Origin of the sequence: Acidithiobacillus sp. YTS05 (assembly GCF_024396695.1) — a bacterium.
Classification (GTDB): Bacteria; Pseudomonadota; Gammaproteobacteria; order Acidithiobacillales; family Acidithiobacillaceae; genus Igneacidithiobacillus; species Igneacidithiobacillus copahuensis.
This window is the reverse complement of the sequence record NZ_CP094359.1, coordinates 2248058-2300641: the sequence shown is the minus strand read 5'-3', so window position 1 is coordinate 2300641 and position 52584 is coordinate 2248058. Positions and strand designations below refer to the sequence as shown.

Below are 52584 nucleotides of genomic sequence, written 5' to 3'. Positions count from 1 at the left end.
CGGCAAAAGGCGCTGGCTTCATGATAGTTGACCTCCACTGGCCAGGACCAGGGCATGGGGCGTTCTTCGGCAATGAGGCGCAAGCGCCAACCCGCCGGATCTTGCCGCCAAAAGCTAGGGTGCTGGGGACGGACATATTGTCGCCACTGTTCCCCTTCGCCGCTCCACCAGCGCGATTCCTGATAGCCACCGCCTTCGACAAAGGCGAGAAACTCCGCGTTACTGACCAGCATTTCGCTGGCAGCAAATGCCTGTAACTCCTGTTCGTGCGAGCCATATTCGTTATCCCAGCCATAACGCAGGGCATCCTCGTCCTTACCCAGGCGCACCCGTCCGGCGGGAACATCCCGCAGACGGTTTTGCGGGATCTCCCGCGAGGCGGAAGGGAGAGCTTCGGCGGTGAAGGCGGCTACCGGGCGCACGCGTTCCAAGGGGAGTTGCCGCATGAGGACGGAGCTCGTTTCGATGTGGATGTTTTCGTGCTCGATGCTCATCAGCACTGCCCACCACGGCGAGTCCCAGTGTATCGGTAGTTCCAGAGGCAGACGGCTGATTACCCCGTCAACCATCTCGCGCACCTGGTTGCGGTAGGCGCGGACGCGATCCACCGTCGGCCAGTCGTAATGGGTCTCGTCAAGATCGTCCCAGGACATCTCATCGACGCCGACCGCAAAGATCGACTCCAAAGCGGCATCGATGTGTCCGTCCAGCAGTCCGGCAACGCGGAATTTGTTGCTGAAAAAGGTTGCCGTATGCCCAAAATAAAAGATCAGCGGATGTCGTAGGGGAATTGCCTTTTGGTACCAGGCATCCGCATCGCGCAGATGTGCAAACAGCGCTTCGTCCAGACTGAAGGTTTGGTGAAAGACGCGCCGGATCTCTTCCCGCTTTTCCTCCGGGTGCCGACCGTCCAGCCGCAAGGGGTGAATACGCATTCCGCTCATGAAGATCCTCCCGATTCTGGTATCAGAATACCACAAGATACCGTCCGGTCGGAAAACAAAAGCCCCGCTGGAGCGGGGCCAGGTTGGAGCGGGATAACATCAGACGTGGGCGGGCTGAGATGGTTTTTTCAAGGGCACGATCCGATCCTCACCACTGACCTCCTCCAGGGTTTTGCCGCTGGGCTCGGGGATGAAGAAGATGGTAAGCAGGAGACCTGCGAGAGCGAAGAAGAAGGTGATCATCAGCGTGCCATGCAGCCCGAAGTCATGCAGCAGGACGGGGAAGATGAAAGCACCGATGAAGGCGCCGACCTTGGCGGTACCCGCCGACAGCCCATGCCCGGTGGTACGCAGATTGACCGGGAAGACCTCGCCGGCAATGACAAAGGTGGTCGTGTTGGGACCATATTCGGCGAAGAAGTAGGACAAGCCATAGATCACCAGGAACACGCCGATACTGGCAGAGACTGCGGGAAACGCGCCAATCAGCAAAAACATCAGTCCCATCATGAAAAAGCCGAGCATCTGCAGGCTCTTGTGACCGATACGGTCGATGGTGAAGGCCGCCAGAAAATAGCCGGGCACGGCGGCCACTGCAAAGACGATCAGGCTCAGGGCGGTGCTTTGCATGACATCGGCATGGGGCGCCAGACGATGCATGATCATCGGGGTCGAGATGGTGTTACCGTAGTAGGCATAGTCAAAGACAAACCAACTACCGGCAGTACCGATCAGGGTTAAGAGGTACTTGGACAGGGGCTGCTTGACGATTTTCGCCTCTGGCTTACGCGCCGTGGCGGTGCCCAGGCTAAAAGACGCCAGCTCCCGCGCCGCTGCCTCACTATCGCCTTTGACCCGCGCCAACCAGCGCGGGGATTCGGGCAGGGTTCGCCGGATATAGATCACCGCCAGGGCGGGCAGGGCCCCCAGGCCGAGCATCAGGCGCCAGGCCAGGTCGTGGTTCATCCCCGCTGCTAGCAGGGTCAGGGCCACCACCGGACCGGTGACCAGGCCGATGGCCTGCGCCGAGAACACCAGGGAGACCATGCGTCCTCGGGACTTGCTATTGGCGTATTCCGACATCAGCACGGCCGACATCGGATAGTCGCCGCCGATTCCCAACCCCAGGATGACACGGGCGATGATCAGGACGGTGACGCTGGGGGCCACGGCCGATAGCAGCGCACCGATTACCATCAACAGGGCTTCCAGGCCGTAGATCTTTTTGCGGCCGAGTTTGTCGGCGAGAATGCCGAAAACATAGGCTCCGACGAAGGTGGCGATTAGGGAAATGGCTCCCACCAGCCCTACTTCGTCCGGACTTAGATGCCATTGCTCTTTGATCAGCACCAGAGCGGTACCAATGATGAAGAGATCATAGGCGGAGGTGAAAAAGCCCATGGAAGATGCCCACATGGCCTTCAGATGAAAGGGACTGAACGTGGCGGTGTTGAGAGCGCTGGAAATATCGCTATCCCCGACGCTGGTAGTGGCGTTGCTCATGCGGTGACCTCCTGCAGTTTGCGGCTATGTACTGAGCAGGACCATAGTCTATACCTTTTATGTGACATTATGATGAAGCTTTTATGACACTTTTATGACAGCTTACTGGCCGCCGATGTAGTCGAGCTGTCGCCATGCCTCGAAGACAGCGACGGCGCAGGAGTTCGAAAGATTCAGGCTGCGCTGTCCGGGTCGCATGGGGAGACGGAGAAGACGGTCTGGAGGAAATTCTGCGAGGACCGCGTCGGGCAGCCCCCGGGTTTCCGGACCAAAGAGAAAGACATCCCCGGCGGCAAAGCGTGCCTCGGCAAAACTTCCTGCAGCCCCTTTGGTGCTGAAGGCAAAGATCCGCCGGTCACCGAATTGGGCGGCGCAGTCTGCCCAGCAGGCATGCCGCTGTACCTCGGCAAATTCATGGTAATCCAGGCCGGCGCGGCGCAGACGGCGATCCTCCCAGGCAAAGCCTAAGGGCTCGATCAGATGCAGGCGCGCCCCGGTGTTGGCGCAGAGACGGATGACGTTGCCGGTGTTGGGAGGGATTTCGGGCTGATAGAGCACCAATTCGATGAAGGGTGTGCTCACAGTGCGCGCGCCAGAATCCACAGATCCACCCGCTGCACGCCCTGTGCTTTGAGGAGTTGCGCCAGCGCTTCTGCGGTACTCCCGGTGGTCATGACGTCATCGACCAGGGCTATGTGTGCCGGTAGTTTGCCACGCAGGGTAAAGGCGGACTGCAGGTTGGCACGGCGTTGGTCGCGGCTACCTCCCACCTGATGAGGGGTGTTGCGGGTACGACGCAGGACATCGCGCAACGGAATCCGGTATGCACGCGCCCAGTGCCGCGCCAACAAAGCCGCCTGATTGTAGCCGCGTTCGGCCAGACGGGCCGGGTGGGCAGGCACTGGCAACAAGGCACCGGGGCGTGCCGGCAGGCTCTCCGTGGTCCAGGTCCGTAGCCAGGCCTGGGCCAGCGGGCGGGTCCAGTCCAGCCCGCCATGAAATTTCCAGGCGCTGATGGCTGCGGCCAACGGATGGGTATAGACGAAGGGGCAAAAGGTGTAATCGTAGCTGGGTGCCTCGATACTGCAGACCGGACAGTCGCCATCGGCATTGACGGGCAGGGCGCACCAGCTACAGCCGTCGGCGGGCAGTCGGGGCAGTTCGCGGTGGCAATCGTCACAGATCGCGGTTCCGGGTGCCGAGCAGAAACGGCAGCTTTCCGGCAGGAGCCAAGAGACGAAACGTCCCGGTGCCTCGCGCCAAATCTCTCGCCTCGATAACCCGAGTGGTATTGCTAGCAAGCTGCCATCCCCTCTGCCCAGGCAGCATTGTCACCATTGCCTGACGCATTGACAAGGCGCGCCCAGCTCCCCTATACCGTGCCCATGACGATAGCCAGCACCCTGCACTGCGATTGGGAGGCAGCCCTCGCGGCGCGCGCCGAGGCGGGACTTCTGCGCCAGACGGAAGTTCTGCAGCCGCTGCCGGGGCCGCGGCCCTTCTACCGCGACAGCGCTGGCCAGACCCTGCTTTCCTTTGCCAGCAATGACTATCTCGGTCTTGCTCGGCACCCCGCCTTGCGGGCGGCGGCCACTGCGAGTTTTGCCAGTGGCGAGTACGGTGCGGGCGCCGCGCCCCTGCTTGGTGGTGTGCGGGCGGAGCATGAGGCCCTGGCGCAAGCCCTGGCTGATTGGCTGGAGGTGGAAGACGTCCTGCTCTTTGGCTCGGGCTATCTGGCCAATCTCGGCATACTGAGTGGGCTGGTCGAGGGCCGTGACCTGCTCCTCCTCGACCGCCTTGCCCATGCCTCCCTCATCGACGGCGCGCGACTCAGCGGGGCCCGCCTGCAACGTTTTCGCCACAACGACCTCGCGCATCTGGAAACGCTGCTGCAAAAGCCGCGGCGTGGCCGAGCCTGGATCGTCAGCGAAGGGGTGTTCAGTATGGATGGAGACCTGGCCCCGCTACCGGAATTGTCGGCCCTCGCCGCGCGTTATGACGCCGGTCTGCTGCTGGACGAGGCGCATGCCTTTGGTGTGCTCGGCGCGCAGGGGCGGGGTAGTCTGGCGTACTGGGGTTTGCCAGCCGGGGCGGTGACCCTGCGCGTGGGCACTCTCGGCAAGGCCTTTGGCAGTTATGGTGCCTTTGTTGCCGGTCCCCGCCGCCTCACGCGCTGGTTGCAGCAGGCAGCCCGCAGCTATCTCTTTCATACCGCTTTGCCGGCGAACGTCGCCGCGGCCAGTCGCGCCGCCCTCGACCTACTGCGCGAGGGAGAGGGGTTACGTCAGCATCTACAGGGGCTCCGCAATACCCTGCAGGCCGGTCTGCAGGGGCGGGCGTTTCTGCCCAGCCAGACGCCCATCCAGGGGTTGATCCTGGGTAGCAACGCAGCAGCCTTGCGGGCGGCCGCTGCTTTGCGCAGTGCGGGCATCTACTGTCCGGCGGTACGACCGCCGACTGTGCCCGTGGGGCAAGCTCGACTACGCATCAGTCTCAGCGCTGCCCACAACCAAGACGACATCCAGCGTCTACTCTGTGCCTTGCAGCTCATAGCGGGTGGCGAGTGATGCGCCAACGTCCGCATCTCGTCCTGTTGCATGGCTGGGGTATGGAACGGCGGGTCTTCTCGCCCTGGCTGCCAATGCTGGAGCAGGATTTTCACGTGCACAGCTGGGAGCTTCCGGGACACGGCGAGCGTCCCTGCCCGGCGGCAGGCTGGCAATGGGAAACGGAGCTCGACGACTTGCGCGAGCGGCTGGCGGCAGTCCCCGCAGCTTCCATTCTCTTGGGCTGGTCGCTGGGTGGATTACTTGCCCTGGCCCTGGCCTTGCGTGGAGATCTGCGTCTGACAGGATTGGTGTTGGTCGCCACTTCCCCCTGTTTTGTCGAACGCCCCGACTGGTCAGCGGGAATCGCAGCGCAAACCCTCGACGATTTCGCTCGAGAACTCACGCGCGATGCCCAGGGGCTGCGGCGGCGTTTTTTTGCCCTGCAGACCCTGGGGGATCCTGCCGCCCGCGCCCGTATGCCGCAGATTGACGACTGGCCCTTGCCAGATCGCGACTGTTTGCAGGCAGGTTTGGAATTTCTGCGGGATATCGATCTGCGTCCTTCCCTACATGCTCTTCCCTACCCGGTGTTGCTGTTGCAGGGGGATGCCGACCGGATCGTGCTGCCGGCAGCGGCGGAGGCCCTGCAGCAGGCCCTGCCCGGGAGCGTGCTGCGCCTGCTACACTGTGGTCACGCCCCCTTCCTCAGCCAGCCCGCGGCCTGTTCCCAAGCCCTGCGTGAAGTCTTTCTCGCATGATCCTGAACAAACACCTCGTTCGTCGCCACTTTGCCCACGCTGCAGCAGACTATGAGGCACTGGCCACCCTGCAGAATCAGGTCGGGCAGGAAATGATCGAACGTCTGGATCTGCTAAAGATCGACCCGCAGATGCTACTCGACCTGGGTGCCGGGACGGGCTTGCAGAGTCGGCGTCTGAATCGTCGCTTTCCCCGCGCTCGGGTGCTCGCCGTCGATCTGGCACTACCCATGCTGCAAGAAGCGCGCCGCCGCAAATCCTGGCGCCAACGGCAGTGGTATCTGCAGGCCGATGCGGAACGGTTGCCCTTGCGCGATCAGTCGTTGCAAATGGTGTTTTCGAATTTTGTCCTGCAATGGCTGCCCGACCCCTTGCCCGCCTTGCGGGAGCTGCGGCGGGTGCTCCAACCGGAGGGGCTTATACTCTGCAGCTCGCTGGGGCCCGATAGTCTACGCGAGCTGCGACAGGCCTTCCGGTCCGTCGACGAGGAGCCGCATGTGCATGATTTTTTGGATATGCACGATCTTGGCGATGCCATGGTGCAGGCCGGTTTCGCCGACCCGGTGCTCGATGTCGAGCGCTACGAACTGCACTACGACGATCTGGATACGCTGCTGCGTGATCTGCGCGGTATTGGCGCAGGCAACTCCCAGCCTCGTCGAGGCCTCTTTACGCCGCGGAAATTGCAACGCCTGCGTAGCGCCTACGAGGAATTTCGTACGCCAGACGGTAAGCTGCCTTTGCAGTACGAGGTCGTCCATGCCCATGCTTGGCGGGCTGCCGACCGGCCGTCAGGAGAGTTGCAACCCCTGCAATTTATACCGCGCAGGCGCAACTGATGGCGCAGGGATATTTCATTACCGGTACGGATACGGAAGTCGGCAAGACCCACGTCACGGCCGCTCTTGCCAGCGCCTTTGCCGCGCGCGGTTTGACGGTGGCGGCGCTCAAACCCTACGCCTCGGGGCAGGAGGCCGACGGCACCTGGACCGACATCGAGCAGTTGCGCGCTGCCAGTCATCCGCCCTTGCCGCAGAAGGAGTGCAACCTCTATCGTTTCGCTCCGCCCATCGCGCCGCATTGGGCGGCGCAGCTGGCGGGGCAGAACATGGATCGCAGCCGGTTGACCGCCTTCGTGCAGGCCCGTGCACAGCAGGTGGATCGCCTCCTCGTGGAAGGGGCAGGGGGGCTACTCGTGCCCCTGGGCCCCGGCTGGGATACCCTGGACTGGATCGAGGAACTTGGATTGCCGTTGATTCTGGTGGTTGGTTTGCGCCTGGGTGCCATCAATCATGCCCGTCTCAGCGAGGCCGTCGTTCTGCAGCGCGGGATACCCTATGCGGGATGGATCGCAAACCACTGCCAGGAACAAGTCGCCGCCGGCACCCTTGAGACCCTGCAGGAGCTGATGCTCGGCAACTATCTTGGTAGATTGCCTTTTCTTGCGACGGAGTTCGACGGCCTCGAGCTTCCGTAATGCTCAGGATCTGTTTACACTCTTCCCAATATTAGAAGCGCATTGCAGGCGTCAACATGCCGCAAAAAGTACAGAGAAGGGAGCGTGTGGGATGGTGTGGATCAAGACATTGGCGTGGCTGTTGCTCAGTGCTTTCCTGATGACGATAGGGATGGTCCTGGTGATCTCCCTGGCATTGTTGCCGTTTTCCGGCAGTGACCTCTCCTCTTCGCTGCACACCTTGCTCCCATGGCTGCCGCTGCTTGTTTTCGGATGGAGCCTTTTCGGCGCTCTGTTTTTCGGGTTGCTTACACCTTTGGTGGTCCAGCGCGGCTTACACTTGCAGCGCTTGGGCGCGACGCCCCGAGAGCACTTCGCGACTGCTGTCGCCAATGAACTTGCACAACGCCTGGGAATGCCAGCGCCCCAACTTTACCGGTTTTCCGCCGCAGGCCCCAACGCCTTTGTGCTGGGCATGGGTCAGCAACATGCCTGGCTGGTCTTGTCTTCGGACCTCCTGCAATCGGCTTCCGACGCAGAACTACGTGCCGCCATCGCCCATGAAATGGCGCATATGTACTATGGAGATATGCTCAGCATGCAACTCTTGCTGGGCACGAGTATTGTCGCGGCCTTTGCCCTGGCACAAATTCTGACCATGCTCTTTCATACTCCGCAGCAATCGCGATCCCTTTTGTTGAGCGTGCTGCAAGTCGTCATTTTTCTGTTTGCGCTGCTCCCCATCGCCTGGTTTTCGCGGCGCCGGGAATATGCGGCGGATCGTTTCGCCGCCGAGCAGTATGGGGTTGCCGGGATGATGTCGCTGCTGCGCCGACGGGTGTCTGCCAATACGCAGGACGACTGCTGCGGACCTTTGGCAGCACTGGCCACCTTTGGTCAGAGTCGAGGACTTCTGGCCGGACATCCGACGCTGGAACAACGGATCGCCGCCCTGCAAAGCAAAGATCCAGCGCGCTGACGCGGGCCAGCTAACGTACATTGCGCCTCGCGCCACCCCGGAGAATGTAAGAAAATCTGGGGGTGGAGATGGCGAGATGAGGTCGAGCAACATTTTGGCGATTCCATCCCGAGCTTAACGTGACCCGCCAGGCCGACTCGTACCCCGGACTGCCTCTTCTCAGATCGCACAGGAAAAGGGCCACCTGAGGCTTGCCTCAGATTGGTAACTTCGGCACTGGCACCCGCCATCTCCCCTTTTTGATCATAGCTGGGGTTTCCTATAAATGGCTAACGTTTAGCTTGAGGGGCCGGCCGACGGCGGGCAAAGCCCGCTGTTGGACAGTCCCTCTCGAAGCGGTTGTTAGCCGTAGTTTTAGCGAACAACGGCACGATGTTTCCTCTCCTCGCCGCGAACCATTTTCCCTTCGCGCATGAGTAACCCGAGCACACTCCAAGCAAGATAATCCTTGGACCCACCGGCGTAATCGCTTTGAAGGCCAAGAGATTTTGATGCGTCGGAATTAGTGATTCCGTCAGGGTTGGCCTGGGCTAGCTCAAGGTAACCGTCCAAACCAGACCGCTATTGCCCCAATTGCGGTTATCTGAGTCTTTTTTTGTCGGCAGCTGGCGGGTGGGGCTGGACGGGTCCAGCGTCCCTCACCGGCGAGAGTAGATGGGGTGGGATATTCCAGCTCCGGCCGTTGTCGGTGACCACGGTGACGGTCTTGCGGTTGTATTTGACCACCGTGCCCAGCAGGCGTCCGCCCTGGTAGGCAAAGCTGACACGCTGGCCGGGAGTAAAGCGCATCATCTCCAGGTGCGCCTGCATCGATTCGAGCATTTTCAGGCGCGCCACTACGCGCTGGTTGAGCCCCAGCAGTTCTTCGAAGCTCAGGCCATCGATGTCAACGGGCATGGTCGAGATCCGAGCGCAGGGGCTTGGCGGCAAAGCGCTCCTTCCAGACCCGAGGGGTCAGTGCTTCGACATCCCGGGCCGGGTGCAAGGCAACCCGTTGCAGGACATCGACCAGATAGGTGTAGGGATCCACGCTGTGCAGGCGGCAGGTGCTCAGCAGGCTCTGGATGATGCCGACGTGCCTGGCTCCCACTTCGCTCCAGCAGAACAGCCAGTTCTTGCGCCCCATCGGAATGACCCGCAGGGCCCGCTCCAGATGATTGGTGTCGATGGGTACCTCGGGATCGCGCAGGTAGACCTGCAGTTGGGCTTGGTGATTCTCGGCATAAACCAAGGCCTTGGCCAGGAGATCGGTGTTGAGCAGATCCATGCGTTGGCGCTGCTGGTGACACCAGCCGAAGAAGGCTTCGGCAACCGGGCCGGCATGGCGGCTGCGATGGTCGCGCTTCTGCTCGCCTTCGAGTCCCTGCTCCCGAATCCGCTGTTCGATACGGTAGAGTTCGCCGATCCAGGTGAGGGCCTCGGCAGCGGCCGGGTCCTGCTCCTGCGCCCGTTCGAAGTAGCGCCGGGCATGCGCCCAGCACTGGGCCTGGGTCACCTGAGGGCGGGATTTGGCATAGCGGTCATAGGCCGCATAGCCGTCACTGAGCAACACGCCTGCAAAGCCCTCGAGCTGTTGTTCAATGTGCACGCTGCCACGGCTTGTCGACCAGGTGAAGCACAGCTCGTCGTCCTCGCCATAGATCGGCCAGTACCAGGTCGCCTGTAGCTGCCCCTGCTTCTTGCGTCCCGCCTTGATCGGTGTCTCATCCATCGCCAGGACCCGGCTTTGTAGAATGTGTCGCCACTGGGCATCGTAGATCGGGCGCAGGAGCTCAATGGCCCGTTGGGTATAGTTCGTCGTAACCGCTCAAACCGCACCGTACTTTCGGGGCTGGCTGGCGAGCTCTAACCTGCTTTTGTTTTCACTGAGCAGGAGTGCGATATGAACCCGCGACGCAGCCAGAGCGACTGGCAACGACTGATCGACGAGCAGAAGGTTTCTGGCCTGAGCCAGAAGGCATTTTGTGCCCAAACTGGTATAGCGGTGGCGACCTACCAGTATTGGAAGCGCAAGCTGCGGGTCGATGCTGCGGTCCAATCGGACGCGGTGACGGGTTCCCGGAAGGACTGGCTCGAGCTGACCCCCGAGCTGTCCGAGCCGGCGCTTGGCTGGCACATCGAGCTCGATCTGGGCCACGGGGTGTGTCTGCGGCTGCGTCAGGGCTGAGCATGCTACTGCCGGAGTCCGGTATCCGGGTGTGGCTGTATGCGCCGCCTGCGGATATGTGAGGTGGCCCCCCTGGATTGGACAGCCTGCTGGAGTGATTAAGCTCTGAACCTGTTTCCATGGCGGGTCAGGCCACCAGCCTTTGTAAACCTTCTGCATAGACCACATCGGGTGTTCTGTCTCCCAGAGAGGAGTGCGGTCTTTCGGCATTATACCAGTCGAAGTAGGCTCTGAGGCCAGCTTTCAGCTCGGTTCCAGTTTCTGCTGGCCGCAGGTAGACGTGCTCGTATTTGACGGTGCGCCAAAGCCGTTCGACAAAGACGTTATCTAGGGCCCGGCCTTTGCCGTCCATACTGATTCGAATGCCGTGCTGGCGGAGTACAGAGAGGAAGGACTCCGCGGTGAACTGAGCGCCCTGATCCGTGTTGAAGATCTCGGGGGTGCCATAGCGGCGTATGGCCTCTTTCAGGGCCTCTACGCAGAAACCCGCATCAAGACTGTTGGAAACCCGCCAGGACAACACCTTACGACTGAACCAGTCCACTACGGCTACGAGGTATTGAAATCCTCGTGCCATGGGCAGATAGGTCACATCCGCGGACCAGACCTGGTGGGGACGGTCCACCGTCACGCCACGCAACAGATAAGGATATTTTGGGTGCTGGGGGTGGGGCTTGCTGGTGTGTGGTCCGGGCGCCACCGCGGCAATGTCGAGGATACGCATGGCCCGGTGTACCGTTTTGCGGTTGACCACGACATTCTCCGCTTTCAGCATCCGATGGATCTGCCGCCTACCCATGAATGGAAAGGCGGTGTAGAGGCGATCGATCGCCCGCAACAGCCCGTCGCCCATCGGCCGAGGATGCGCGCGGTAATAGACCGTACTGCGGGGCACGCCCAAAAGAGCGCATTGCCGTTGCACAGAAACTGGGGTTTGGGCCCGGTCGATCATTTGGCGCCTTTCCCGATCCGAGACATGAGACCGGGCCTGGAGGCTAAAAAATCGCGTTCCATCTCCAGCTGTCCGATCTTCCGATACAAAGCCTGCACGTCCACGGGCTCCTCGGTCCGGGACTTTCCCCGTTCAAAGGCCGTGGCCGCATGCTCCACCAGCTGCCGGCGCCAGGCATTGATCATGGTGGGGTGTACCCCAAATTCTTGCGCCAGCTCGGCCATCGTCTTATCGCCCTGCAAGGCCGCCAGGGCTACCTGCGCCTTGAATTCCGGCTTGTACTGCTTGCGTTTTCCCTTCATCCCTCGACTCCTTTCCTGAAGCCCAGAGCTTAACCCCTTGTCCAACTTTCGGGGGCCACTTCAATGCGCAAGTCCTTCGATGGGCTCAGCGCCCTGGTGCGACAGAAGTTGGCCGACGGATCGATTCCGGGTGCGAGGACGTTTTATGCTTTGGAATCAATGAGTTGCATGCACGGCATTATAGCATTTCGGGCCTCTCATGGCTACGGTTTTTGCCCTTTTCGAAGCGCTTGAAGCGGCGCAGCGAGGATAGATCAATGCCTTCGATCATCAGACTCAGGTCTGTCCAACTCAGTGCCTGCCGGTCACCCGCTTGCTCGTTGAAATGAAAGCGACCCGCCTCCAAGCGCTTGCTCCACAGGCAGTAGCCGCCTGGCTCGAAGTACAGCACTTTCAACTGCGTGCGCCGGCGGTTGAGGAACACGAAGAGCTGGCCGCTGGCCGGATCCCCGGCGAGCTTCTGTCGCACCAGGGCGCTGAGCCCATCGAAGGACTTGCGCATATCCGCAGGCGGCGCATACAGCCACACCCGGATACCGGACTCCGGCAGTAGCATGCTCAGCCCTGACGCAGCCGCAGACACACCCCGTGGCCCAGATCGAGCTCGATGTGCCAGCCAAGCGCCGGCTCGGACAGCTCGGGGGTCAGCTCGAGCCAGTCCTTCCGGGAACCCGTCACCGCGTCCGATTGGACCGCAGCATCGACCCGCAGCTTGCGCTTCCAATACTGGTAGGTCGCCACCGCTATACCAGTTTGGGCACAAAATGCCTTCTGGCTCAGGCCAGAAACCTTCTGCTCGTCGATCAGTCGTTGCCAGTCGCTCTGGCTGCGTCGCGGGTTCATATCGCACTCCTGCTCAGTGAAAACAAAAGCAGGTTAGAGCTCGCCAGCCAGCCCCGAAAGTACGGTGCGGTTTGAGCGGTTACAGCTCAAGAACAGCTGCCTTCAGGAGTTCCAGGCCAATTTGAGCTTTCTCAACAACGCCAGCGGGAACCGTCAGGTTGCGTCGAGCTTTAGGCGCGGCGCCAGATGGCATTACCGAATTTGTGAGGAGGCCGCCCGTGTCCTCAGAACCAAACGCTGCGATTAACTCGGCTTCCAATTTCAGTGCTTGGGCTTCGGTTAGGTCATCAACAAGTACTGCCGTCACGACTTCGTGACCTTGTTCTTGGATTTCAGAGATGCGCCTTCCTTTGCGAATCGCATCCACGCGCAAGGTGTGATCCCAGGCGCAATTGCCTGTCCCTTTCCCGATGTAAAAAGGCTTCGCAGGGGAAGATCTTGGATCTTTCAGTGCGTAGATGTAGTAAGGATTCATAGCGCTTGGTTTACCCGTGGGGATGACGGCTAACCTTTGAATTCACCGGACTGCGCGGCTTTTCGCGCAGGTCCGGTGGAATGATGGGTTGGGCCTCGGAATTGACACTGCACGCAACCTGATTGATTTGCCTATTGAACTGCGACATAGATGCTCTCGCAGATATGAGCGACGAAGTTTAGAGATTGGTCGACGTCTGACTGAATAATTGGCCAGCGCATGTTTGGAAAGCTGGGATCAACGTCTGCCTCGTGCGCGATCTTGTTTCGTCGGTCCACAATGAGCTTGAGTCGAGCTTTGACATCCTGTTCAGGCATGGACAATTGCAGTGCGACCTGCTGCCAAAGGTTCACGTCAGAGAATAGACGTATTGCATCTGCGATTTTGTCAGGCTGCTGAAATGAGAGAAAACTGTGCCGCTCGCGGATGTCGGATTCAAACCACGCGTATCCCGTGCTACCAGAGAGTACCGAATCCATCGCAACACGGTACTTCAGAAATGCTGGCGTGCGAGGTCGCCTTCCTTCTAATACGGCAACCATTCCCAGCACTGTAATTTCGTGAACGTAGTAATCGAGGGCACTTACCCCAAGGACAAGCTGCGCTCTGAGTAAGTCCGAGGAGTCTACTGCGCTTGTCGTCAGCGACGACAAGACGTCGTGTAGACCGCCCAAGTGGCGAGCGCGGTCCATGCTTGTTCGGAATGCGTCAATGGCCTTGATCATAGGACGTGAGGGTCAGGATGCGATCTGCCGCGTCTGAGAAAAGGTCGCGAAATTGGTGCATTGACTTCTTCGTACGCTCTAGGACGACTCCAGTCTGCTCTAGTTGTGCGTCGCTCAGTGCGAATACGGGAACCTTATGCTTCTGAGAGAGGGCGATTAGGCTGTTGAAGTCCGACATCTGCAATAGAGGCTTACCCGGAGGGATGTCGATGCTTTGGTAAGCGGCATCAGCCATCAGCATGTCAGCAGCCTTAAGTGCAGGAAGTAGCTTTTGTTGGACTCCGCTTTCAATCTCGTCAATCCAATTCTGAAATGCTGCTGAGGGTGTTTGTCCTTCCCTGAGCCGATATTTCTGCACAACTGTACCCAAGAATTTTGGACTAACTGTTGGGAATGGGTAGGCTGCTTTTTGAAGGACTGCGACGCCCTGCGCCTGCTTAGCCCATGCCCTCCACTTTGGGAGGACGGAAGCAAGGGAGTCGGTTGCCATTACCGAAAAATAGTCAGGCGCCATTGGCACCAAGAAGTGGTCGCTCGTCATCAAAAGGTTTTGGTTGATGGGACCAAGGCTCGGACTCATGTCGACCAAGATATAGTCAATTTTGTACTTCAACGCAGTTAGGCGAAATAGGTAATGTAGCGCCCCAGGAAGATTCTGGAGGGTTACTAGTGATCCGGAAAGTTCTTGAGCAATACCGAGTGTTACTTCGTATTCAGCTAGTCCGATATGCCCCGGAATGAGATACATGTTTGGCTGGCCATCAATAGACTCACAGGTTACTGGGTCGATTGGTGCGGGACGCGATTCGAATGCCGGGGCAAGCCCATCGCGGATGTTTCGGACGCCGCCAGATTCGTAAATCGTGGCGAATTCTTCAGGGCCCTTGAACCCTAAAACCATTCCAGTCAGATTGCACTGTGGATCGCAGTCCGCAAGAAGTACCTTCTTTCCTTTAGCGGCCAGCATCCAACCCAGATTGAATGCGGTTGTGGTCTTGCCTACACCGCCCTTGTGGTTAAAGAGGGAGATTTGAATCGCCATGGGTTTAGGTTCCTGTAGAGGGGTTATCGGCGTAGAGCAGGATCAGTGCGTGGTGAATGAAGGTAAGCGAATTAGAGGCCCAACTACTATTAGGATTATTAAACCTACCACCGTATACTGCCTAAGTCAATCGCTCGGGCAGACGGTGTCAACCCAAAGCTGAAATGTCCTCTTTTCTCCCAGACTGAAATGTCCCCTTTCTCATGCCTTTTGTGGTGTCAGACGGTAGCGGAGGGTGAAGAAGTTGCGCCTCGTCTCCACGGATGGTCGGGTGCGGGCTTATAGGTTTTGCGATGGAGCTGGATGGTCTTGGCTTGCTCGACGGTGGCATGGATGCTCTTCTCGTCGTCTACGGGGATGGGCGGCTCGCCTTCGTTGAGGATGCGATAAGGCAGAGCCTTCCCTTGATAAAGCAAGGTCACCGTGCCGTCGAAGGCCTCGCAGACCGTGATCTGTGCCCCTCTGAGGCGATAGCCTTTGCCCTGTCCGGTGAGCTGGTACTCCCGGTTCTTGTACTGGAGGGTGAGGTTCTTCGAGAGCTTGCGGTGGCTTTGGAGGCTGAAGATCAGGTCGAGCTCCAGAGCGTCGTGCAGCACCGGACGATGCGCGTCGGTGGCATTCTGCGGAGCCACGGCGAAGCGTGCGTTGTACTCCTTTCTGAAGCTCGGCAGGAAGGCGTTGGCGGCGTCGATGTCCGAAATGCCGGCCAGACGCAGCTCCTTGACCAGGCGATCCTGGAGGGTCTGATTGGCCCGCTCGACGCGGCCCTTGGCCTGCGGTGTGTTGGCGTGGATCGGTGCGATGTCGAGGGTCTTGAGCGCGCGGGTGAACTGCGTCAGTTCCCCCTCCCTCTCCGGGTGGTTCACCCGGAAGATGCCGTGCTTGTCGGAGTAGAGCGCCACCGGCCGCCCATGCTCGCTCAGGTAGCTGCGCAGGGTCTCCAGGTAGGCTTGGGTCGTCTCGGCGGGGGCGAAGCGCAGGGCCAGCAACTCGCTGGTGGCATCGTCGATGAACACGATCAACGTGCGACGCGGTCCCCGACCTTCGGCTATTGGCGCAAAGGAAAGACTATCTATGAGCGCGAAAATCAAATACACCGATGAACCTCTTGGCAAGATTCAGGTGCTTCCTGACTTCCTTCCTTCGCCAGCCGAATTGGCGTTTCGTGAAGAGCGCATCCCCGTTAACTAGATACACCATGTGATGTTCATCGATTATGCGCACTTGATAACGGGCAAGAGGCTCATATGCTCTACGAAGGGCAGGAAATCCTGATCCTGAAACAGTAGTGGGCACTGATTCTCGATGCTGTAGGTGGCAATGAAAACGTCGATCGTCTTTCGTATTGTGACGCCACGTTTGCGTAGCGCTCTGTAGTGCTCGGCGCACTTGATGGCGTTCGCTTCACCAAGCATCTCTACAACGATAAGAGAACTCATGAGGCTTTTGGCGATCTTGTAGTCCGCATCGCTCCGAAAGCCCTGTAGCACTTCGGCAAGGATCACGTCACCCACGGCCAGAGCTTCAACCCCCAGCAGGGCGTCGAGCGTGTCGGTTTCGCGGCTAGCAACACCGTTGAAATAATCGATCCAGACGCTGGAATCGACCACTATCATCGGGCAGTCCGTACTGCTGTCAGATCGCCCTCCCAGGTCAGTTTGCCTCTATACTCTTTGATGGTCGCCTGTTTCTTTAGCGTAATTAACGTCTTCAGACCAAGCTCCACGGCTTCCTTCTTGGTTTTGAGGCCGGTGGCTTTCAGGGCCTCATCCATGAGCTTATCGTCTATCACGATGTTGGTCCGCATCGTTGTCTCCTCAATGTGTATCAATAGTTAATACTATACACACCAGAGGCTTGGCGTGTCACGCTATGCCCGCGCATGACAATTCGTTGCGGTGAAACGGCATGGCAAGCCTGCTATAGTCACCGCTTATTTTCCGTTTCGAGAAAGGTATGCAGTACGCTGCGACCGGTTTATTCAGTCATTTTTCGCCGTGGGCGATTGCTGGCGTCTTTGGTCTCCTCGGCAGTTCCTGGGCGCTGTCTGCCTGGCAGCGGCTTGGAGTGGGGCGGGAGTTGTGGTGGTCGGCGCTGCGTGCCACCGTCCAGCTTGCTATCATGGGCTTTATCCTGGGTTGGCTGTTTCGCCAGGAGTCACCACCTCTCCTCATTCTGTTTCTTGCCCTGATGATCTTCACTGCCGGTTTCTTCAATCGCAAACGCGGGGCGGGAATCCCACATGCCTACTGGGTGGGAACTGCAAGCATCTTCCTGGCCACCACGATCACCCTAGCGTGGATGTTGGTGTCGGGTCTGGTCACCTGGAAGGGGCAGTCCCTGGTGCCGATCGGGGGGATGATCATCGGCAACTCGATGAACGCGGTTTCGCTTGCCCTGAATCGTTTGCGTAGTGAGGTCGACCAGCGCGAGGATCTGCTACTTGCCATGCTCGCCCTAGGCGCCACCGAGCGCCAGGCCATGCGCCAGCTCTACGCGATGGTAGTGCGCAGTTCCCTCATCCCCACGTTGGACAGTCTGAAAAGCGTGGGCATGATCCATATACCGGGCATCACTGCGGGGATGATTTTGGCGGGCATGGCGCCGCTTGCGGCGGTATCGATGCAGTTGGTGGTGATGCTAATGTTGACCGCCGCGGTGAGTCTGAGCGTCGCCAGCGCCGTAGTCCTTGCCGGGCCGCGGGCGTTGCGCTTTCCTGCGCGAGTGGACGCCGTATGAGCATGACCCCCATTGCTGAGCGCGTGCGCGGTTTTCTGCCGGTGGTAGTGGATGTCGAAACTGCCGGCTTCGATTGCCAGCGCCATGCGCTGCTGGAGATCGCTGCGGTGGTAATTGCCGGAGAGAGCGGTAACTTGCAGCCGGTGCAAACTCTGCACTATCACGTAGAACCTTTTGTCGGCGCCATCCTGGATCCGCAGGCCTTGGCATTTAACGGGATCGATCCTGAGCATCCCCTGCGCGGCGCCATTCCTGAGGCGCAGGCGCTGCGCGAGCTGTTTCGGGCGCTGCGCGGCCAAGTGCGTGATCAGCAATGTCGTCGTGCCGTTTTGGTGGGACACAATGCCAATTTTGATCTGTCTTTTCTGCACGCCGCTGCGGCACGAGAGCAGCTAAAAAACAGTCCCTTTCATCCTTTCAGTACCCTGGATACGGTCACACTGTCTGCTTTGGCGCTCGGTGAAACCGTCCTCGCCAAAGCGGTGCGCAAGGCCGGCTTGGATTGGGATGGAAAACAGGCGCATTCGGCCTTATATGATGCAGAAAGGACCGCTGCATTGTTTTGTTGGATCTGGAACCGTTTTGATCAGAGCGAGATTTCGCCCTTTTCTCCGCTTCCCGGGTCGTCATCTCTTCTCGACAGGAGTAGCACATGACTTATCGTTTACGCATCGAACCCAGTGGCCATGAAATGGACATCGAGGCCAACGAAACGATCCTCGAGGCAGCCCTGCGTCATGGCTATGCCTTGCCCTATAGCTGTCGCAGTGGCACGTGTGCAACCTGTAAAGGCAAGATTCTGGCGGGATCTGTCGATTATGGGGACGTCGATGAAAAGATGTTGCCGGATGAAGAGATGGAGGCAGGTTTTGCCCTCTTTTGTCAGGCGACACCGTTAACGGATTTATCGATTGAGGCGCGCGAGGTTGGTGCTGCCGCTGGGATCGAAATCAAGACTCTGCCTTCCCGGGTGGCGCGTATCGTTGACCTCGCGCCCGAGGTACGAGCCCTGTTTTTACAGCTGCCCAGCACCCAGGAATTTCGCTTTTTACCTGGCCAGTACATCGATATTCTGCTCAAGGACGGCAGTAGACGAGGCTTTTCCATCGCCAATATGCCAGGACCCGGCGCGCAGCTGGAGCTGCACATCAAGCATGTCCCGGGTGGCCAGTTCACCGGGCATGTCTTTTCCACCATGAAGGAAAAAGACATCCTGCGCTTTGAAGGTCCGCTGGGTACTTTCTTCATCCGTGATGACTGGCCGGAGCGCCCATTACTCCTGGCGGCAACGGGAACGGGCTTTGCGCCGATCAAGGGAATGCTGGAACAACTCTTTGCCAATCCTGATACCCGCGATATCCATTTTTACTGGGGTGTGCGCTATGCCCAAGAATTTTATTATCAGGAACTGTTACAGGAATGGCAGGCGAGGCATCCTAACTTTCACTTCCATCCCGTGGTTTCGCGTCCAGATGCCTCCTGGAATGGGAGAACTGGTTATATCACCACGGCAATCGGCGCGGATTTTCCCCAGCCGAAAGACCTTGTCGCCTATCTTTGCGGGCATCCGGATATGGTCTTCGACTTGGCCGAAAGTCTGGAGCAATCCGGTCTCGATTCGCAATATATATTTTCTGACGCTTTCGTATTTGCGAAAAGTAAAACGAGCTGACATAATCTCTGGCGTTGGCGTAGATGACGCCAAATCTTCGGTAATGGGGAGCTCGGAAAATGGAAAAGCAGAAAAGACATCGGCGTACGGCGGAAGAACGTTTGGCAGATCTGGAAGCCAAAAAACTGCAGATGGAAGCTCGCATGCGCGAGCAGATGAACAAGATCGAGGAGCAGAAGCGCCGCTTGCAGGAAAATCCCAAACTCAAGCGTGAGCGTGATGCGCAGCGGCGTATGCTGGTCGATCGTATTTCTCGTTTGGCCAATGGCTGGGAGGCGACGCAAATCCTTGCAGCCGTGGCAGAAGTTTATGAACGAGTGAATGGGGACGAAGCCAAGATGAATGCGCTGCATCAGCGCGGTGAGGCTTTGATGCAGGAGCTGAAGCCTCGTCGTGGACGTCGCCCGCGCAACAGTATTTGATTACGCGCTAGCCAAGCAAAAGGGCCTGCTGCATGCCGGCCCTTTTGCTTTATCCACTTCATTTCTTGCGCCATCGGGACAGGGTGGCAATCCGATGCGCCATGTACGCACGGATGTACCAGGGCTGACCGCGTTTGCGCAGCAGGTTGCGGGCGCGCTGCTGCATCTGCTCCAGCTCCAGATCGGGCTCCTTGAATTCCCCAGACGCGTAGCAGTAGCTACAGAACTTCTTGCTGCGGCTGCCGTCTGCTTCGCTGCCTCCGCCCTCTGGATCGAAGCACAGAGGCATGCCGCAGCTCTGGCAACGTTGTTTCTCCAATTCCCACTGCCGTTTTAATTTTTTCATAGGATCCTTCCTTACAGGTCTTCCGGAGCTTCCAGCTCCAGGGCCTCCAGGTAGAGGTGAGCCATGCCCAACAGAAATACGACGTTGGGCAACAAAAAGGTAAGAATGCCGGCGGCAAACCAGGACAGACGCTGGCCGCTATGGGTCCAGTGGACGATGGGGGCGACACTCTGCTGCCACTGCTGCACCGCGACATGCAGATTGGGGAGCCAATCGAGCAAGAGCGCCTCGCCGCCACCATGGTCGTACAGCGCATTCGCCAGAAATGGCGTTGCCGCCGCCAGCGTCAGGGCATAGCCGCCGTAAAGAAGCAGAATGATGACTACCGCCACAGCGCTGCTCAATACTCCGAGCAAAAGCATCATCAGTAACACGGAACCAGGCCGTTTCCGAGCGATGGTAATGGTATGTCGCAAGGCTTTTGCCACTCCCTCGCCATGCCAGAGGGCGGGGCCCGACAAATTGAAGACAATAATCGCGAGGATGAGCAATGCGGCATTGAAAATGACTGCCAAAGGAAAGAGCGGTACAACGAGATAGGGACCAAACGCAGGAATGCGCGTCAGACCAAAGGCCAGCATTTCGACGACACCGATTCCCAGCAGCAGCAGTCCCTCCATTACCACCAGTAAGAGAAGGCGCGGCCAGGCCCGCAATGCGAACGCGATACTGCGCCAGATACCTGGGCTGCGCTCGCCGCGGGCGTCGTAGACCAGCAGACGTCCGGCGGCCAGGTAGCCAATCAATACAGCCAGGACGAAGAGAGCCGCGCCCAGCACTGCGCCCGCTGCGTCCTGTCCCCAGCTGGCTAGGCCCTCCCAAAGGATAGCCCCGGCGAGGATGCATCCGCCGTAGACGACATTGGGACGCCAGAGGGTGACGCCATGCAATGCCTGCAAAAGCAGGGTGAAAGAAAAGTCGCTGTGGCTGTTATGTTGGTGGAACATTGGGCACCATGCAGAGGATTGGCGCTAAGAATAGCAAATGGCAAAGCCGACTGCATCGCGTGGATGGTGTTGGGAGGCGCTCCAGTGCTAGACTGACCGACGAGTCAGTATCGGTTGTGTGGGTTACCAGAATGGAAAATGACGCGACCAGCGTGAGCAGCGAAGGAGAGGGTTGCCGCAAAATCATTGCGGCGGCCGAGAAGCTGTTCGCCGATCACGGTTTCGATGCGGTTTCCATGCATGCCATCGCTACCGATGCGGGTATTAGCAAGGCCAATATTTATCACTATTTCCCCAACAAAGACGCTCTTTATCTGGCGGTTCTGCAGAGTGCCGCGGCCAGCCTGCGCGCCCTGCTGCAGGCAGCGGTGGACAAGAGCGGCACAGCCAGCGAGGCCTTGCACCATTTTGCCGTGAATCATCTGCAGCACCTGCTGGCGCGTCCACGATTGGTGCGTTTGTTTCTGCGGGAGATGCTGGAAAAAGGCGAGCCACGCGCCCGCGATCTGGCGGATGCCGGGCTGGCAGATCTGTTCGCCAGTTTGGTGCAGATTCTCCAGCTCGGTCAGGAGCGGGGAGAATTGCGCAAGGATTTCGATCCGGCGTTGGTGACTACCATGTTGCTCGGCGCCAATGTCATCTTTTTTCAATCGCGCGAATTGCTGCGACAATATCCTACCGTGACCTTTGTCGATCGCCCCGAAGAGTATGACCGAGCGATGGTCGAGATGCTATTACGCGGAATTCGCAACCGTTCTGAGCCATAGGAATTTCTTCATGAGTATCGACCCCCGTCAGCAGGCCGAATTCCTCATCGAGGCCTTGCCGTACATGCAACGCTTCCAGGGCAGCACCTTGGTCATCAAATATGGTGGCAACGCCATGACCGAGCCCGTCTTGCAGGAACAGTTTGCCTACGATGTCACCCTGCTCAAACAGGTGGGGATGAACCCGGTCATCGTGCATGGTGGTGGTCCGCAGATCAATGCACTGCTGCAGCGCCTCGATTTACCTTCCAAAATGCTCGATGGCATGCGCGTGACCGATGACGCGACGATGGAAGTGGTGGAGATGGTGCTCGGTGGCCTGGTCAACAAACAGATCGTCCAGGGAATTCAGCGTGCCGGTGGAAAAGCGCTGGGGCTGACCGGCAAAGACGGGAATCTGATCCAGGCAGCCAAGCTGCAGCGGGATGATGGCGTCGATCTGGGCTGGGTGGGAGAAGTGACGCGGGTCAATGCCGAGCTGATCCGCTTTCTCGATGCCGGTGGGGTGATTCCGGTGATTGCGCCAATTGGTGTTGGGGTGGGTGGAGAATCCTACAACATCAATGCCGACCTGGTGGCAGGCGCCTTGGCCAGCACCCTGCATGCCGAAAAGTTTGTGCTGATGACCAATGTTGCCGGCGTCCTGGATCCGGAGAATCAACTCTACGAGCGGCTGCGCATCGCCGAGGTGCAGCAGCTGATGAGCAATGGCGTGATCACCGGCGGTATGATCCCCAAGTTGCGCTGTTGTCTCGATGCGCTGGCCGGGGGCGTGCGTGCCGCCCACATCATTGATGGTCGAGTACCGCACGCCTTGCTGCTCGAGGTGTTCACCCGCCTGGGTGTCGGCACGTTGATTTCGGATCTCGATTGAAGCGAAAACGGAAACGAGGGCAGCGGCGTGGGGCCCCACGAGCCGATGGTATCCTGCCGCGTTTTTTGGGGTTGCGCCGACGGCCCTGGCCGGTCTACCTCTTCGATCTCGACAACACCCTCTACGATGCTAATGTGCACTGCTTTCCGCAGATGCATCGCTACATGCATGCCTATCTGCAAGAGAAGTTCGGCCTCGAGCGTGCGGCAGCGGAGGCGCTGCGCCAGCAATACTGGCGCCGCTACGGAACCACGCTGGCGGGATTGATGCGGCATCACGACACCGATCCCCACGAATTTTTGCAGGCCATTCATCCGCCAGCCTTGGCGGCCACGGTACCCGCCGATCTGCATCTCGACCGCTGGCTGGCCAGCCTCGACGGACCTGCGTATATCTTCACCAATAGTGTCACCGCGCATGCCGAGCGGGTCCTGGCGCGCTTGCAGGTGACGCGACATTTTTTGGGAATTTTTGACCTCTCGGCGGCGGCCTTGCGCGGCAAACCCGATGTTCACGCCTACCGCAGCTTGCTACGACGCTACCGGGTCGCTGCCCTGCGCTGTCATTTTTTTGATGATAGCCGCGCCAATCTCCGCACTGCGCGCCTTCTGGGTATGCGCACTACCTGGATTCACCCGCGTCGCCGCCAGCCCGGGCAACTGGCCAAGCTGCCACCTGCTTGTCGCAAGTCATTGGGAGGCGCAAGGTAGAGAGACACGCAAAACGGAGGTGTCGCAAGGAACGCAGGCGCCGCCTACGATTGGGGTAGAAATCGAAGGCAAGCGCATCGGGCCTGCCTAAAACAAAATCAGAAGTATGGTTGTAGAAAGGTAACCCAGCCGGGGACATGTTTGGTGGTTACGGTGACGGTTGCGCTCGTACCGATGTGCAGGGGCAGCTTCGGATCGGGATTGAGCACGTCGATACGTACCGGCACGCGTTGCGTGACCTTCACCCAGTTACCGGTCGCATTTTCCGGAGGCAGCAGGGAGAAGGCATTGCCGGCACCACCGCTGATGCTCACTACCTTGCCTTTGAAGGTGTGGTTGGGGTACATGTCGATATTGATGGTCGCTGCGAGTCCCGGATGGACGCGGTCGAGATCGGTCTCTTTGTAATTTGCCTCGATCCAGTAGGCTTGGTTGCCAATCAGGGGAAAGAGATCCTGGTTGACGGAAACGACATCTCCTATATGAATTTTATCTACCTTGCTGACCACACCGGTAATCGGTGCGTAAATCGTGGTCTCGGAGAGATCCAGCTTGGCCATGCGCACTGCTGCCTCGGCTGCGGCAATCCGCGCTTTGTTCAGCGATTTTTCCGACACGGCTCCAGCAAGGGATGCGTGATTGGCCTGCAACTGCGCTTGCAACTCAGCCGCTTTGGTCTGCGCGTCGTCTGCTGCTTGCGCAGACAGATACTGTTTGGCGGCCAGCGCCTTGGCGCGGTCGGCATTGCGTGCGGCGTTGGCATAATTGATCTGGTTGGCCTGGACTTGTGCCTGTGCCGAATCGATTTTGGCAGCAATGCTGGCGCGTTGCCGCTCTGCCTGGGCGAGTTCAGCCTCGGCCTGTTCTAATTTATACTCATATGCCCGTGGATCGATCTTGAGCAGCGGCTGCCCCCGTTGGACAGTCTGGTTGTCGCGCACGTAGAGCGCGACGATATGACCAGTTACCCGCGGAGCGATGTTGACGACATGGGCGTGCACGTAGGCATCATCGGTACTTGGATAGTAGTCGGAGATCTGAAAATAGGCGTAGGCGCCGAAGGCAACCAGCACCACAATGATGAGTACCGCAAACCGTTTGATCCATCGCATGGCGATTTCCCTTCTCCCGCAGCAATACGTAGGGCACTTCTGTCCGTCTTGGTGCCTGTCCAGCGCTAGAATCTTTGACGGAATTCGTAACACAAGACATACTGACCGTTCGGTCGATAAGGTAGCGCATGGCGCGCCTACGGGCAAGTGATTTTTGAACAGAGACTAAGGAGTAGAGGATGCGAATTTCTTCCCCGAAGATGTTATTTGCAGGTGCCGCTATGCTGGCTTTTGCACCTTTTGCCAGCGCCGAGGGCTTGCATGTGATCCAGGGCGGGCCGGCGTATCTGAGTGCCGGCGTGGGGGTGTTCAACGGGGTGGGGATTCACCCCATTTCTGGGCCGAATCCGCGCGTGCCGGAGATCAACGTAGAGTATCAGTCGGCATCCAAGCTATTCGGTATCGGTGCGGCATGGGGGCTGATGGCCAATACCCGGGGTGGCTTCATGGGCTATACCGGTTTTTATTCCGACATCGCCTGGGATCGTTGGGTCTTGACCCCCGTTCTTGGCTTTGGTGGTTATGACGCCGGCAATGGCAAGCAATTGGGCAGCATCTTCGAGTTTCGCCTGGAATTGGGTCTCGCCTATCAGTTTGCCAATGGCGGGCGCCTCGGGGTGAAGATCGCGCACATTTCCAATGCCTACATCGTCAATCAGGATCCTGGCGAGAACGAAGCTCTAGTTACCTACTCCTTCCCCCTCTCCTTTGGCGACCACGGCTAAGACAGGACGCCGCTGCTTAACCGGCGGCGCACAGTCCGAGCTTGGCGAAGAGGCTGGCGTCGTGATCGCTGCTGGCGTTGTTGGTAGTCAGCAGACGATCTCCCAGGAAAATGCTGTTGGCGCCGGCAAGGAAAGCTAGCGCCTGCAGGCTGTCGCTCATCTTTTCCCGACCGGCGGCCAAGCGCACGTAACTATTGGGAAAGAGAATGCGCGCCACGGCAATGGTGCGCACGAATTCGATCTCGTCGATGGGTTCCGCCTCGGCGAGGGGGGTACCGGCAATAGGCACCAGGGCGTTGATAGGAATGCTTTCCGGTGCTGGCTCCAGGGCGGCCAGGCTTTGCAGCAGGCGGGCACGGTCACGCCGACTTTCTCCCATACCCAGGATGCCGCCGCTGCAGACCTTGATCCCGGCGTTACGTACCGCCGCCAGAGTCTCCAGCCGCTCGTCGTAACTGCGGGTGTGAATCACCTCCCCATAGAACTCGGGCGAGGTATCGAGATTATGATTGTAGTAGTCCAGACCCGCCGCCTGCAGGCGCTCCGCCTGCCCGGGTTTGAGCATCCCCAGGGTGACACAGGTTTCGAGGCCGAGTTCTTTTACTGCCCGCACCATCTCTGCCACTTTCTCCAGGTCCCGTTCATGCGGGCTGCGCCAGGCCGCGCCCATGCAGAAACGCTGCGCCCCCGCGTCCTTGGCGGCTTGTGCGGCTTCGAGCACGTCTGCCAGAGGCAGCAGCGGGGTGACCGGCAGTTTGGCCTCATGATGCACGCTTTGCGCGCAGTAGCCGCAGTCCTCTGGGCAGGCCCCGGTCTTGATCGACAGAAGCGTGGAACATTGCACGGCATTCGGCGCAAAGTGCGCTCGATGCACCTGTTGGGCGCGAAACAGGAGATCGTTGAAGGGGAGGGAAAAGATTTCGAGAATTTCTTCCAGGGAAGGGTGTGTCATGATCTTGGTCCAAAAAGGTCAAACCGGAAAGAGGATATTAGAAACCACCAAAAAACAGGCGATGCAGAAGCATCTTGGCCGCTTCGATGAGCAGCATGGCCACCAGCGGGCTGAGATCGATGCCGCCCAGAGGCGGTAGATGCTGCTGCAGTGGGCGCAGGATGGGATCGGTCACGCGGTCGAGAAAACGCACGACTGGATTGTAAGGATTGGGTTGCACCCAAGAGAGGATGGCGCGGATAAAAATGGCCAAGAGCAACAAGGTCAGGGCAAAATCCAGCAGGCGATAGAGATCGAAGAGCAGCATCTTCAGAGCTCTTCTGCCAGGAGTGCGGCGAGCTCCTGACTACGCCGACTGGCAGCATCCAGGGCACGTTTGGCGAGAGGCCGCAGGCCTTCCTCCCAGGCGCTGAGCCCCGCCGCCGTCGTCCCCCCGGGACTGGTGACCTGGTGGCGGAGCAAGGCCGGTGCCAGATCGCTCTGCTGCGCGAGTTCCGCCGCCCCGCGCAGGGTGGCAATGGCCAGGCGGCGGGCCTGATCACGATACAGTCCGCCAGCCACGGCGGCATCCTCCAGCGCTTCCAGAAAGAGAAACACATAGGCGGGACCACTCCCGGCGAGGGCGGTGGCCATGTCCATACTCTCTTCATCTGGCAACCACTCTGCCAATCCCGTGCTCTGCACCAATTTTTCCGCCTGTTGGCGACGCGCGGTGTCGAGCTCTGCTGGCGCATAAAGAGTGCTTGCGCCAGCGCCAATCTGCGTGGGGGTATTGGGCATGACCCGGACGACGTCCACTTCGGGTACCAGCGCCTGTAACGAACTGAGGCGAACGCCGGCAGCAACCGAGATCAACAAGACTCTGGCAGCGCGCAGTTCGTGCGCCCAGGCCGTAAGTATTGCCCGCATCTGTTTGGGCTTGGCGGCGTATACGACTATGGCTTCTGGCGGCAGGGGGCATGGCTCGGCAGCTAAGCTCTGTACCCCGAACTCCGCAGCCAAGGCGTCGCGGCGCTGCGGATGGGGGGCGTGGACCTGGATCTGCTGCGCGGGAAAACCATGGTTGCAGAGGCCGGCGATGAGAGCGCGGGCCATGTTGCCCGCTCCGAGAAAGATAATCTGCTGCTGCAATCATTGCTCCTTGGGACGACTGCCAAACAGCACGGTCCCCAGTCGAATTTCCGTGGCCCCGTGGGCCAAAGCTTCAGGATAGTCGCCTGAGGTGCCCATGGAAAGAGTGTCGATCTGCTCTGCGGGAAAATGTCTCTGCAATTGTTCATAAGATTCACTTAGCTGCGCAAAATTCCGGGCAGCCACATGAGGATCGGGATGTGCCAGAGCCATCAGGCCGCGGAACCGCAGATTGGCGCTGGCGACAATCTGTTCCGCCAAGGAAAAAATGCCTTCTATCGCACAACCGCCTTTACTCTCCTCGCCGCTGATGGCAACCTCGATCAAGACCTGCAGAGGTGGGAGTCCAGCCCGCTCGCGATCCAGACGCTCGACGAGAAGGCTGCGATCGACACTCTCCACCCAGTCAAAGTGGCGAGCGATCTCGCCGGTTTTGTTGCGCTGGATGCGGCCAATGAAGTGCCAGCAGATTTCCAGATCCGCCAGGGTCGCCATCTTGCCCAGGGCCTCCTGCAGATAATTCTCCCCAAAATGGCGCAGGCCCAGTGCGTAGGCGGCGCGCATACGCTCAGCTGGCACCGTTTTGCTGACCGCCAGGAGACGGCAGGGCGCATGGCTGCGAAGTTCTTCTTGTATCTGCTGCAGGCGTTGCGAAAGGTCCATTCAACTCTCTTTGGGCGGAATCTGGAAGATCGCCTATAGTAATGGCCTATCGCTGGTTGCCCAAACAAGGAAGTCGCAGATGAGCCAAATGGATGTGACCGATCTGCTCGGTTTTGCGGTAAAAAACAACGCGTCCGATATCCACGTTTCCGCTGGTCTGCCCCCCATGGTGCGCATCAATGGCGAGATCAAACCCGTCAACGTGCCACCTCTTAGCAAAGAGATCGTGCATGCCATGATCTACGACATCATGAACGACGCGCAGCGGAAATGGTATGAAGAGAATCTGGAAATCGACTTCGCCATCGACGTCCCGCAGGTGGCACGCTTTCGTATCAACGCCTTTCAGCAGGATCGCGGCCCCGCCGCGGCGTTTCGTACTATTCCCGCCAAGGTCCTCAGTCTGGAAGAGCTGAATGCGCCGACGGTATTCAAAGAGATCATCGACGTGCCGCGGGGACTGGTGCTGGTGACCGGCCCGACGGGATCGGGTAAGTCGACTACCCTGGCGGCCATGGTGAACCACATCAATAATCATCGTCAGGATCATATCATTACCATCGAAGATCCGATCGAGTTTCTGCATACCCCCAACAAGTGTCTGATCAACCAGCGTGAGGTCGGGCCTAACACAAAATCCTTTGAAAACGCCTTGCGCTCTGCCCTGCGTGAGGATCCAGATGTGATTCTGGTGGGTGAGTTGCGCGACCTCGAAACCATGCGTTTGGCGCTGACCGCAGCCGAGACCGGGCATGTCGTATTCGGTACCCTGCACACCAGCTCTGCTCCAAAGACCATCGACCGTATCATCGATTCCTTCCCTGGCGGGGAGAAGGATATGGTGCGAGCCATGCTCTCGGAGTCCCTGCGCGCGGTGATCGCGCAAACCCTCATCCCGACCGCAGACCATCGTGGGCGGGTGGCGGCGCACGAGATCATGATTGCCAACCCGGCGATCCGCAATCTGATTCGGGAAAACAAGGTGGCGCAGATGTATTCCGTCATCCAGACAGGTCAGAATCAGGGGATGCAGACCCTTGATCAGTGTTTGCTTGCCCTGGTCCGCGCGCACAAGATCAGCCGTGACGATGCGCTGCGCCGGGCACAGAACAAAGAGAGCCTCGCCAACGTCGCTTGATGGGAGAAGACCATGCCAGTGCTTGATGACCTGTTACGGTTGATGATGGAGAAAAACGGTTCCGATCTGTATTTTACGGTTGGCTCGCCACCGGTGATGAAGATCGATGGACGCGCCGTTCCCGTCAGCGACGAGCCCCTGAAACCCGGCCAAAGTCTGGCGCTCGCGAAGGAGATCCTCGGTCTGGAACGACTGCAGGATTTCCAGCACGAAAAGGAGGCCAATCTCGCCTTGTCCATCCCGGGTGTGGGTAGGTTTCGCGTCAACGGATTTTTTCAGAGAAATGAAATATCCTTCGTTATCCGTGCCATCAAGACGCAGATCCCGACCTTGGATCAGCTGCACATGCCGCCGATTCTGAAGGAATTGGCGATGACCTCCCGCGGCTTGGTGCTTTTTGTGGGGGCTACCGGCTCCGGAAAAAGCACCTCCCTGGCGTCCATGCTGCAACATCGCAATGCCAGTTCGGCAGGGCACATACTGACCATTGAAGATCCCATTGAGTATCTCCACAAAAATATCAAGTCGATCGTCAATCAGCGCGAAGTCGGTATTGATACTCTGAGTTACGAGAACGCCCTGGAAAACGCCCTGCGTGAGGCCCCCGACGTCATCCTGATCGGCGAAGTGCGCAGCCGCGCTACCATGGAACATGCGGTGGCCTATGCCGAAACCGGCCATCTGTGTATGTCTACCTTGCATGCCAACAATGCCAATCAGGCGGTGGAGCGCATCATCAATTTCTTCCCGGAAGAGCGTAAACGGCAGTTGCTCATGGATCTTTCCCTCAACCTCAAGGCGGTGGTATCGCAGCGTCTTCTCCCCCTCAAGGGCCGATCAGGACGAATTGCGGCAATGGAAGTGCTGATCAATACGCCGACAATTGCCGATCTCATCTATCGCGGGGAAGTCGGCCTGTTGAAGGACGCCATGGCCCGGCCCAACGATGTCGGCATGCAGACTTTCGATCAGTCGCTGGTGAAGCTATATATGGACGGCATGATCGAATACGAGGATGCCATCCGTGGCGCCGATTCCCAGAATGATTTGCGCTTGGCCATCAAAATGGAGTGCATGAAGCGTGGTCTGGAGGACCCGGGTTCCAAAGCCGAGGCGGCGACCCAATGGCGGATTGGTGGCAATGCCTGATGCTGCTGGGCTTTGCGATCGCGGTTTTTCTGGCGTGGGTTGTCCTGTATCTGGCGCGGGGAGGATTTTGGCTAGCGGACCAACGCCTTACCGCCGCGGAAATTGCACAGTGGCCGGCAGTCACTGCCGTGGTCCCCGCACGGAACGAGGCGGCCGGAATTGCTGCCTGCGTGCGCGGGATTCTTGGCCAGGACTATCCCGGCGAACTGCGACTGATCGTCATTGATGACCAAAGTGCCGACGGTACTGCGGATCTGGCGCAGTCTGCTGCGGCAGAACTGGATGCTGCATCGCGGCTGACGGTCCTGCGCGGAAAAGACCTCCCGGCAGGCTGGGCGGGTAAGGTCTGGGCGATGTCGCAAGGGGTGGAGGCGGCTGGCGCCGTACCCTACCTCTGGTTTACCGATGGCGATATCGTACATGCGCCGCTGGTCTTGCGCGCCCTCGTCGCCAAAGCGGTGACGGAAAAGCGTGTTTTGGTCTCACTCATGGTGCGTCTTTCCTGTCAGACTTTGTGGGAGCGCTGGCTCATTCCGCCTTTTCTGTTCTTTTTTCAGAAGCTGTATCCCTTCCCCTGGGTCAATGACCCGCGACGTAAGCTCGCCGGCGCGGCGGGGGGATGCATGCTGGTGGCAGGCGCAGCGTTGACGGCAAGCGGCGGGCTGCAGGCGATGCGTGGCGCGCTCATCGACGACTGCACCCTAGCCGCGCAACTCAAGGCACAGGGGCCTATCTGGCTGGGACTTGCCGATCACAGTGTCAGCCTGCGACGCTATACCCGCCTGCAGGAAATCTGGCAGATGGTGACGCGCTCCGCCTATGTGCAACTCGATTTTCGCCCTTCGCGCCTACTCATTGCCACGTTGAGTATGCTCTTTCTGTATCTGTTGCCTTGGGTGTTATTGCTCGTCGGACTCGCCTACGATCAAGTCTGGGTCTGGGGACTATCCCTGGTCAGCCTGTTACTCTCCTGGCGGATGTTCTGGCCGACCCTGCGCGATTATCGGCTTTCTCCGCTTTGGGCCCTGACATTACAACCAGCCGCCTGGCTGTATACGCTGATGACTTTGGACTCCGCCCGTCGTCACTACGGCGGGCGGGGTGGTGCCTGGAAGGGGCGGGTTTACCCGGCAGAACGGGGGCGATAGGGGGCCAGATAGCGCCATTCGAAGACGCGCTTGGCCAGATGCCACCAGGAGCCGGGGACGACGCGGGCCGTATTGGGGTTGCGAAATACGAGGTTGCCGCCGTCGAGGCTGTCGACGATGCAGATGAGTTCCTGGCGGAAGGTCTGGTCGGCCGTTTGTCCCTGCACATGGCGAAGGGCATTGTGCACCGCAGTCTTGGCCTGCAGATCGGCGCTGTGCCCCTGTTTGGGCAGCCAGTCCGGACTGTCGCCGTAGGATGCCGCATCCCCCACCACATAGACCCCGGGCAGGCCAGGAACCTGACAGTGATTGTCGGCCTGCAGGAAACCGCCCGCCGACAGCGGCAGAGCACTATTTGCCGCAAAGGCCGGGCCGGTCATACCGGGCATGAAGAGGATCAGATCGGCATCGATGTCCCCCCCTTCGGTGTGTACCTGCTGGGCATCGAAGGCGGTAATCTTATGGCCGAGGTGGGTGCGAATCTGGCGTTTTTCCATCTCCGCCAATAATCCTGCGACGGCATCGGCACCGAGACGATTGCCTGGCTCGCGCATGGGATTGAAGAAGGTCAGGGTGAATTTTTCGCGGGTACCCTGACGGCGCAGGTAGGTGTCGATCCCAAAGAGCAGCTCGAAGATGGGGCCGCCGCGTACGGCACCCGGTTCCTGGGGATTACCGGCAAAGCCGAAGGCAATATTGCCACCCGCCATGCTCTGCAGGCGTTCGCGAATCTGTTGCGCGGTCTCGATGCCATCGCAGATGGCGAGACTGTGTTCGATCCCGGGCAGCTTGCGCAGGCCGCGTCCGCCGGCGGCAATGATGAGGGCATCCTGTTCCAGACTGGCACCGGATTCCAGCTGGACCTGTCCTTGGGCATTGATGGATTGCACCGTGTCGGCAACGAACTCCACCCGCTGGCGCTGAAAGAAGTCACGCAGGTCGATGCGCAGTTCCTCGCCCTGGCGCAGACCGGTCGGTACCCAGATGAGACTGGGGTAGTAAATGAACTCCGGTTTGGGGGCGACGAGACGGATCTCGGCGTCGGGGGCGCGGCGGCGCAGCTCGCGCACGGCTGTCAGCCCACCAAAGCCACTGCCAATGATGGTAAATTGGGCCATACAATCCTCCTGTGATTCTATCGATACCTCTGATCAGGATAGCTCAGGCCAGCACCCGCCGATAGCTATCCGGTAGCGGGCTCTCCTGCTGTGCCTGGGCGCTGCCTTTGGCGACGAAGAGGTTGATAATCTGGCCATGGGCCTGGATGAGCTCGACCACATTCGGATCGTCGCTGGTCTCCTCGATCAGTACACCATCCGGCAGCAGGGTAAGCTCCATATGGATCTTGTCGTGCTGGGCAAAGAGCTCGGCGAAGGCCGGGTCCCAGAAGCGCAGGCCAAAATTTTCTTCCAGCCGCTGCTTCATCGAGGGGACATGGTCGTGCAACAGCGCGACGATTTCGGGATTGTTGGACCGGGTGCGGGCACGCACGCCATTGGGCAACAACTCCAGGTCGCGTTCGATCTGCTCGTGCAGGGCCAGCAGACGGTGAAACACCGCTTGATCGTGCTGGTGCCGGGCGGCTCGGGCAGGATCGCCACCGGCGCGCCCGCCACCCTGGCCACGAACGCGGAACATTGCAGAATCGTTTTGGTACATGATGGAATCTCCTTGTCTCAATTTTTGGTGCTGTAAAGAGTGCTGCTTTCGCGACGAAACAGAGCAGCATCTCGCCAATGGAGATATCTTGCCTAGGGCAGCACAAGCGTGCATTGACAAAGATCAATCTCGAGTGAATCAGTCGGATTTGGCCGCAGCGATTTCCTGCAGTCTTTGCGGGGAGAGGATTTCCAGTTGGTTGCGAGCTTCTTGCAGCAGTTTCTGACGCTTGAATTCCGCCATGAGGCGGCTGACATGCTCCACCGATAGCCCAAGAAAATCGGCGAGATCCTGACGGGTCAGAGGGAAGGGCAGGACGCGCAGCTGCGGATAGCGCTGTGCCCATTGCAACAGAAAGGTAGCGAGGCGTGCCTCGGCCTTCTTGGCACCGAGCTCCACCACCCGTTCCTCGCTGGCGCGCAGAGCGTCCTGCCAGCGCTGAAAAATGGCCTCGCGGACTTTCGGCTGGCGCTCGGATAGGCGCTGCAGTTCGACGAGATCCAGGCGACAGAGTTTGCCCGGCGCGATGCTGATGGCATCGTGCCGATGCTCTTTCTCCCGCAGTCCTTCAAAGCCAAAGAGATCACCGTGATGCAGCAGGCGCAGGATGACCTGCTGGCCGTTGCTCAAGGTCTTTACCAACTTCACCGCTCCTTCCCGCAGGGTGTAGGCGTGGCGGGCGGGATCTCCCGAGCGATAGAGGACCTCCCCGGCGGCGCAATCGATGTCCTGCACTTCCATGCCCAGGGTGCAGAGTTCCGCCGGATTGAGGCCAGCAAAGATACTTTCCCCGCGCATCCGGCAGTGCAGGCAATCGGAGAGGCGCGGCACGCTCATTTTTTGCGACAAGCAAAGCGCAGGTCGAAAACGGCATGGCCCAAGGCCGTACCGCGGCGTTCAAAACGGGTCTGGATACGGTTTTCCGGGGGGGCTGCATAGTGCCCCGATCCCGCCAAATTCTCCCAGCCGGGCGCGCTTTCCAGCAAGGTCAGCATCTGCTCGGCATAGGGCTGCCAGTCTGTCGCCAGCTGCAACTCACCACCGGATTGCATGACCCGATGCAGCAGCTCCAGAAAATCGGGCTGAATGATGCGCCGCTTATGATGCCGTTTCTTTCGCCAGGGATCGGGAAACTGGACGACAACCAGCGCAAAGACGCTGTCTGGCAAGCTACGCAACCACGGCGCGACATCGTCATGCAGTACCCGCAGATTCTGGAGTCCTGCCGCTTCGGCACGCAAGAGTAGGGAGCCGACGCCGGGGGAGTGGACCTCGGCACCGATGCAGCCCCAGTCCGGATGCTTCTCGGCAAACTGCGTCAGATGTTCTCCATTGCCAAAGCCGATTTCCAGCATCAGGGCTTGGGAGCCGGCCCAGGGTGAGTGCCAGGCTGCCTGAGCATCGAGAATGTAAAAGCTGCCGCGCTCTTGCAAAATGCGCGCTTGCGCGTTGGTGAGGCGGCCCTGACGCAGGACAAAGCTGCGGATGGGACGAAATTCGGGCTTGAGAGACGCGTTCATGCCCGGCATTATAGCCAGTTTCCGGTGCGACGCCGAAGGGGAGAGCAATGCAGCAGGGGCCGATTGTCGGCGTGGTCATGGGCAGTGTGAGCGACTGGGAGGTGATGCAGTCGGCTGCCCAGATTCTGGCCGATTTGCAGATACCGCATGAGACCCGGGTCGTCTCCGCCCACCGCACCCCCGATCTCCTCTTTGCCTATGCAGAGGAGGCCAGCGCGCGCGGATTGCAGGCCATCATTGCGGGCGCCGGCGGTGCCGCCCACCTCCCGGGGATGCTAGCCGCCAAGACCCTGGTGCCGGTGCTAGGGGTGCCAGTGCCTTCGCGGCACCTGCAGGGGCAGGACTCCTTGCTGTCCATTGTGCAAATGCCCAAGGGAGTGCCGGTCGCCACCTTTGCCATTGGCGCGGCGGGGGCTGCCAACGCGGCGCTCTTTGCCGCAGCACAACTGGCCCTGCACGACCCGGACTTGCATGCGCGGCTGCAGCGTTTTCGGGCAGCGCAAACGGAGCAGGCCTTGCACAGCCAAGTGCCGCCACCGGCATCATGATCGCGCCCGGCAGTGTCCTTGGCGTTCTGGGTGGTGGCCAATTGGGGCTGATGTTTGCCCTGGCCGCCCGGCGACTCGACTACGATGTCTGGGTATTTGATCCGGATCCCAAAGCCCCGGCGGCGGCGGTCGCGGCCCGACATTTCTGCGCCCCTTTCACCGAGGATGCGGTGTTGGCGGAGTTCTGCGCTGGAGTGGCCGCCGTCACGGTCGAGCGCGAGCAGATCCCGCTTTCTACCCTCGCCTACTGTGCCGAGCGGCTTCCTCTGCGGCCAGGTCCAGAAGCCCTGCGCATCGCCCAGGACCGGCGTCTGGAGAAAGCGTTTTTTCGGGATCTGGGATTGGTAACGGCACCCTTTGCCCTCCTCGAGCAGGCCGCCGATCTGCCGGCTGCCGCGCAGCTTGCTTTCCCGGCAATCCTCAAGACCGCGCAGGATGGCTACGATGGCAAGGGGCAGGTGGCCGTAGCCTCTGCCGCCGATTTGGCAACGGCGTGGCAGGAACTGGGACAGCGTCCGGCGTTGCTGGAAGCGCGGGTCGCCCTGCGTCAGGAGTTTTCGGTGATTCTTGCGCGCAGCAGCGATGGCCTGGCGGTCTTTTACCCCATCGCCGAGAACCGACACCGGCATGGCATTCTGGACCTCAGCATCGTGCCCTGCGAGCTTTCTGAAGCGCATCAGGAACAGGCGCGGCGCGCGGCCCTGCGCATTGCCGAGGCACTGGAGTATGTCGGTGTCCTCGCCGTGGAATTTTTCCTCAGCGCGGATGGCGAATTGCTTGTCAACGAGATGGCGCCACGCCCGCATAATAGTGGCCATTATACCCTCGACGCCTGCGTGCACAGCCAGTTCGATCAGCAGGTACGAGCCCTGACCGGCTTACCTTTGGGCGATACCCGCCTGCTCTCGCCGGTGGCGATGCTGAACCTGCTCGGCGAATGGTGGCAGGGGGCGGGGCCAGACTGGAACGCCTGGCTTTGCCATCCGCAAGTAAAGCCCTATCTTTATGGAAAGAGTGAGGCGCGGCCGGGGCGCAAGATGGGTCACCTCAACATTCTGGCCGAGAGCCGGACGGCTGCCCTGCGCACGGTGGCGGAGCTGTGCGGCGCTGATAGTGGCTACTAGACCATGTCTGTAGAGCGTCGCTTGCAGCAAGAGCTGTGCGGCGACTGGCGGGTAGAGGCCAGTGGGGCGAGTGATTTTTTTCGCATGTATCGGGCACACAATGCCGACCGGGCGCTTTTCCTCAAGATCGGGAAGGGGCGCACCCAGTCGGAAGCCGAAGCCGACGGCCTACGCGCCCTGCAGGCGGCGGGCGTGCCGGTGCCCCACGTCTATGGCGTCTGGGAGGAGTCCGGCGATACCATCCTGGCCCTGCAGTTATTGACCTTCGCGCACAAGGACGATGCTGCCTGGGCCGCCCTGGGCGGTGTCCTGGCCGCTCTGCATAGCCCGGCCTGGCCGCAATTCGGTTGGCCGCGCGACAATTTTCTCGGCGCTACGCGGCAGCAGAATCGCCTAACGGACGGAACCAGCGCCGCAGAATGGCAGAAGTTTTTGCGCGAGCAGCGTTTGGAGGTCCTAATCGCGCAGATGGAGCTGCAGCGCGAGGAGGCGAGGCTGTTTGCGGATCTTTTGGCGGCTCTGCCCGAGATCCTGCAGAATCATGCCCCGCAAGGTTCCCTCACTCACGGCGACCTGTGGTCAGGGAATTGGGGCGCGGGGGTCGATGGCGATGTCTGGCTTTTCGATCCCGCTGTAGCGGTCTGTGATCGGGAGATGGATCTTGCCATGCTGGAACTCTTCGCCCAGCCACCGGCAGTGTTCTGGCAACGTTATCAAGCCCTGGCCATGCCGGCTTTTGATGCCGCTGGCTATGCCGTTCGGCGTCCCCTCTACCAACTCTATCATCTGCTCAACCACTGGCTGCTTTTTGGTCGTTCCTACGCGGGGCAGGCCCAGGCGGCAGCTCGGACTGCCCTCAGCGCCGCCGGGCGCTGAAGAAAATCGCCAGCAGCAGGCACAGCGCACAGAGCAGAAATACGGTAACGCTCCAGTGGGTGATCGGCAGGTTCCAGAAGCGCTGCTGCCCGGCAATCGCGCAGGACCCTTGCCCGGCCAGAGCGCCAGCCAACGTTCCAGCAAAGCTCCCGGACGCAAAGTTTTCTTGCGGTAGTAACTGAATGGCTGCACAGGCATGAACCTTGCGCGTCGCGCTATTTGCCAGATGCCACTGCCATCCTGCCAGTACCGCCCCGCCGAGTGCCGCCAAAGCAGCCAAAGACCAGAGCCAGCGTCGCCCGGCAAAAAAGCCGATGCTGATCGCCAAGAGCATCGCCAGATCCGCCACGCGCTGATAAATGCAGAGACTGCAAGGCTGAATATCACCCGCGAATTGCAGGTACAGCACCGTACCCAGGGCAGCCAGACCAAGCAGTAGCGCCAAGCTGGCCAATGCCAGGCTCAAGGTCCGTCGATGATCTGCTGCCATTGCTGATGGTCGGGAAGGCCGAGGACGTACTGCACCTGCTTGCCACTGCGATAGACCAGCATGGGCGTGCTTACCCCCGATTGCTGGACGCTCTGGGGATCGAGTAGGGACTCCTTCCCCGCCAAGAAGTTGAAGTTGCGCTGCAGTTTGCCGAGCTGCTTCTGGATCAGGGCGGCGCTTGCAGGAGCAATGCCGCCCTCTGGCGCACCATTGTGGATAGCAAAGCCCTTCTCGTTTTCCTTCAACGCCTGTACAGGGTCTTTGGCGCCGAGAATCGCCGCGGCTTTGCCCATACTGGAGGAGGAGTTCGGGAAACCGATAATGACGACGCGCAGGCGGAGCTTGCCCGAACTGACGGGGTTTTGCAGCCAGTTATAGAGCACATGACAGTACGGACAATCAGGCTCCAGAAACAAGTAGACCAATGATCCTCGTGAGCCCTCCTGTACGTAATAGGAGTGGCTGAGGGCATCCCAGAATTGCAGATCATGGTCTGCTGCATGGGGCGCCGCGTCTTGCGCCAGTACTGGCTGCAAGGGAAAAAGCAATAGGCTGCCGAGGAGCAGCAGGAAGGCAAGCAGGAATTTATTTCGCATCGATACGCACCAAAGAAATATTCTGACGACTGTACATCTCATAGCCAGTATAGAGGATTTTTGCCGACTCCCCAGCAGTCATTTCCTGGCGCAGTGCAACGATATCTTTTTGCGGCAGGGCCAGAAACAAAGGTCCGTGGCTGGCTGCCAGAATCGCCGGAATTTGTTGTTTGGGCTGCTGGATCTGTGTTGCAGTCATCGCTCCGCGGCCGGCGTAAAACAGGAAGCTCGGCTCCCACCACTGCCAGGTGGCGATGGCATAGGGCCGCTGTCCCTCTATGCTGTGCACCATCTCTCCCATGGTCACCGAGGGCTTTAGGTGATCGAGGCCGGGCATGAGCAGCAGAATCATAGAGAAGGCCAGGGCAACGGCTCCTACCCCCAGGCTGCCGATCACGCCCAGGAATTGCTGCCGATAGACAAAATACAGGCCGACGACGGCGGCAAGTAGATAGGGCAAGCCCAGATAGGCGACCGAGCCGAGCGGTGGCAAGCTTTGCGGTACCAGCGTGGCGCCCAGCCCGAGCAGGATGCCGCCGATTGCCGCCAGGCCGAGCAATGAGGCGATGATGCCACGCCCGCAAAAGGCGTGGACACCACTCAAGGCAAGGTCCATGCGCCAGGCGAGGAGGGCGAGTAGAGGCGGATAGGCCTCCCAGACATAATTGGGCAACTTGGTCGCGCCCAGACTGAAAAAAGCAATCCAGATCCCCGCCCAGAGCCCAAAGAAGAGCAGGTCTGGGCGCGAACGGAAATACTCTTTCCGCTGCAACCACAAGGTGGCGAACATCTGGGGAAAAAACACTGACCAGGGTAGCAGGCCGAGGAAGGTCGTGAACAGATAATAGACGATGGGCCCTTGATGTCCCTGCATGGCGCCGGTGTAGCGGGCTACATTTTGCTGGGCAATGAAGAGCAGATCCCAGCGCCAGTGGGTCTCGATTCCCACGGCAATGTACCAGGGCAGGGTGAGCAGCAAAAAGATCGGCAGGCCCCAGCGCAGCTGCCCCTGCCGCCACAGATGCGGCAAATCGCGGCGCAGCAGCAGAAAGACGACAATGATCAGGCCGGGCAGCAGGAAAAAGATCGGTCCCTCCGTGAGGGTGCCCAGGGCCATGGCGGCATAGGACAGGAGATACTGCCAGCGCCGTTCCTCCGGGTAGAGGTAGCCGCGCAGATAGGCCAGCAAAGCGACGGTAGTAAAGAGGATGACCAGGGGGTCGGGGACGGCGGCGCGAAAGATGATCTGACTGTGCAGTGCGGTGGCGGTAAACAGGCCAGTGAGCAGAGCCGCGCGTGCTCCAAGCAGACGCCGCAGGGTCAGCGTCAAATACAGTACGAGGAGTGCGCCCATGAGCACCGAACCGATGCGCAGCCCCCAACTATTCATGCCCAGGGCACGTACTCCCAGGTCCATCAACCAGTAATTGAGAACAGGCTTGTCCGGTCGCAACTGGCCATTGAAGGTAGGCACCACGTAGTTGTTGTGGGCGATCATCTCCTTCAGACACTGGGCGTTGTTCGGCTCGTCGATGTCCCAAAGACTCGCGTCGCCGGTATGGAAAGCAAAAAGCCAGAAGGCAAAGACGAAGAGCAGCAGGGCATGGAGAAGATGGTGCTCGCCGTTCTTCTGCGTCTTAGCCATCGCGTGCGCCACCTTTCAGAATGCGCGCCTTGTCCCGCTGCCATTCGCGTTCTTTCAGAGTGGCGCGCTTGTCGTGTGCCTGTTTGCCCTTGACCAGGGCGATCTCGGTCTTGGCGCGCCCCTGCTTCCAGTACATCGCCAGAGGGACGATGGTAAAGCCTTTGCGCTCGACGGCACCAATCAGGCGATTGATTTCCAGACGATGCATCAGCAACTTGCGGGTACGGGTCGGATCCGGTTGGATGTGGGTGCTGGCAGTGGGTAGCGGGCTGACATGCGCGCCCAGGAGCCAAAGCTCTCCGTTTTTGATCACCACATAGCTGTCCTTGAGCTGCAGGCGTCCGGCGCGCAGGGACTTTACTTCCCACCCTTCGAGGGCGATGCCGGCCTCGAAGCGCTCCTCGATAAAGTACTCATGTCTCGCCTCACGATTGAGGGCAATGGTGCTGCTGCTCATGACATCCCAAGCTCTGGATCAGAGGGGCGATCTTAGCGCAAAGCGCGGCGCAGCGCACAAGGCGCCATAGCCCCTGCGGGGTGCCTGGGGTTAGACTGCCAGCGGGAAGACCCGGCGAAGGTTTGAGCAATGCCGAACATTGGGGAGGGGAGAGATGACGCGGCGTAACCCGGCCTGGCTGCCGGCGGAGGACTGGACCCTGCTGACGGAGATGCCAGTCATTGCGCGCCATCTGGTGGAAAAGCTGCGCTCTGCGGAACAGGAAATTCTCTTCGAGAACTATATCTTCCAGGCGGGCAATTGGCCGGAAGAAGTTTTTGACATCCTCTGCGCGAAGGCGCGCGATGGTGTGCTCGTGCATCTGCGTCTCGATGCGGTGGGTAGTCGCGGATTTCCCGAGCGCTGGATTCAGAAATTGCGTGCCGCCGGTGGCACTTTCGAATGGTATCACCGCCTCGGCTGGCGCGGTTGGGAAAAGAGCCTGCGCCGCAGTCACCGTCGCATTGTGCTCATCGACCAACAATGGTTGGCGGTGGGCGGTTTTGCCCTTGCCGATGCCTGGCTACGCGGCGATCCGGGGCAGCTTCCCTACCGCGATGTGCTTTTTGCCTGTCGCGGGCCGATCGTGCCTCTGGTCCGTCGCCTGTTTCTGAAAAACCGTCCACTATCGCACAAGGAGTTGCGCGCCGCTCCCAGCGAAGCCCCAGACCGTCATGCAGACGCTATAGTACGCTTGCTGGCGGGTTCGCCACCGGATCGCTTTACGATCCGCCGGCGCTATCTCGCCGCCTTCCGCTCGGCGCGGGAGAGTCTGTGGATCGCTACTCCCTACTTCAACCCCGATCCCATCGTTCTCTCAGCCCTGTATGGCGCCGTGCGTCGTGGCGTGGATGTGCGCGTGCTGCTGGCGGGCCGGGTGACCGATCATCCTCTTTTGCGCCTCGGCATTCAGGCGTATTATCAAAAACTGTTGCGACATCGCGTGCGGGTGTATGAATATCAGGAAAGCTTTCTGCACGCCAAGTACATTCTGGTGGATGGTCAGTGGGGAGCGGTCGGTTCGGCCAATCTCGATTTTCTGAGCCTTTGGTTCAACCGCGAGCTCAATCTCGAAGTAAAAGGTCTGCTTCCCCTGGCCTCGCTGCGTACCCTGTTTCTGCGCGAGTTTGCCCGCTCTCGGGAAATTTCGGCGGAGCACTGGCAACGCCGGTCCTGGTGGCGACGTCCGCTGGAATGGTTGCTGGCCCAGGTCGATCGTCGCATTCAGGCGCGGGCGCTGGGCTCGCGCCGCTACTGAGTCGAGGAGCTTGATGCACCATATCCGCAAGTCGGCGGTGTTGCCCTACAGCGCCGAAGAGATTTTTGCCCTGGTCGAAGATATTCGCAGTTATCCGCAATTCCTGCCCTGGTGTGGCGCCACCCGTATCCTGCAGGATCGTGGCGATGAAGTGGTGGCCGAGATCCGCATCGCCCACAATTCTTTCGGTAAAGCCTTTTCCACGCGCAACCGCTACCAGCGTCCCAAGCTGGCCGAGGTGCGACTGGTCGACGGTCCCTTTCGTTTTTTGGAAGGGCTCTGGCAACTCGAGCCAGTGGAGGGTGGCACACGCGTGACCCTGGACATGCGCTTTGAATTCGCCAGCCGTCTCATCGGCGCATTCCTGGAGCCAATCTTCAAACAGGCCGCCGAAACCATGGTGCAGCGCTTTGGACAGCGGGCACGGCAGGTATATGGCAGCCCGCGTCTGGCAAAAAAACCAGGCTGAGCGCTTTGTCAGCCCTTTTCGCCGGCGAGTGCCTTTACGTCGCCGCTGATACTTTGCAAGCTGCCGTCCCGACTGAAATGCAGGATGACGTTGCGCACTGTGGTACTGCCGTAAGCAGGCTTGTCACTGTAGCTGTAGACCCATTCATCGGAGCTCCAGGGATCCTGTAGTAAAGGCGCGCCCAACACCGCGCTGACCTCGGCCTTGTCCATGCCTTTGTGGATTTGCGCCAGTTCTTTCTGACTGACGACGTTACCTTGCTGCACATTGACGCGATAAATACTGCAGGCGCTCAGGGTGGTGCAGAGAAGGAGGGTGCTCGCGAGAAAAGAGAATGTGCGCATGATCCTTGTCTTAGGCGTACGGTGCCACTATGCTACTAAAAGAACGCGCTACTTGCCATTGGAACGGATGAATAGTGAAGAACTGAAACGGGCTGGTCTGAAGGCCACCCTGCCGCGCCTGCGGATCCTGCAGATTCTCGAGGCCAGCGATACGCGCCATCTGACAGCGGAGGAGGTCTACCGGCAGCTGCTCGATGCCGGAGAAGAGGTGGGCCTGGCCACCGTCTACCGCGTCATGACCCAGTTCGAGATGGCGGGTCTGGTGCGTCGCCACCATTTTGAAGGCGATCGCGCGGTCTTTGAACTCAATGAAAGTGGTCATCACGACCACATGGTCTGTACCGCCTGTGGCAAAGTCCTCGAGTTTTTTGATCAAACCCTGGAAAACCGGCAGCTGCAGATCGCTGCCGAGCGTGGCTTCCACATCACCGACCACAGCCTTTCTCTCTACGGCACCTGCAAAGGAATGCAAGAGAAGGGCGTCTGCTCCCTGGAAGGGCAGGGTAGCTGAACCCCCTGCTTCTGATAACGGCTCGTTTCTAGCGCTGCTGGCGCAGGGCCGCAATACGCTCCTCCAGGGGCGGATGACTCATGAACAGGCGCGAAAGGCCGCCATGTCCGAGAATGCCGAAGGCCGTCATGGCCTTGGGTAGATGGCTTTCTTCGTGGGACGCGCGCAGGCGTTCCAGGGCGGCGATCATCTTGTTGCGCCCGGCAAAGCGGGCACCGGCGGCATCGGCGCGAAATTCCCGCTGGCGGGAAAACCACAAGACAATGATGCTGGCCAGCACGCCAAGGACCATTTCGGCGACGATGGTGGTAATCCAGTAGGCGATGCCATTGCCCTCTTCATTGCGAAACACCACGCGGTCTACCAGATTGCCAATGATGCGGGCGAAGAAGATGACGAAGGTATTGACCACGCCCTGAATCAAGGTAAGGGTGACCATGTCGCCGTTGGCGATGTGCCCAATTTCATGTCCGAGCACGGCCTCTGCCTCATCGGCATTCATCTGCTGCAATAGGCCAGTACTGACGGCAACCAGGGCGTGATTCCGACTGGCACCGGTGGCAAAGGCGTTGATCTCGGGCGAGGGATAGATCGCGACTTCGGGCATGCCAATGCCGGCGGCAGTCGCGTGGCGCTGCACGGTCTGCACCAGCCATTGTTCGGTGGGGTTACGTGGCTGCTGGATGACTTCGGCACCGACGCTGCGCTTGGCCATCCACTTCGACATCAGCAGGGAAATGAATGCACCGCCAAAGCCAAAAACCAAGGAAAAGATCAGCAGGGTCGGCAGGTGGACTCCCGCTCTGGCCTGATCAAAGCCAAAGAGATGCGAGAGAATGGTCCAGGAAATGCTGAGGATCAGCAGGATGGCAAGATTGGTTGCCAGAAACAAAAAGACGCGCTTCATGATTTGACTCCGTGCGCAGACGCTCTGCCAATATTAACGCAGCTCTGCGCCGAGAGTGCAAGCGTCTGCAGCGATGCGTACACTACGACACATACCATCTCGGGGAGGAGAAATGCAGCACACGGCAGAGGGTTTGGAGCACCAACACCATTCGCATGGGCATGGTCACCATGCCCACCATCACCATGCGCCAGCAAATTTTGGTCGCGCCTTCGCCATCGGCATCGCTCTGAACGTTGCCTTCGTTTTGGTAGAGATTGCGTTTGGCATTCTGGGAGACTCCCTCGCCTTGTTGGCAGACGCCGGACACAACTTTGCGGATGTTTTTGGCCTGCTCCTGGCCTGGGGGGGAAGCAAGCTGGCGCAGCGTTCTCCTTCCCTGCGCTTTACCTACGGCCTGCGCGGAGCCTCGATCCTGTCGGCCTTGGGCAATTCGGTGTTTCTGCTCCTGGTCACCGGCGGTATCGTCTGGGAAGCCATCCTACGCCTAATGCACCCGGCGCCAGTCGCCGCCTGGGATATCATCGTCGTGGCGGCCGTCGGTGTGATCATCAACACCGCGACGGCTCTCCTCTTCGTCGCCGGGCAAAAAGAGGATCTCAATCTGCGCGCCGCCTTTCTGCACATGGCGGGGGATGCCGCGCTGTCGCTAGGGGTCGTATTCACGGGCATTACTATTCTGTTCACCGGCTGGCTCTGGCTTGATGCCGCCACCAGTATTCTGGTCAGTGCCTTTATTGTCTGGTTTACCTGGGGCGTGCTGCAGGAGTCGGTCGGTCTTGCCCTCAATGCCGTGCCCAGAGGGATCGATCCTCTTGCTGTGCGGCATTTTCTCCTTGCCCAGCCCGGGGTGCAGGAGGTGCACGATCTGCACATCTGGGCCATGAGCACCAGTGAAAATGCCCTGACAGCCCATCTGTTAATGCCAGATGGGCCGCGCGGCGACGATTTTTTGCACGAGCTTGCCGAAGAGCTGGCAGAGCACTTTCAGATCCATCATCCCACCCTGCAGGTGGAAACCGGCGATAGCGCGCATTCCTGTGTACTTGCCCCCGAAGGGCACATCTAGAACGTCCTCAGGGGAGCAGGGCGAGGTTGTCGCGGTGGATGAGTTCCACCGCCTCCTGCTCGCCAAACAGCTCGGTAATCTCGGCGCTGTTTTTCCCCAAGCGGGCCGCCACTTCGGCGCTGGCGAAATTGATCAGGCCGCGGGCGATCTCCTGTCCTTCGGGATCCAGGCAGGAGACCAGGTCGCCACACTGAAACTCTCCCTCGACAGCCGTCACCCCTACCGGTAGCAGGCTGGAGCCTTTCTCGCGCAGGACGCGTGCCGCCCCAGCATCGAGCCGGAGTGTGCCCATGGGCCGTAACTGCCCCACAAACCAGCGCTTGCGCGCAGCAAGCCGAGGGATTTGTGGCTGAAAACGGGTGCCCAGTAGCGCCCCTCGGTACAGGCGCAGCAGCACGTCTGCTTCGTGGCCGCTGGCAACGATCGTCGCGGTACCCGAGCGTGCCGCTCGGCTTGCAGCCATTACCTTGCTGCGCATGCCACCGGTTCCGACCTTGCTGCCAGCGCCGCCAGCCATGGCCAGCAACTGCGGGTCGCCAGCGCGGACTTCGTGAAGAAGTCGGGCCTCCGGGTGTTGGCGCGGATCGGCCTCGTATAGGCCCGCCTGGTCGGTGAGGATGATCAGCAGATCGGCCTCCAGCAGATTGCTCACCATAGCAGCGAGGGTGTCGTTGTCACCAAAACGCAGTTCCGCGCTGGCGACCGCGTCATTTTCGTTGATGATGGGTAGAGTTCCCATTTCCAGCAGGGTGCGCAGGGTGGCGCGGGCACTGAGGTAGCGCTGGCGGTCGCGGAGATCTTCATGGGTGAGGAGAACTTGCGCACCGATCATGCCGCCCGTCTGCAGATATCCCTGATAGACCTGGACCAGGGCGGCCTGCCCAATGCTGGCGGCGGCCTGCAGTTCGGCCAGAGCGCGTGGGCGGGTCTGCCAGCCGAGGCGTTCCATGCCTGCTGCCACGGCGCCGGAACTGACCAGGATCAGCTCCAGTCCCTGGCAGTGCAATTCGCTGAGCTGCGCAACCCAGGCAGCAATGGCGGGATGGTTCAGCCCCTTACCATCATTAGTGAGCAGACTGCTGCCAATCTTGACGACCCAACGACGGGTTTCGGCGAGTTCGCTGCGGCTCATTCCTCTTCCTCATCCTCCCAATCGGCGTCGCCCCAATCCTCTTCGTCCCAGTCACCCTCTTCGGCAGCATCTTCCTCGTCGTACCAGTCGATGGCACCGCTGGGTTCCGGGGCTGGAGGAATTTCCGGCAGAGCACGCCAGATGGCTTGCGTCAATTCCTTGCAGCCGGCGCCCGTCGCCGCCGAGACAAGAAATGCGGGTCCCTCCCAAGCGAGCTCTTTACAAATGGCCTGAAAGCGTTGTTCGGCCTCCGGGAGGGGCAGGAGATCGGCCTTATTGCCGATCAGCCAGCGCGGGCGGCTGGCTAGTTCGCTGCTATACGCCTCGAGCTCGGACGCCAGGGCCGCGACGCTTTGTGCCGGATTACTTTCTTCCAGGGGGGCGATGTCGACCAAGTGCAGTAGCAGCCGGGTACGGCGCAAATGGCGGAGAAAGCGGGTGCCAAGGCCCGCACCCTCGGCAGCACCGGGAATCAGGCCGGGGATATCGGCGAGGACAAAGGATTCGTGTTCCCCCACGCGCACCACGCCAAGCTGCGGGTGCAGGGTGGTGAAGGGGTAACTGGCAACCTTGGGTTTGGCAGCACTGACGGCGCGGATGAAGGTACTTTTGCCGGCATTGGGCAGGCCCAGCAGGCCGACGTCGGCAAGCAGGCGCAGTTCCAGACGCAGGTTGCGCTCCTCCCCAATGCCACCTTTTTCAAACTGGCGGGGTGCGCGGTTGACACTGGTCTTGTACCAGAGATTGCCATGCCCACCGCGTCCGCCCTTGGCGATCAGGAGGCGCTGCTGGTTTTCGCGCAGATCGCCAAGTAGTTCACGGGTGTCTTCGTCATAAACCAGCGTGCCGACGGGGACGGCAATTTCCAGATCCTTCCCAGCCCGCCCCGTCATCTGTCGACCGGCACCACCATGACCGTTTTCGGCACGATAGCGCCGCTGGTAACGGAAATCGATGAGGGTGTTGAGGTTCTCCTGGGCCACGAGGTAGACGTCACCGCCCCGCCCACCATCGCCGCCATCCGGTCCGCCGAAGGGGATGAATTTCTCCCGACGAAAGCTGACAGAGCCGTGGCCACCATTGCCGGCGCCAACCACGATGCGGACTTCGTCGAGAAATTGCATGAAAAAACCCCACCCCGCTAAACCGGGGCGGGGCTTTCCCGATGGCTGTTTTTAGCCGTTGATGACGCTGACGGTGCGTACCTGACGCGGACCCTTGCGCTCAAACTGTACCACACCATCGCTCAGAGCAAAGAGGGTATGGTCCTTGCCAATGCCGACGTTGGCGCCGGGATGATACTGCGTACCCCGCTGGCGGATGATGATGTTGCCGGCGATGACCGCCTGCCCACCGTAGCGCTTGACGCCCAGACGCTTGGACTCGGAGTCGCGTCCGTTACGCGAAGAACCGCCTGCTTTCTTGTGTGCCATATTCGTTGCTCCTGGATTTACGCGTCGATGCTGGTGATGCGGACTTCGGTGTAGTACTGACGATGGCCCTGCCGCTTCCGGAAATGCTTACGGCGACGCATCTTGAAAATGTGGATCTTGTCGGCGCGCCCCTGGCTCAGCACCGTAACTTTGACACTGGCACCCGCGACGAGCGGCTGTCCCACCTGCACTTCTTCGCCTTCGCCGAGCAGCAGTACACGGTCGAGAACCAGCTCGCTACCAGCTTCGGCTTCCATCTTCTCCAAGCGCAGCTTGTCACCCACTGCCACTCGATACTGCTTACCGCCATTCTCGACTACCGCGTACATCAGAACCTCCACAAATGGGACTGCCGGCGAGAGGCGCCGGAAAGGGTCAGAATAATATGGAGAAAGCTTCCCTCCGTCAAGCGCCTGTGTGCCTCTGCGCATGCACGGAAATGTCCCACTCAGCGCACCAGAATATGGCATGTGGCCAGATTTTGCACCACGATGGAACGAGTGTCCGATTCGAATCGTTGCCAGCAGACTTTAGATGGGCAATCATCAACAGTTGCTGCAGGCCAACGGGCACTACGCCGAACTCTGGGCGCGACAGAGTCGCCCCAAGAATCATTGAAGCCAGACGCAGTTTGTTTGCGCGTCAGACGCTAATGATCGGGTAGAAATTCTTCTTAAAGTGGCTACTCAGTAGGCCCCGGAAAACCACTCACCCAAAGTACGCACCTACTATCACCACTTTCAAGCCGATAGTGCTGTTGACAATCGTGCGCGAAGGGATACCATGTAATGCAACCGTGTTGCAAAACAGGCTGCAAAGCATGTCTGAATCGGAATCCCGAGCGTTACAACAGGACGTAGTGAGCTTTTGGGGCCTGGTGGGCCAGAGCATATCCGGCATGGCGCCGACCTGCGACGTGGTCGCTTTCATGACTGCCGGTGCCGCTTTCGCCTTGGTAGCCATGCCGCTCTCTTATCTGGCAGCGTTCATCCTGATGTTCATCGAGGTGAACACCATCTATCACCTGACCAAGCATCGGGCCTCAGCCGGCGGCTATTACAGTTTTGTCTCGGCAGGACTGGGAGCGCCGGCGGCGCTGGTCACGGGTTTTATGGTCATCTTCTACCAAACCCTGAGCGTCGGAGCGATTCCGGTTTATGTAGGTGGTGTCTTTCTGCCAGGCCTCGCGCGCAGCCTGGGCCTCGCGCTCCCGTCCTGGTTTTGGATTGCCAGTATTCTGTTCTTTGTGGGTGTCCCCTGGCTGCTCAGTGTGGCCGGCATTCGCCCAAGCATTCGCACGGTGGCGATCACCAGCCTGATAGAGATCCTGTTTTTGGTGGGCAGTTCGCTGTTCATCATCAGCCGCGCCCTGCCTGCCCACCCGTGGGCGCCCTTCAGCACCGCAGACGTCGGCTTCAAAGGCGTGGCAATGGGAATGATCTTTGCCATTACCAGTTTTATTGGCATTGGTAGCCACACTCCCTTGGCCGAGGAGACGCGGGGGGTGCGCACCCAGAATGGGCGCGTGATTGGCAAGGCGGCGCTGGTCTCCCTGAGCCTGGTTGGTGCTGCGCTGATCTTGTCGGCTTACGCCCTGACCGTGGGCTGGGGGATGCACGACATGCGCAGCTTTGCCAGCAACGGCGCTCCGGGGGTAGTGGTTTTCGAGAAATATCTTGGATTCTGGGGTGCAGCAGCCTTAGTAATCCTGGCCATCAACAGCGCCATGGCCGACGGCCTGGCCCTGCTGAATGGTTCGGCACGGGTGCTCTTCGCCATTGCCCGTGATCGCTTGCTGCATACCCGTTTCGCTCTGGTGAATGGGCAACGTGCGCCCCAGGGGGCCATCAACTTTCTTGCCGCTTTGGCACTGGGTCTCGCCATTCTGTTCGGCCTGGTTTTCGGGCCCAGTAATGGCTTCAATGTCATGACAACCGCCGTCCTGATTGGCCTGGTAACCGCTCATAGCCTGATGAATCTTGCCTTGATGCGTCTGCCGGCGGGCGGCGACTCCCATGGCAGTCGCATCTTCTTCCATTTTCTCTTGCCGATCGTGGCAACACTGCTCTTCTGGTGGGTGCTTTGGGAATCGCTCTTTCCTCTCGCCTATCCGCTCGGCTGGTCCTTGGTGCTTTGGGTGGTAGCCATCGTGCCCGCGTTGCTCTATGCCAAGTGGCGGGCGCGCCGTCTATCTCAGGAAGAGGCGCACCGCTTGGGGACGACAGCCCTCTGAGATTGGCTTACCCTTCGCCCGATCGGCAAGGCAGAGGACCTCAGGTTATAGAGCGTTCTCGGCTTGATGCCAGAGCGTGCCGATGGTGCCCGCAGGTTTGGCAGCCTGGGCCGCCACCAACGGGGTTTGGCCAAGCACTTTGCCATGCAGGGTGATCTGTAGGTGGCCCACGATGGCACCAGCGGCTACCCCATGCCCGCCAAGCTTGTCGTAACTGACGCTGCGCTGCAGATCCTTTTGCTCTCCCGCCGGTACCGTCACCCAGATATCCCTTGCCGCCTTGACTGCGAAGTCCTCTGGATCCAGTTGTGGATCGCTGTATTTGCCCAGCACCGTCCCTGCCTTCACTGCTTCTACGTCGTGGGTAAAGGTGTAGCCATAGTCGAGCAGGGCAACGACATCATTCACGCCGGCGGGCCAACTCGGCGCCCCCATGACGACAGCGATCAAGCGCCGTCCATTGCGAATGGCGGTGGTGTCCATGCAGTGACCAGCGGCATTGGTATGACCGGTTTTCAGTCCGTCAATGCTCGGATGGCCAAAGAGGGCGGGATTCCAGCTGCGCTGGGTGATGTGGTTGTAGCGATAATATTTGATCCTGGAAATATCGATGACCTGCGGATACTTTTGGATCAGGTTGCGAGAAATGATGGCAATGTTCATGGCCGAAAGATGCAGGCCAGGATCGGGTAGACCATCGACATCGGTATAATGCGCCCCCTTGAGACCCATTTTCTCGGCCTCGGCATTCATCTCCTCGACAAAAGCGGCGCGACTGCCGGCGACGGCTTGGGCCAGGGCTACGGCCGCGTCATTGCCGGAATCGATGATCAGCCCGTGCATGAGCTGGCTGACGGTAACCGGCAGGTTGGGCTGGATGAACATGCTCGAACCGCCAGTGTGCCAGGCTACGGTACTGACCGGGATCTGCTGGTTCCAATGCAGACGTCCGTCAGCGAGGGCGCCATAGGTCAAATAGGCAGTCATCAACTTGGTGAGACTGGCGGGGGGCAACTGCAGATCCGGATCCTTTTCGGCAATGATGGCGCCGGTACGAGAATCTATCAGCACGTAGCTTTTACAGTCGGGAATGGTCGGCGGTGGGGGCTGCAGGTCCGCCGCTTGCGCCAGAGAGACGCCCAGAGGAGAAAGGCACAACGCCAGCAGAGGCGTCCGCAGGCGCCGCAGGGATGGATTCATCTGTCGGTTTCCTTAGTTTTTGGGCAGATGGATGACTACAAAGAGACTGTTATGGCCCTGACGAATCAGAACGGAAATGGGCTGATGCGCCGGAAGACCCTTGACGATGCTCTCCAGCTGTTCCGGGCTGTCGACGGGTTGCTGATCGATCTCCTGAATTGCCATACCCTCGTGCAAGCCGATTTCTGCCGCAGGTCCTGGATAGACGCTCTCGATAAAGACCCCATGCCGAATCCCCAGGGCCTTCTTCTCGGCCGCATCCAGGCCGCTCACGCGCAGCCCCAGGCGATGAATATCCACCACCTTGTCCATTTCCGCATGACGCATTTTTTGCGGCATGGTGCCAATGAAGGCATTGATGGTCTCGGGTTTGCCATTGCGCAGGATGCCGATGGGAACCGTTGTCCCCGGCGGCGTATCACCCACCAGCGGCGGCAGGGAACCGACACTGTACACCGGCTTGTGATCATAGGTGACAATGACATCGCCAGTTTTCAGTCCTGCTTTCGCTGCTGCTTCATCGGGCTCCACGTTGGCCACCAGCGCCCCTACCGGCTCTTTCAGATGCAGAGCCTGCGCCATTTGCGGCGTGACCTCTTGTACATCGACGCCCAGCCAGCCAAAATGCAATTTTTTGTGGGCAAGGAAGGCATCCACTGCACGCATGGCGGTGTTGATGGGGATGCTGAACGAGAGGCCCATGTAGCCACCATCGTTGGTGTAGATCTGATCGTTGATACCGACCACTTGGCCGGACATATTGAAGATGGGACCACCGGAGTTGCCTGGATTGATCGGCACGTCACTCTGGATGAAGGGAATATATTCGTCATCATGCGGCAAAGATCGATCCAGGGCGCTCACTACGCCTTGCGTGACGGTGTTATAAAAACCAAAGGGCATGCCGATGGCCAGCAGCCATTGACCGACCTTGAGGTCTTTGGAATTGCCCAACTCTACCGTGGGCAGGTCATGGGCGTCGATCTTCAGCAGGGCCGTGTCATAACGCACCGAAAGACCGACGACCTTGGCGGGGTACGCGTGATGATTGGTGAGAGTGACAACGATGTGATGCATGCCGCGCACCACATGACCAGCGGTGACGATGTAGCCGTTGGGGGAAATGATAAAGCCCGAACCAAGGGCCTCTTCCTTTTCTTTCTGTGGTGGCTGGGCGCCGGGAAAGTTGCGGAAAAATTGATAGAAAGGGGAATTCTTCGGGAACGGATTTTGTCCCTGATGGCCACCTACTACCTTGGTATCGGAATCATCGATCTTGACAATGGCATTGCCATACTTGTCGACGATCGGTGTGAAATCTGGAACCGGTACCATTTTTGGACCCGGCGCATGCAGAACTGGCTTGGGGATGGGCATTTCCTCGTTGGCGGCAAAGGAGACACCAACGGCTCCCAGACCCAAAGCAAATACGGCGCTGCTGACAGCGAGGAGCATTTTGCGAGATTTTGCGGTCATAATCGGCTGTTCCTTTTCTGTTTACCGAAAGCTATGACGGGCAGGCTACGAGGGAAGTTCCCGGGTACCCTGTGAACATCGATGAATATCCCTGTAGGCTCTGGGAACTCTTTGCCCTTTCTATCCTCTATCCCTTGCACATGGATACGCATCGGGACGAATCGCGCCAATTTCGCCGGCGCCTAGGGTGGGCGGCGCTGCTGTTGCTGGCGCTGCTGTTGCTTCTTGCCGCACGGGTAATCGACCTGCAGATCTTTCACTATCGGCGCTTTCGCCAGCTGGCGCGTGCCAATCACACGGCCATTGTCCCGCTGGCACCGCCGCGCGGTCTGATTCTGGCGGACCATGGGCAGGTTTTGGCGGCCAATCGGGCGCGCTATGTCCTCGAACTGTTTCCGGATGAAGTCC

62 protein-coding genes and 2 pseudogenes (2 of these 64 only partly in view) are annotated in these 52584 nt (G+C 59.6%); 26 read left to right on the top strand and 38 right to left on the bottom strand.

The window, feature by feature from the left end; genetic code table 11:
• From ovoA to MQE22_RS11350, 4 genes are all read right to left on the bottom strand, one after another.
• Positions 1-944: the beginning of a 5-histidylcysteine sulfoxide synthase gene (ovoA, locus tag MQE22_RS11365; protein WP_215873024.1), read on the bottom strand. It extends 1174 nt beyond the left edge of the window; only the first 944 of its 2118 coding nucleotides appear in the window; it begins with the start codon at positions 942-944; its stop codon lies off the left edge, out of view.
• A 99-nt stretch (positions 945-1043) separates the two neighbouring features.
• Complete coding sequence (locus tag MQE22_RS11360; protein ID WP_215873023.1) at positions 1044-2447, bottom strand: MFS transporter; 1404 nt, start codon at positions 2445-2447, stop codon at positions 1044-1046.
• 102 nt (positions 2448-2549) lie between these two features.
• Positions 2550-3029, bottom strand: coding sequence for a tRNA (cytidine(34)-2'-O)-methyltransferase (locus MQE22_RS11355; protein ID WP_215873022.1), 480 nt, complete (start codon positions 3027-3029; stop codon positions 2550-2552).
• Positions 3026-3748, bottom strand: coding sequence for a ComF family protein (locus MQE22_RS11350; RefSeq protein ID WP_226827824.1), 723 nt, complete (start codon positions 3746-3748; stop codon positions 3026-3028). The genes MQE22_RS11355 and MQE22_RS11350 overlap by 4 nt, the downstream gene beginning before the upstream one ends.
• Positions 3749-3832: 84 nt before the next feature.
• On the opposite strand from MQE22_RS11350, the gene MQE22_RS11345 reads away from it, so the two are divergent.
• The 5 genes from MQE22_RS11345 to MQE22_RS11325 all read left to right on the top strand — a co-directional run bounded on the left by MQE22_RS11345 (position 3833) and on the right by MQE22_RS11325 (position 8189).
• Positions 3833-5014, top strand: a complete 1182-nt coding sequence (locus MQE22_RS11345; RefSeq protein WP_215873090.1) for an aminotransferase class I/II-fold pyridoxal phosphate-dependent enzyme — start codon at positions 3833-3835, stop codon at positions 5012-5014.
• Positions 5014-5754: an alpha/beta fold hydrolase gene (locus MQE22_RS11340; RefSeq protein ID WP_215873021.1), complete on the top strand. Its 741-nt coding sequence runs from the start codon at positions 5014-5016 to the stop codon at positions 5752-5754. The genes MQE22_RS11345 and MQE22_RS11340 overlap by 1 nt, the downstream gene beginning before the upstream one ends.
• Entirely contained in the window at positions 5751-6593 is an 843-nt protein-coding gene (gene bioC / locus MQE22_RS11335; protein ID WP_215873020.1) for a malonyl-ACP O-methyltransferase BioC, read from the top strand. The genes MQE22_RS11340 and bioC overlap by 4 nt, the downstream gene beginning before the upstream one ends.
• The gene (gene bioD / locus MQE22_RS11330) at positions 6593-7231 is read left to right on the top strand and encodes a dethiobiotin synthase (RefSeq protein ID WP_215873019.1); all 639 of its coding nucleotides are present in this window, start codon (positions 6593-6595) and stop codon (positions 7229-7231) included. Before bioC ends, bioD begins: the two co-directional genes overlap by 1 nt.
• 91 nt (positions 7232-7322) lie before the next feature.
• Positions 7323-8189 carry a M48 family metallopeptidase gene (locus MQE22_RS11325; protein WP_215873018.1) on the top strand — a complete coding sequence of 289 codons (867 nt, stop codon included), beginning with the start codon at positions 7323-7325 and terminating at the stop codon, positions 8187-8189.
• Positions 8190-8768: 579 nt separating this feature from the next.
• Here the strand turns inward: MQE22_RS11325 and MQE22_RS11320 are convergent.
• A complete protein-coding gene (locus MQE22_RS11320) occupies positions 8769-9086 on the bottom strand; it encodes a hypothetical protein (protein ID WP_215873017.1) in 318 nt (105 codons plus the stop codon).
• A pseudogene (gene tnpC / locus MQE22_RS11315) lies at positions 9076-9987 on the bottom strand (IS66 family transposase); the annotation flags it as partial. The gene MQE22_RS11320 and the pseudogene tnpC, both read right to left, overlap by 11 nt.
• 84 nt (positions 9988-10071) lie before the next feature.
• On the opposite strand from tnpC, the gene tnpA (MQE22_RS11310) reads away from it, so the two are divergent.
• A complete protein-coding gene (tnpA, locus tag MQE22_RS11310; RefSeq protein ID WP_215872660.1) occupies positions 10072-10356 on the top strand; it encodes an IS66 family insertion sequence element accessory protein TnpA in 285 nt (94 codons plus the stop codon).
• Positions 10357-10483: 127 nt separating this feature from the next.
• Here tnpA (MQE22_RS11310) and MQE22_RS11305 read toward each other — a convergent pair.
• The 9 genes and pseudogenes from MQE22_RS11305 to MQE22_RS11265 form a co-directional block, all read right to left on the bottom strand.
• A protein-coding gene (locus MQE22_RS11305; protein ID WP_480082161.1) for an IS3 family transposase occupies positions 10484-11610 on the bottom strand; the annotation gives its coding sequence in 2 pieces (ribosomal slippage) (positions 10484-11341 and positions 11344-11610; 1125 coding nt in all).
• Positions 11611-11788: 178 nt separating this feature from the next.
• A complete protein-coding gene (tnpB, locus tag MQE22_RS11300; protein WP_215872661.1) occupies positions 11789-12166 on the bottom strand; it encodes an IS66 family insertion sequence element accessory protein TnpB in 378 nt (125 codons plus the stop codon).
• A 2-nt stretch (positions 12167-12168) separates the two neighbouring features.
• Entirely contained in the window at positions 12169-12453 is a 285-nt protein-coding gene (gene tnpA / locus MQE22_RS11295) for an IS66 family insertion sequence element accessory protein TnpA (protein ID WP_215872660.1), read from the bottom strand.
• Between the two features lie 79 nt (positions 12454-12532).
• The gene (locus tag MQE22_RS11290; protein WP_215872659.1) at positions 12533-12928 is read right to left on the bottom strand and encodes a GIY-YIG nuclease family protein; all 396 of its coding nucleotides are present in this window, start codon (positions 12926-12928) and stop codon (positions 12533-12535) included.
• Between the two features lie 131 nt (positions 12929-13059).
• The gene (locus MQE22_RS11285; protein ID WP_215872658.1) at positions 13060-13620 is read right to left on the bottom strand and encodes a HEPN domain-containing protein; all 561 of its coding nucleotides are present in this window, start codon (positions 13618-13620) and stop codon (positions 13060-13062) included.
• Positions 13621-13636: 16 nt separating this feature from the next.
• Positions 13637-14695, bottom strand: a complete 1059-nt coding sequence (locus tag MQE22_RS11280) for a ParA family protein (RefSeq protein ID WP_215872657.1) — start codon at positions 14693-14695, stop codon at positions 13637-13639.
• Between the two features lie 218 nt (positions 14696-14913).
• Positions 14914-15741 (bottom strand): annotated as a pseudogene (locus MQE22_RS11275) (ISNCY family transposase); the annotation flags it as partial.
• 168 nt (positions 15742-15909) lie between these two features.
• Positions 15910-16311, bottom strand: coding sequence for a type II toxin-antitoxin system VapC family toxin (vapC, locus tag MQE22_RS11270; protein WP_215872887.1), 402 nt, complete (start codon positions 16309-16311; stop codon positions 15910-15912).
• A complete protein-coding gene (locus tag MQE22_RS11265; protein ID WP_215872888.1) occupies positions 16308-16502 on the bottom strand; it encodes a type II toxin-antitoxin system VapB family antitoxin in 195 nt (64 codons plus the stop codon). The genes vapC and MQE22_RS11265 overlap by 4 nt, the downstream gene beginning before the upstream one ends.
• 149 nt (positions 16503-16651) lie before the next feature.
• Here MQE22_RS11265 and MQE22_RS11260 point away from each other — a divergent pair, with 149 nt between their 5' ends.
• The 4 genes from MQE22_RS11260 to MQE22_RS11245 are packed head-to-tail and all read left to right on the top strand — an operon-like array spanning position 16652 to position 19528.
• Complete coding sequence (locus MQE22_RS11260; protein WP_215872889.1) at positions 16652-17434, top strand: ABC transporter permease; 783 nt, start codon at positions 16652-16654, stop codon at positions 17432-17434.
• On the top strand, positions 17431-18090 hold the full coding sequence (gene rnt, locus MQE22_RS11255; protein ID WP_226827806.1) for a ribonuclease T: 660 nt from the start codon (positions 17431-17433) through the stop codon (positions 18088-18090). Before MQE22_RS11260 ends, rnt begins: the two co-directional genes overlap by 4 nt.
• Entirely contained in the window at positions 18087-19106 is a 1020-nt protein-coding gene (locus tag MQE22_RS11250; RefSeq protein WP_215872890.1) for a CDP-6-deoxy-delta-3,4-glucoseen reductase, read from the top strand. Before rnt ends, MQE22_RS11250 begins: the two co-directional genes overlap by 4 nt.
• Before the next feature lie 59 nt (positions 19107-19165).
• Positions 19166-19528 (top strand): hypothetical protein, encoded by a 363-nt coding sequence (locus MQE22_RS11245; RefSeq protein ID WP_215872891.1) that lies wholly within the window; start codon positions 19166-19168, stop codon positions 19526-19528.
• 58 nt (positions 19529-19586) lie between these two features.
• Here MQE22_RS11245 and MQE22_RS11240 read toward each other — a convergent pair whose 3' ends face one another.
• Both MQE22_RS11240 and MQE22_RS11235 read right to left on the bottom strand, forming a co-directional pair.
• Complete coding sequence (locus MQE22_RS11240) at positions 19587-19874, bottom strand: zinc ribbon domain-containing protein (RefSeq protein WP_215872892.1); 288 nt, start codon at positions 19872-19874, stop codon at positions 19587-19589.
• A gap of 11 nt (positions 19875-19885) precedes the next feature.
• Complete coding sequence (locus MQE22_RS11235) at positions 19886-20821, bottom strand: hypothetical protein (protein ID WP_215872893.1); 936 nt, start codon at positions 20819-20821, stop codon at positions 19886-19888.
• A gap of 131 nt (positions 20822-20952) precedes the next feature.
• On the opposite strand from MQE22_RS11235, the gene MQE22_RS11230 reads away from it, so the two are divergent.
• From MQE22_RS11230 to MQE22_RS11220, 3 genes are read left to right on the top strand one after another with little or no spacing between them, the layout of a single operon-like run.
• On the top strand, positions 20953-21588 hold the full coding sequence (locus tag MQE22_RS11230; RefSeq protein ID WP_215872894.1) for a TetR/AcrR family transcriptional regulator: 636 nt from the start codon (positions 20953-20955) through the stop codon (positions 21586-21588).
• Positions 21589-21598: 10 nt separating this feature from the next.
• A complete protein-coding gene (gene argB / locus MQE22_RS11225; RefSeq protein ID WP_215872895.1) occupies positions 21599-22462 on the top strand; it encodes an acetylglutamate kinase in 864 nt (287 codons plus the stop codon).
• Positions 22459-23172 carry a pyrimidine 5'-nucleotidase gene (locus MQE22_RS11220; RefSeq protein WP_226827803.1) on the top strand — a complete coding sequence of 238 codons (714 nt, stop codon included), beginning with the start codon at positions 22459-22461 and terminating at the stop codon, positions 23170-23172. The genes argB and MQE22_RS11220 overlap by 4 nt, the downstream gene beginning before the upstream one ends.
• Positions 23173-23270: 98 nt before the next feature.
• Here MQE22_RS11220 and MQE22_RS11215 read toward each other — a convergent pair whose 3' ends face one another.
• Positions 23271-24284 carry an HlyD family secretion protein gene (locus MQE22_RS11215; protein WP_215872896.1) on the bottom strand — a complete coding sequence of 338 codons (1014 nt, stop codon included), beginning with the start codon at positions 24282-24284 and terminating at the stop codon, positions 23271-23273.
• A gap of 179 nt (positions 24285-24463) precedes the next feature.
• On the opposite strand from MQE22_RS11215, the gene MQE22_RS11210 reads away from it, so the two are divergent.
• Positions 24464-25009 (top strand): acyloxyacyl hydrolase, encoded by a 546-nt coding sequence (locus tag MQE22_RS11210; protein WP_215872897.1) that lies wholly within the window; start codon positions 24464-24466, stop codon positions 25007-25009.
• Between the two features lie 16 nt (positions 25010-25025).
• Here the strand turns inward: MQE22_RS11210 and bioB are convergent, their stop codons facing one another.
• From bioB to MQE22_RS11190, 4 genes are read right to left on the bottom strand one after another with little or no spacing between them, the layout of a single operon-like run.
• On the bottom strand, positions 25026-25961 hold the full coding sequence (gene bioB / locus MQE22_RS11205; RefSeq protein WP_215872898.1) for a biotin synthase BioB: 936 nt from the start codon (positions 25959-25961) through the stop codon (positions 25026-25028).
• A 37-nt stretch (positions 25962-25998) separates the two neighbouring features.
• Positions 25999-26268, bottom strand: coding sequence for a YggT family protein (locus MQE22_RS11200; RefSeq protein WP_215872899.1), 270 nt, complete (start codon positions 26266-26268; stop codon positions 25999-26001).
• A 2-nt stretch (positions 26269-26270) separates the two neighbouring features.
• On the bottom strand, positions 26271-27092 hold the full coding sequence (proC, locus tag MQE22_RS11195) for a pyrroline-5-carboxylate reductase (protein ID WP_226827800.1): 822 nt from the start codon (positions 27090-27092) through the stop codon (positions 26271-26273).
• Positions 27093-27755 (bottom strand): YggS family pyridoxal phosphate-dependent enzyme, encoded by a 663-nt coding sequence (locus MQE22_RS11190; protein ID WP_215872900.1) that lies wholly within the window; start codon positions 27753-27755, stop codon positions 27093-27095.
• Positions 27756-27834: 79 nt separating this feature from the next.
• On the opposite strand from MQE22_RS11190, the gene MQE22_RS11185 reads away from it, so the two are divergent.
• Genes MQE22_RS11185 through MQE22_RS11175 form a run of 3 tightly spaced genes read left to right on the top strand, consistent with a single transcriptional unit; the run spans position 27835 to position 31190 of the window.
• Positions 27835-28893 (top strand): type IV pilus twitching motility protein PilT, encoded by a 1059-nt coding sequence (locus tag MQE22_RS11185; RefSeq protein ID WP_303652380.1) that lies wholly within the window; start codon positions 27835-27837, stop codon positions 28891-28893.
• Positions 28894-28905: 12 nt separating this feature from the next.
• Positions 28906-30042: a PilT/PilU family type 4a pilus ATPase gene (locus MQE22_RS11180; protein WP_215872901.1), complete on the top strand. Its 1137-nt coding sequence runs from the start codon at positions 28906-28908 to the stop codon at positions 30040-30042.
• Entirely contained in the window at positions 30018-31190 is a 1173-nt protein-coding gene (locus MQE22_RS11175; RefSeq protein ID WP_255789742.1) for a glycosyltransferase, read from the top strand. Before MQE22_RS11180 ends, MQE22_RS11175 begins: the two co-directional genes overlap by 25 nt.
• On the opposite strand, the gene MQE22_RS11170 is transcribed toward MQE22_RS11175, so the two are convergent.
• The 4 genes from MQE22_RS11170 to trmB all read right to left on the bottom strand — a co-directional run bounded on the left by MQE22_RS11170 (position 31166) and on the right by trmB (position 34378).
• A complete protein-coding gene (locus tag MQE22_RS11170) occupies positions 31166-32308 on the bottom strand; it encodes an NAD(P)/FAD-dependent oxidoreductase (RefSeq protein ID WP_255789740.1) in 1143 nt (380 codons plus the stop codon). The two genes, MQE22_RS11175 and MQE22_RS11170, sit on opposite strands and share 25 nt — an antisense overlap.
• A 43-nt stretch (positions 32309-32351) precedes the next feature.
• Positions 32352-32849, bottom strand: coding sequence for a hypothetical protein (locus tag MQE22_RS11165; RefSeq protein WP_255789739.1), 498 nt, complete (start codon positions 32847-32849; stop codon positions 32352-32354).
• 138 nt (positions 32850-32987) lie between these two features.
• Positions 32988-33686 carry a Crp/Fnr family transcriptional regulator gene (locus MQE22_RS11160; RefSeq protein WP_215872904.1) on the bottom strand — a complete coding sequence of 233 codons (699 nt, stop codon included), beginning with the start codon at positions 33684-33686 and terminating at the stop codon, positions 32988-32990.
• Positions 33683-34378, bottom strand: coding sequence for a tRNA (guanosine(46)-N7)-methyltransferase TrmB (gene trmB, locus MQE22_RS11155; protein ID WP_215872905.1), 696 nt, complete (start codon positions 34376-34378; stop codon positions 33683-33685). Before trmB ends, MQE22_RS11160 begins: the two co-directional genes overlap by 4 nt.
• Positions 34379-34416: 38 nt before the next feature.
• Here trmB and purE point away from each other — a divergent pair, with 38 nt between their 5' ends.
• From purE to MQE22_RS11140, 3 genes are read left to right on the top strand one after another with little or no spacing between them, the layout of a single operon-like run.
• A complete protein-coding gene (gene purE / locus MQE22_RS11150; protein WP_215872906.1) occupies positions 34417-34917 on the top strand; it encodes a 5-(carboxyamino)imidazole ribonucleotide mutase in 501 nt (166 codons plus the stop codon).
• Positions 34914-36041, top strand: a complete 1128-nt coding sequence (locus MQE22_RS11145; RefSeq protein ID WP_215872907.1) for a 5-(carboxyamino)imidazole ribonucleotide synthase — start codon at positions 34914-34916, stop codon at positions 36039-36041. Before purE ends, MQE22_RS11145 begins: the two co-directional genes overlap by 4 nt.
• Positions 36042-36044: 3 nt before the next feature.
• Entirely contained in the window at positions 36045-36917 is an 873-nt protein-coding gene (locus tag MQE22_RS11140) for a fructosamine kinase family protein (protein WP_215872908.1), read from the top strand.
• Here the strand turns inward: MQE22_RS11140 and MQE22_RS11135 are convergent.
• The 4 genes from MQE22_RS11135 to smpB are packed head-to-tail and all read right to left on the bottom strand — an operon-like array spanning position 36898 to position 40105.
• Positions 36898-37407: a disulfide bond formation protein B gene (locus tag MQE22_RS11135; RefSeq protein WP_215872909.1), complete on the bottom strand. Its 510-nt coding sequence runs from the start codon at positions 37405-37407 to the stop codon at positions 36898-36900. The genes MQE22_RS11140 and MQE22_RS11135 overlap by 20 nt on opposite strands.
• Complete coding sequence (locus tag MQE22_RS11130; protein WP_215872910.1) at positions 37380-38003, bottom strand: thioredoxin fold domain-containing protein; 624 nt, start codon at positions 38001-38003, stop codon at positions 37380-37382. Before MQE22_RS11130 ends, MQE22_RS11135 begins: the two co-directional genes overlap by 28 nt.
• Positions 37993-39648: an ArnT family glycosyltransferase gene (locus MQE22_RS11125; RefSeq protein WP_215872911.1), complete on the bottom strand. Its 1656-nt coding sequence runs from the start codon at positions 39646-39648 to the stop codon at positions 37993-37995. The genes MQE22_RS11130 and MQE22_RS11125 overlap by 11 nt, the downstream gene beginning before the upstream one ends.
• Positions 39641-40105: an SsrA-binding protein SmpB gene (gene smpB, locus MQE22_RS11120; RefSeq protein ID WP_215872912.1), complete on the bottom strand. Its 465-nt coding sequence runs from the start codon at positions 40103-40105 to the stop codon at positions 39641-39643. Before smpB ends, MQE22_RS11125 begins: the two co-directional genes overlap by 8 nt.
• Before the next feature lie 154 nt (positions 40106-40259).
• On the opposite strand from smpB, the gene MQE22_RS11115 reads away from it, so the two are divergent.
• Positions 40260-41402: a phospholipase D-like domain-containing protein gene (locus tag MQE22_RS11115; protein WP_215872913.1), complete on the top strand. Its 1143-nt coding sequence runs from the start codon at positions 40260-40262 to the stop codon at positions 41400-41402.
• A gap of 13 nt (positions 41403-41415) precedes the next feature.
• Positions 41416-41871, top strand: coding sequence for a type II toxin-antitoxin system RatA family toxin (locus tag MQE22_RS11110; RefSeq protein ID WP_215872914.1), 456 nt, complete (start codon positions 41416-41418; stop codon positions 41869-41871).
• An 8-nt stretch (positions 41872-41879) separates the two neighbouring features.
• Here the strand turns inward: MQE22_RS11110 and MQE22_RS11105 are convergent, their stop codons facing one another.
• The gene (locus MQE22_RS11105; protein ID WP_215872915.1) at positions 41880-42215 is read right to left on the bottom strand and encodes an outer membrane protein assembly factor BamE; all 336 of its coding nucleotides are present in this window, start codon (positions 42213-42215) and stop codon (positions 41880-41882) included.
• A gap of 67 nt (positions 42216-42282) precedes the next feature.
• On the opposite strand from MQE22_RS11105, the gene fur reads away from it, so the two are divergent.
• The gene (gene fur / locus MQE22_RS11100) at positions 42283-42726 is read left to right on the top strand and encodes a ferric iron uptake transcriptional regulator (protein ID WP_226827788.1); all 444 of its coding nucleotides are present in this window, start codon (positions 42283-42285) and stop codon (positions 42724-42726) included.
• Between the two features lie 28 nt (positions 42727-42754).
• Here fur and htpX read toward each other — a convergent pair whose 3' ends face one another.
• Positions 42755-43633, bottom strand: coding sequence for a protease HtpX (gene htpX, locus MQE22_RS11095; RefSeq protein WP_215872917.1), 879 nt, complete (start codon positions 43631-43633; stop codon positions 42755-42757).
• Positions 43634-43745: 112 nt separating this feature from the next.
• On the opposite strand from htpX, the gene MQE22_RS11090 reads away from it, so the two are divergent.
• Positions 43746-44702 carry a cation diffusion facilitator family transporter gene (locus MQE22_RS11090; protein ID WP_215872918.1) on the top strand — a complete coding sequence of 319 codons (957 nt, stop codon included), beginning with the start codon at positions 43746-43748 and terminating at the stop codon, positions 44700-44702.
• Between the two features lie 7 nt (positions 44703-44709).
• On the opposite strand, the gene proB is transcribed toward MQE22_RS11090, so the two are convergent.
• The 4 genes from proB to rplU are packed head-to-tail and all read right to left on the bottom strand — an operon-like array spanning position 44710 to position 47596.
• Positions 44710-45834: a glutamate 5-kinase gene (gene proB, locus MQE22_RS11085; RefSeq protein ID WP_215872919.1), complete on the bottom strand. Its 1125-nt coding sequence runs from the start codon at positions 45832-45834 to the stop codon at positions 44710-44712.
• Entirely contained in the window at positions 45831-46958 is a 1128-nt protein-coding gene (gene cgtA, locus MQE22_RS11080; protein ID WP_215872920.1) for an Obg family GTPase CgtA, read from the bottom strand. The genes proB and cgtA overlap by 4 nt, the downstream gene beginning before the upstream one ends.
• A 51-nt stretch (positions 46959-47009) precedes the next feature.
• Complete coding sequence (gene rpmA, locus MQE22_RS11075) at positions 47010-47267, bottom strand: 50S ribosomal protein L27 (protein ID WP_215872921.1); 258 nt, start codon at positions 47265-47267, stop codon at positions 47010-47012.
• Between the two features lie 17 nt (positions 47268-47284).
• On the bottom strand, positions 47285-47596 hold the full coding sequence (gene rplU, locus MQE22_RS11070; RefSeq protein ID WP_215872922.1) for a 50S ribosomal protein L21: 312 nt from the start codon (positions 47594-47596) through the stop codon (positions 47285-47287).
• Positions 47597-48087: 491 nt separating this feature from the next.
• On the opposite strand from rplU, the gene MQE22_RS11065 reads away from it, so the two are divergent.
• Positions 48088-49500 (top strand): APC family permease, encoded by a 1413-nt coding sequence (locus MQE22_RS11065; RefSeq protein WP_215871653.1) that lies wholly within the window; start codon positions 48088-48090, stop codon positions 49498-49500.
• 45 nt (positions 49501-49545) lie between these two features.
• Here MQE22_RS11065 and MQE22_RS11060 read toward each other — a convergent pair whose 3' ends face one another.
• Both MQE22_RS11060 and MQE22_RS11055 read right to left on the bottom strand, forming a co-directional pair.
• Positions 49546-50700 carry a D-alanyl-D-alanine carboxypeptidase family protein gene (locus tag MQE22_RS11060; protein ID WP_215871652.1) on the bottom strand — a complete coding sequence of 385 codons (1155 nt, stop codon included), beginning with the start codon at positions 50698-50700 and terminating at the stop codon, positions 49546-49548.
• A gap of 12 nt (positions 50701-50712) precedes the next feature.
• Positions 50713-52176, bottom strand: a complete 1464-nt coding sequence (locus tag MQE22_RS11055; RefSeq protein ID WP_215885325.1) for a Do family serine endopeptidase — start codon at positions 52174-52176, stop codon at positions 50713-50715.
• 71 nt (positions 52177-52247) lie between these two features.
• On the opposite strand from MQE22_RS11055, the gene mrdA reads away from it, so the two are divergent.
• A protein-coding gene (gene mrdA / locus MQE22_RS11050; RefSeq protein ID WP_255789738.1) for a penicillin-binding protein 2 crosses the window boundary here: on the top strand, positions 52248-52584 show its beginning. Its footprint extends 1580 nt past the window's final position; only the first 337 of its 1917 coding nucleotides appear in the window; it begins with the start codon at positions 52248-52250; its stop codon lies off the right edge, out of view.

Bases quoted from the DNA above. Each gene is read 5' to 3' on its own strand.
- MQE22_RS11175 (WP_255789742.1), top strand. From the start codon at position 30,018: ATGGCGGATTGGTGGCAATGCCTGATGCTGCTGGGCTTTGCGATCGCG.
- MQE22_RS11325 (WP_215873018.1), top strand. From the start codon at position 7,323: ATGGTGTGGATCAAGACATTGGCGTGGCTGTTGCTCAGTGCTTTCCTG.
- proB (WP_215872919.1), bottom strand. From the start codon at position 45,834: ATGAGCCGCAGCGAACTCGCCGAAACCCGTCGTTGGGTCGTCAAGATT.
- MQE22_RS11290 (WP_215872659.1), bottom strand. From the start codon at position 12,928: ATGAATCCTTACTACATCTACGCACTGAAAGATCCAAGATCTTCCCCT.
- MQE22_RS11060 (WP_215871652.1), bottom strand. From the start codon at position 50,700: ATGAATCCATCCCTGCGGCGCCTGCGGACGCCTCTGCTGGCGTTGTGC.
- MQE22_RS11065 (WP_215871653.1), top strand. From the start codon at position 48,088: ATGTCTGAATCGGAATCCCGAGCGTTACAACAGGACGTAGTGAGCTTT.
- MQE22_RS11115 (WP_215872913.1), top strand. From the start codon at position 40,260: ATGACGCGGCGTAACCCGGCCTGGCTGCCGGCGGAGGACTGGACCCTG.
- MQE22_RS11215 (WP_215872896.1), bottom strand. From the start codon at position 24,284: ATGCGATGGATCAAACGGTTTGCGGTACTCATCATTGTGGTGCTGGTT.
- MQE22_RS11140 (WP_215872908.1), top strand. From the start codon at position 36,045: ATGTCTGTAGAGCGTCGCTTGCAGCAAGAGCTGTGCGGCGACTGGCGG.
- tnpB (WP_215872661.1), bottom strand. From the start codon at position 12,166: ATGCTACTGCCGGAGTCCGGTATCCGGGTGTGGCTGTATGCGCCGCCT.
- MQE22_RS11240 (WP_215872892.1), bottom strand. From the start codon at position 19,874: ATGAAAAAATTAAAACGGCAGTGGGAATTGGAGAAACAACGTTGCCAG.
- smpB (WP_215872912.1), bottom strand. From the start codon at position 40,105: ATGAGCAGCAGCACCATTGCCCTCAATCGTGAGGCGAGACATGAGTAC.
- MQE22_RS11185 (WP_303652380.1), top strand. From the start codon at position 27,835: ATGAGCCAAATGGATGTGACCGATCTGCTCGGTTTTGCGGTAAAAAAC.
- MQE22_RS11210 (WP_215872897.1), top strand. From the start codon at position 24,464: ATGCGAATTTCTTCCCCGAAGATGTTATTTGCAGGTGCCGCTATGCTG.
- bioC (WP_215873020.1), top strand. From the start codon at position 5,751: ATGATCCTGAACAAACACCTCGTTCGTCGCCACTTTGCCCACGCTGCA.
- MQE22_RS11190 (WP_215872900.1), bottom strand. From the start codon at position 27,755: ATGGACCTTTCGCAACGCCTGCAGCAGATACAAGAAGAACTTCGCAGC.
- MQE22_RS11230 (WP_215872894.1), top strand. From the start codon at position 20,953: ATGGAAAATGACGCGACCAGCGTGAGCAGCGAAGGAGAGGGTTGCCGC.
- argB (WP_215872895.1), top strand. From the start codon at position 21,599: ATGAGTATCGACCCCCGTCAGCAGGCCGAATTCCTCATCGAGGCCTTG.
- rpmA (WP_215872921.1), bottom strand. From the start codon at position 47,267: ATGGCACACAAGAAAGCAGGCGGTTCTTCGCGTAACGGACGCGACTCC.
- MQE22_RS11105 (WP_215872915.1), bottom strand. From the start codon at position 42,215: ATGCGCACATTCTCTTTTCTCGCGAGCACCCTCCTTCTCTGCACCACC.
- htpX (WP_215872917.1), bottom strand. From the start codon at position 43,633: ATGAAGCGCGTCTTTTTGTTTCTGGCAACCAATCTTGCCATCCTGCTG.
- MQE22_RS11285 (WP_215872658.1), bottom strand. From the start codon at position 13,620: ATGGACCGCGCTCGCCACTTGGGCGGTCTACACGACGTCTTGTCGTCG.
- MQE22_RS11260 (WP_215872889.1), top strand. From the start codon at position 16,652: ATGCAGTACGCTGCGACCGGTTTATTCAGTCATTTTTCGCCGTGGGCG.
- purE (WP_215872906.1), top strand. From the start codon at position 34,417: ATGCAGCAGGGGCCGATTGTCGGCGTGGTCATGGGCAGTGTGAGCGAC.
- fur (WP_226827788.1), top strand. From the start codon at position 42,283: ATGAATAGTGAAGAACTGAAACGGGCTGGTCTGAAGGCCACCCTGCCG.
- MQE22_RS11160 (WP_215872904.1), bottom strand. From the start codon at position 33,686: ATGAGCGTGCCGCGCCTCTCCGATTGCCTGCACTGCCGGATGCGCGGG.
- MQE22_RS11265 (WP_215872888.1), bottom strand. From the start codon at position 16,502: ATGCGGACCAACATCGTGATAGACGATAAGCTCATGGATGAGGCCCTG.
- vapC (WP_215872887.1), bottom strand. From the start codon at position 16,311: ATGATAGTGGTCGATTCCAGCGTCTGGATCGATTATTTCAACGGTGTT.
- MQE22_RS11250 (WP_215872890.1), top strand. From the start codon at position 18,087: ATGACTTATCGTTTACGCATCGAACCCAGTGGCCATGAAATGGACATC.
- MQE22_RS11360 (WP_215873023.1), bottom strand. From the start codon at position 2,447: ATGAGCAACGCCACTACCAGCGTCGGGGATAGCGATATTTCCAGCGCT.
- cgtA (WP_215872920.1), bottom strand. From the start codon at position 46,958: ATGCAATTTCTCGACGAAGTCCGCATCGTGGTTGGCGCCGGCAATGGT.
- rnt (WP_226827806.1), top strand. From the start codon at position 17,431: ATGAGCATGACCCCCATTGCTGAGCGCGTGCGCGGTTTTCTGCCGGTG.
- MQE22_RS11320 (WP_215873017.1), bottom strand. From the start codon at position 9,086: ATGCCCGTTGACATCGATGGCCTGAGCTTCGAAGAACTGCTGGGGCTC.
- MQE22_RS11345 (WP_215873090.1), top strand. From the start codon at position 3,833: ATGACGATAGCCAGCACCCTGCACTGCGATTGGGAGGCAGCCCTCGCG.
- MQE22_RS11280 (WP_215872657.1), bottom strand. From the start codon at position 14,695: ATGGCGATTCAAATCTCCCTCTTTAACCACAAGGGCGGTGTAGGCAAG.
- bioD (WP_215873019.1), top strand. From the start codon at position 6,593: ATGGCGCAGGGATATTTCATTACCGGTACGGATACGGAAGTCGGCAAG.
- MQE22_RS11110 (WP_215872914.1), top strand. From the start codon at position 41,416: ATGCACCATATCCGCAAGTCGGCGGTGTTGCCCTACAGCGCCGAAGAG.
- MQE22_RS11090 (WP_215872918.1), top strand. From the start codon at position 43,746: ATGCAGCACACGGCAGAGGGTTTGGAGCACCAACACCATTCGCATGGG.
- MQE22_RS11135 (WP_215872909.1), bottom strand. From the start codon at position 37,407: ATGGCAGCAGATCATCGACGGACCTTGAGCCTGGCATTGGCCAGCTTG.
- MQE22_RS11165 (WP_255789739.1), bottom strand. From the start codon at position 32,849: ATGTACCAAAACGATTCTGCAATGTTCCGCGTTCGTGGCCAGGGTGGC.
- MQE22_RS11200 (WP_215872899.1), bottom strand. From the start codon at position 26,268: ATGCTGCTCTTCGATCTCTATCGCCTGCTGGATTTTGCCCTGACCTTG.
- MQE22_RS11340 (WP_215873021.1), top strand. From the start codon at position 5,014: ATGCGCCAACGTCCGCATCTCGTCCTGTTGCATGGCTGGGGTATGGAA.
- tnpA (WP_215872660.1), bottom strand. From the start codon at position 12,453: ATGAACCCGCGACGCAGCCAGAGCGACTGGCAACGACTGATCGACGAG.
- MQE22_RS11145 (WP_215872907.1), top strand. From the start codon at position 34,914: ATGATCGCGCCCGGCAGTGTCCTTGGCGTTCTGGGTGGTGGCCAATTG.
- rplU (WP_215872922.1), bottom strand. From the start codon at position 47,596: ATGTACGCGGTAGTCGAGAATGGCGGTAAGCAGTATCGAGTGGCAGTG.
- MQE22_RS11130 (WP_215872910.1), bottom strand. From the start codon at position 38,003: ATGCGAAATAAATTCCTGCTTGCCTTCCTGCTGCTCCTCGGCAGCCTA.
- MQE22_RS11055 (WP_215885325.1), bottom strand. From the start codon at position 52,176: ATGACCGCAAAATCTCGCAAAATGCTCCTCGCTGTCAGCAGCGCCGTA.
- trmB (WP_215872905.1), bottom strand. From the start codon at position 34,378: ATGCCGGGCATGAACGCGTCTCTCAAGCCCGAATTTCGTCCCATCCGC.
- MQE22_RS11125 (WP_215872911.1), bottom strand. From the start codon at position 39,648: ATGGCTAAGACGCAGAAGAACGGCGAGCACCATCTTCTCCATGCCCTG.
- MQE22_RS11170 (WP_255789740.1), bottom strand. From the start codon at position 32,308: ATGGCCCAATTTACCATCATTGGCAGTGGCTTTGGTGGGCTGACAGCC.
- bioB (WP_215872898.1), bottom strand. From the start codon at position 25,961: ATGACACACCCTTCCCTGGAAGAAATTCTCGAAATCTTTTCCCTCCCC.
- MQE22_RS11235 (WP_215872893.1), bottom strand. From the start codon at position 20,821: ATGTTCCACCAACATAACAGCCACAGCGACTTTTCTTTCACCCTGCTT.
- MQE22_RS11180 (WP_215872901.1), top strand. From the start codon at position 28,906: ATGCCAGTGCTTGATGACCTGTTACGGTTGATGATGGAGAAAAACGGT.
- tnpA (WP_215872660.1), top strand. From the start codon at position 10,072: ATGAACCCGCGACGCAGCCAGAGCGACTGGCAACGACTGATCGACGAG.
- MQE22_RS11245 (WP_215872891.1), top strand. From the start codon at position 19,166: ATGGAAAAGCAGAAAAGACATCGGCGTACGGCGGAAGAACGTTTGGCA.